This is a genomic window from Lysobacter sp. TAB13, from assembly GCF_052113885.1.
Classification (GTDB): domain Bacteria; phylum Pseudomonadota; class Gammaproteobacteria; order Xanthomonadales; family Xanthomonadaceae; genus Lysobacter; species Lysobacter gummosus.
Genome location: NZ_JBFRDR010000010.1, coordinates 172,493 through 213,954, shown reverse-complemented (window position 1 = coordinate 213,954; position 41,462 = coordinate 172,493). Strand labels below are relative to the sequence as shown.

Below are 41,462 nucleotides of genomic sequence, written 5' to 3'. Positions count from 1 at the left end.
GCGGCGGCGCCCGCCGCCAGCGCGCGCTCGGCGCCCGCGGCCAAGCCGATGCCGCGCCTGATCGCCGACGCCAGCCCGCGCTATCCCTTGTCCGCGCTCAACCGGCGCATCGAGGGCAGCGTCGAGATCAGCTTCACCATCCAGCCCGACGGCCGCACCAGCGCGCCGAAGCTGGTTTCCGCGCAGCCGGCCGGCGTGTTCGACGAAGCCGCGCTGGCGGCGGTGTCGCGGCTGCGGTTCGAGGCCAGTGGCGAGGCTCACACGGCGCGGCGGACTTTGAACTTCAAGCTGCCGTCGCGTTGATGCGGCGGGCGGGGCAGGGCGGTGGTCGCCTTGCGGGCCCCGCCGCAGGTTTTCGCCGTTCCGGCGTGGCGCGGCGCGCATCCAGCCGCCACAATGCGGCGATGGATACCACCGCCCCCGCTTTGCTGGAAACCGTCGAACTCGAAACCCGTCCCCTGCCGAGCTGGAGCGTGCTGTGGCTGCACGGCCTGGGCGCGGACGGCAACGACTTCGCCCCGATCGTGCCCGAGCTGGTCCGCAAGGACTGGCCGGCCCTGCGCTTCGTGTTCCCGCACGCACCGGTGCGGGCGGTCACGATCAACAACGGCCTGCGCATGCGCGCCTGGTACGACATCCGCGACTTCCAGGATCTGGCCAACCGCGCCGACGAGGCCGGCGTGGACGAATCGGTGCAGCAGGTCGAGGCGCTGATCGCGCGCGAAGCCGAGCGCGGCATTCCGGCCGAACGCGTGCTGCTGGCGGGCTTTTCCCAGGGCGGCGCGATCACCCTGGCGACCGCGCTGCGGCGCAAGCAGGCCCTGGGCGGCCTGATCGCGCTGTCCACCTACCTGCCCATGGCCGACCGGCTGATGCGCGAAGCGACCGCGGTCGCCCACACCCAACCCTTGTTCATGGCCCACGGCCAGCACGACCCGGTCGTGCCCTATCGCGGTGGCGAGATGGCGGCCGCGCGCCTGCGCACTTTGGGCTTCAAGATCGACTGGCACGCCTATCCGATGGCGCATCAGGTCTGCGCGGAGGAAATCGCCGCGCTCGGCGATTGGATGTCGCAACGGTTCGCAGCGAAGACCTGAGTCCCGCGCCCATGGCCGCGCCGCCGTCGCAGACCGGCAAGCATTCGAACAAAGGGCCGGCCAAGTCGCCTGCCAAGCCGCCGAGCGGGCGCCTGAGCGGGCATTCGGACGAAGTCGAGCCCTGGCTGCCGGACCTGTGCCGGCTGCCGCGGCTGGTGGTGATGCTGAGCATGGCCGAGCTGATCGTGATCGTGCTGGCCCTGGCGCCGGACGGCAGCGACTGGGACCTGGGCCGGTTCGTGTCCTCCAGCGCCTTCGCCCTGTGGCTGGCGCTGGCGATCTCGGTGTTGCTGTGCGTGTCGCGCAAGCAGCTCTCGCGCCTGCCGCCGGGCGTGGGCGGCTTCATCGCCACCGCCACCGCGGCCGCCATCGCCGCCGCGGTGGCCGGGGTCACCCACAGCATCGACACGGTGACCGGGGTCGGCCTGGTCCCGGCCGGCACCTCGTTCTGGCGTTTCGTCACCGGCACCGCCGCCATCGCGATCCTAGCCGTGGGCGTGGTGCTGCGCTATCTGTACGTCAACGACAGCTGGAAAGCCCAGGTCCGGGCCAACGCCCGCGCCGAGGTCGATGCGCTGCAGGCGCGGATCAAGCCGCATTTCCTCTTCAACAGCATGAACACCATCGCCGGACTGGTGCGCAGCGACCCGGAGGTGGCTGAGCGCGCGGTGCTGGATCTGTCCGACCTGTTCCGCGCCGCGCTGGGCGCGTCCAAGAGCGATTCCAGCCTGGCCGAAGAGGTCGAGCTGGCCGAGCGCTACCTGGCGATCGAGCAACTGCGCCTGCGCGAGCGGCTGCGGGTGGTGTGGCGCAAACGCGAGCCGCTGCCGTGGAAAATGCCGCTGCCGCGCCTGGTGCTGCAGCCTTTGGTGGAGAACGCGGTGCTGCACGGGATCTCCCGGCTGCAGGGCGGCGGCGAGATCGAGATCGAGCTGACCCAGCTCAGCGACCACCTTTTGTTGCGTATCCGCAACCCCGCCCCGGCCCCGGCCGACGGCCGCGCCGGCTCCCGCCATGCCCAGCACAGCATCGGCCAGCGCATACGATATGCCTATGGACCTACGGCGCGGATGACCGCAGGCTGGAACGGGGGCTACTATCTGTGCGAACTGCACGTGCCGACCGGGGTGGAGGCGCAGAGCCGATGAAGGGTGCGAGGTTGGCCATGAGAGTGGTGATCGCTGACGACGAGCCGTTAGCCCGCGAGCGTTTGCGCGGATTGCTGGCACTGCGCCCGGACGTCGAGGTCGTCGCCGAGGCGGTCGATGGCCAACACGCGTTGCATGCCTGCGCCGAGCACCGGCCCGATCTGGTCCTGCTCGACATCGCCATGCCCGGCATCGACGGCCTGGAGGCGGCGCGCCATCTGGCCGCGTTCGACCCGCGCCCGGCGGTGGTGTTCTGCACCGCTTACGACGCGCACGCGTTGTCGGCCTTCGACGCGGAGGCCATCGACTATCTGGTCAAGCCGGTACGCGCCGAACGCCTGGACGCCGCGCTCGAACGCGTGCGCACCTTCGCCGCCGGCCGCGAGCGCCACGAAGGCGGCGAAACCGCGCCCGGCCAGGTTCGCAGCCACTTGTGCGCGCGTCTGCGCGGCAGCCTGCGCCTGATTCCGATCGAAGATGTGCATTACCTGCACGCCGAAGAGAAGTACGTGATCGTGCATCACGCGCGCGGCGAGGATCTGATCGAAGAGTCCTTGAAGTCGCTGGAAGACGAATTCGGCGAACGCTTCGTGCGCATCCACCGCAATTGCCTGGTGGCGCGGCACGAGATCGTGGAACTCAAGCGCAACGCCGAAGGCCACGTGCAGGCGGTCCTGCGGCACGGCAAGCAGCCGCTGGAAGTGAGCCGCCGCTGCGTGGCGGCGTTGCGGGAGACGCTTAAGCATCTTTGAATCTTTCGGGAATCGGGAATCGGGAATCGGGAATCGGGAATCGGGAATCGGGAATCGGGAATCGGGAATCGGGAGGCAGCGACGCAACCCACCTACCGTCATTCCCGCGAACGCGGGAATCCAGAGACTTCAGCACCATCCTTCCAGTCCGTCATTCCCGCGAACGCGGGAATCCAGAGCCTTCAGCGCCGTCCTTCCAGTCCGTCATTCCCGCGAAGGCGGGAATCCAGAGACTTCAGAGCCATCCTTCCAGGCCGTCATTCCCGCAAACGCGGGAATCCAGAGCCTTCAGCGCCATCCTTCAAGCCCGTCATTCCCGCGAAAGCGGGAATCCAGCGACTTCAAACGTTCTCGCACGAAAAGCCCTGGATTCCCGCCTTCGCGGGAATGACGAGCAAAAAGCAACAGCCAGGCGGATGCATCAGACCTGAGCCCGGTCCAAACGACCCGTCCCCACCTCGCTTCCCTCCCGCCTTTGTCCCGCGGCATCCCCACCGGCGATAATGCCGCCATGAAGACCCTGCGCATCGCCACCCGTAAGAGCCCGCTCGCCCTGTGGCAGAGCGAGCATGTCGCCGACCGCCTGCGTGCCGCGCACCCCGGACTGGCGGTGGAACTGGTGCCGATGAGCACCCGCGGCGACGAGGTCCTGGACCGCTCGCTGGCGGCGATCGGCGGCAAGGGCTTGTTCCTCAAGGAATTGGAACTGGCGATGCAGCGCGGCGAAGCCGACTGCGCCGTGCATTCGCTCAAGGACGTGCCGATGCAACTGGAGCCCGGCTTCGCCCTGCCGGCGATCCTGGAGCGCGCCGACTACGCCGACGGCTTCGTCAGCAACCGCTTCGACGGCATCGACGCGCTGCCGACCGGCGCGCGCGTGGGCACGTCCTCGCTGCGCCGGCAGGCGCAGTTGCGCGCGCTGCGCCCGGACCTGGAACTGCTGGACCTGCGCGGCAACGTCAACACCCGCCTCGGCCGCCTGGATGCGGGCGAGTACGACGCGATCATCCTGGCCTGCGCCGGCCTGCAGCGGCTGGGCCTGGACGCGCGCATCCGCAAGCGCCTGGAATCGCCGTACTGGCTGCCGGCGCCGGCGCAGGGCGCGATCGCGATCGAATCGCGCGAGGACGACATCGCCACGCGCGAGTTGTGCGCCGCGCTCGATCACGCCTCAACCCGCACCTGCGTGGAAGCCGAGCGGGCGATGAACCGCGCCCTGCACGGCAGCTGCCACGTGCCGGTGGCCGCGCACGCCTGGCTGGACGGCGAGCATCTGCGCCTGGACGGGCAGGTCGGCTCGGTCAGCGACGGCCGCGCCGTGCGCGCCCACGGCGAAGGCCGCGGCGACGCGCCCGAATGCCTGGGCATCGAGGTCGCGCAGAAACTGCTGGAGCAGGGCGCGGGCGAATTCATCGCCGATTCGCTGCAAGTGCCGCACGACGACGCCGACTGATCGGATCGGAGTGCGGCTGCTTTCTTGTGGGAGGGGCTTCAGCCCCGATGCTTTTGTCCAAGATCGCCGCGATCGGAAACAAGAGCATCGGGGCTGAAGCCCCTCCCACAATTGCTTTCGCAGTGCGTGAGTAGTCCCGCGCGAATCAAAACCGCCGGACCAGCTCGATCGAGGTTTCCAGAATTTCGTTGTCGCCGCTGCGCTTGTCGTGGCGGGAGACTGCTTTCTTGTGGGAGGGGCTTCAGCCCCGACGCTCTTGTCCAAGATCGCTGTGATCGGAAACAAAAGCATCGGGGCTGAAGCCCCTCCCACAATTGCTTGCGCAGCGCGCGCGTGTTCCGCGCGAATCAGAACCGCCGGATCAGCTCGATAGAACTTTCCGCGCTCTCGCTGCCGCCGCCGCCGCGACTGTCGTGGCGGATGGCGAAGTCGGTTTCCAGTTTCCAGTTCTGCCACACGTCCACGTCCAGCCGCACCGACTGCTTGACGAAGGTGTCGCCGCGGCCGCTTTCGACCTGCACGCGCTGGGTCCAGCGCGCGCGATCGCTGATGCGCTGGCCCAGGTTGAGTTCGCCGCGGAATACCGCGCCGGGGCGGTTGATGCCGTCGTCGGCCAGCGGCGCCAGACGATAGCCGGCGCCGAAGCTCAGGCCGATCTGGGTCGGGCCGTCGCGCAGCGCCTGCACGCCGTAGCGGGTGCCGACGCGATAGTCGTTGGAGTACAGGGCGTGGCTCTCGCGCGAAGTCGCCGGCGCGCTGACGCCGCCGATCACGCGCTGCTGGCCGGGTAGGGCCACCTTGCGCAGCGGCGGCAGGTCGGCCGGGTCGATCACCGGGGCGCGCCGGGTCGGCGCCATCGCCGCCTTCCATTCCTCGTCGCCGCAGCGGGTCGAGAAACAATGCAGGCGCAGTTGCACCGGATCGCTGGCGATGGCGATCAGGATCGGGTCGCCGCCGAAGGCGGGCGTCGGCAATGTGATCAGGGGCGCGCCGAGCAGGGCGAGCCCGATGGCACCGAGCATCGTCTGGATTGGGCTGTAAGGACGGTTGAGGATAATGCCATGAAACCGATTACAGACCTGCGACGCGATGCACGCCGGATAGGTTGGATTAATCCGGTCGGGGCATCTGATTCGTGCAATCTGCGCGCGTAAATATCTAATTCGATTGCGCTTTATCGGCATTCGCAGGCCGAGCGCAGAGCGCGTCTAAATCCGTCCAAAACCGGAATCGCCGGCCGCTCAGTAGTACAGCGTCACCACATGCTTGGCCTGGGCGAAGAACAGCCAGCGCTCGACCACTGCGCCGGTCAGCACGCACAGCGCCGCCAGCGCCATCGCCGCCCAGGACAGCGCCGGCACGGCCAGAGCCAGCAGGGCCAGAACCAGCGGCGCGGCGGCGAACAGCGCCAGGGCGAGCAGACGCAGCTTGCGCGCGTGCTTGCGCGCGAGCACGTAGCCCATCTCGCGGGTGAGGTAGTTGTCTTCCGTGTGCGGGCGTTCGAACACCGACAACTCGCGGTCGGGCAGGCCGACCGCGTCGCCGCGGCTCACCGGTAGCGGCGTGCGGTCGATGGCGCGCCAGTAGGCGAGCTTCAGAGCGGCGGTCAGCGGTGCGAGCACGATCACCGCGACGATGCCGACCGACCCGCCAAAGCGGACGCCGGCCAACACCGGCAACAAGGCTGCGCCGCTGAGCAGGGCGAAGCTCAGATACGCCGGCACCACCAGCCGATGACGCCAGGCGGGGATCGGCTTGAGCGAGGCGTAGATCATCGCGGTGCATACCACGGTGATCAGCGCGCACACCGGCACCCCCGCCGACAGCAGCATCGGCATCGCCGCGCCGCTTTCGCGCACCGCGCCCAGCAGCAGGCCGAGTGCGGGCACGTAGGTAACGACGGCCATCACGCCCTCGCGCGACAGCCACGAACTGCGCCATTGCGAGAACGCGCGCCAGGCGCGCAGCGGCTTGCCCAGGTGCAAGGTCGAAGCGAACAGGCCGACGCTGACCAGAACCAGCGCGGCCAACATCGCGAACGCGAACACACGCATGGGCTCGAACGGTGAACCCTCGGCGTACTTAAAAAACGCGATCGCGCCGATCCACGCCATCAGACCGTAACCCGCGCCCGACAGCGTGGTGAAGAAAATGACCGAGAATGCCGGATGCATGTCAGTCCGCCCATGCCGGCGTAACGGCGACGATGCCCTGCCGCGCGCGAACGCGCGAGCGCAGCGAACAATCCGCACCCCTCATCGCGACAACACCTTGTCGAGCCAGCGCAACACCGGCGGCAAGGCCTTGCTGTCCAGCGTTTCCGCGACCGGCGCGCTGTCGCCATCGCCGTTGCCACCGCCATCGCGGCGCGGCCGCGGCGGCAGATACTTGTTGGTCGGCTGATAGCCCAGCGACGCCATCAGATCCACGCCGCCGCGTTCGGCGACCAGCTTGGACACCGCCGATTCGGGATCGCCCAGGTCGCCGAAGTGGCGCGCGCGGGTCGGACACGCCTGCACGCAGGCCGGCTGGCGTTCGGACTCTTCCAGGTTCTCGTTGTAGATGCGGTCGATGCACAGCGTGCATTTCTTCATCACCCCTTCGACCGGGCTGTACTCGCGCGCGCCGTAGGGGCAGGCCCAGGAACACAGCTTGCAGCCGATGCACTTGTCCTCATCGACCAGGACGATGCCGTCCTCGGCGCGCTTGTAGCTGGCGCCGGTCGGGCACACGGTCACGCAGGCCGGTTGTTCGCAGTGCAGGCACGAACGTGGGAAATGCAAGGTCATCGCCGGTTGCGGCGCAACGTTGGCGCTGCCGCATGCGGGCGCGGCGGCGGACGCGGTGCCGCAGCTGCGCACCGGATCGGCCATCGGCAGGCTTTCCACCGGCGCGGCTTGCGCGGCGACCTCGTAACTGTGCACGCGGTTGAACCACACGCCCGACGGCTCTTTGCCGTAAGGCTGCTCATCGGTCAGCGGCGCGGCGAAACCGCCGGCGTTCCACTCCTTGCAGCTCACCGCGCAGGCGTGACAGCCCACGCAGGTGTCCAGGTCGATCACCAACCCGAGTTTCTTCTTCGACGGCGGCGGCAGGCCGGTCACGTTTTCTTGAGCCCGGTGTAGACCATCCACACGCCGGCCGCGAACACGGTCAGGCCGACCGCCACGCCGGGCATCAGCGAGATCGCGGCCGGCGCTCCGGCGCCGTTGCCCAGGCCGAAACCGACCATCGCCAGCAGCGCCGACAGCGACAGGCCCAGCACGATGCACACGACGCCTGCGATCACGCGTACCGTCTTCATGCCGCCCCTTGCGCGCATGCGCCGGACGCCGCGGTGGAGGCGGATATTGTTGTGCGGGTAGTCATCGGTTCTTCCTGAACTGTGCGCCGTAGCGAAGCGGGCGATTATCGGCCGGCTCGAACGCGAGCGGCGCGAATTGCGGTTGCGACTGCGTCTGCGCGGGTTCCGACGCCGTGCTTTCGTCCGGCTCGGCCTTGCGCAGAGTCACCCGCAGGTCGAACCACGCCGCCTGCCCGGTGACCGGATCGGCGTTGGCGTAGTCGCCCTTGGGCGTGATGTCGGAAATCAGATGGTTGAGCAAGAACCCCTTGCTCGCTTCCGGCGCGTCCTTGGACAGGCGCCATGCGCCGCGGCGCTTGCCGATCGCGTTCCAGGTCCAGACCGTGTCGGGCTGGACGTTGGCGGCGAACCTGGCTTGCGCGACGATGCGGCCGTGATGCGACTCCACCGCGATCCAGTCGGCATCAATCAATCCGAAACGCGCGCCGGTGTCCGGATGCAGATACAGATAATTGCGCGTGGTGATCTGCCGCAGCCAGGCGTTCTGCGAACCCCAGGCGTGGTACATGAACATCGGCCGCTGAGTGACCGCGCTGAGCGGGAAACGCGTCGCCGAATCTTCGACCTGCGCGCCTTCGAACGGCTCGTACCAGATCGGCAGCGGATCGAAATACGTCGCCACGCGCTGGCGATGTTCGTCCGGCGGCTGGCGCGGGCCGTGGCCTTGCGCGGCGAGGCGGAACTTCTGCAAGGTCTCCGAATACAGCTGCAGCGTGATCGCTTCGGCGTGGCCGAGAAATCCCATCTTCTGCGCCCAATCCAGATAGGCGCGATTGGCCATCTTGTAATAGCGCGCCGCCTCGGGCACATGGCTGCGCCAGAAGCCGCCGTGCTCGATGTAGCGCTGCAGTTGCTCGGGATTGGGCGGGCCCTTGGCTTCCAGTTCGCCGTGCTCGCCGCGCCAGCCGGCGAGCAGGCCGACGCCGGGCGCGCGCTCGTGGCGGACGATGTAGTCGGCGTAGTCGCGGTAACGCGGGCTGCCGTCTTCCAGGACCATGCCGGGAAGGCCCAGGCGGGCGCCTATGTCCAGCAACACGGATTGGAAGCCGCGGACGTCTCGGGGTTTCTGGTCGGTGCCTAGGCGCTGAGTGGCTGCTTCTACGATTGGATGCCGGATCGCATCGCAGGCCGAATCGGCATCGGAGATCGGCCGGTCCAGCAGGCTGATGGCGTCGAAGCGTTCCAGATACGTGGTGTCGGGCAATACCAAGTCGGCGTAGGCGGTCATCTCCGACGCGTAGGCGTCGGCGTAGATGATGCGCGGGATGCGGTACTCGCCGTCGCTGCCGCGATCGGTGAGCCAGCCGATGGTCTGCGTGGTGTTCATCGCCGAGTTCCAGCTCATGTTGGCCATGAACATCATCAGCGTGTCGATCTTGTACGGATCGCCGGCCCAGGCGTTGCGGATCACGGTGTGCATCATGCCGTGCGCGGACAGTGGATAAGCCCACGAGAACGCGTGGTCGATACGGCGCGGCTGGCCGTGTTCGTCCACGACCAGATCCTCCGGCCCATGCACGAAACCCAGCGGCGCCGCGTCCAGCGCGCCGTTGGCCTGGCGTTGTTTGCCGGGACGGTTCGGCGGCGGCAGCGGCTTCGGGAACGGCGGTTGATAGCGGAACGAACCCGGCGTATCCACCGCGCCCAGCAGCAGTTGCAGCAGGTGCAGCGCGCGGCAGGTGTGGAAGCCATTGCTGTGCGCGCTGATGCCGCGCATGGCGTGCATGCTGACGGGGCGGCCGATCATTTCGCTGTGTTCGCGGCCGTGCGCGTCCACCCAGGCGATCGGCAGCTTCACCGGGTTGTCGAATGCGGCCTGCGCAAGCTCGCGGGCGATGCGGCGGATGGTGTCGGCGGGAATGCCGCAGCGTTCGCTGACCGCGTCGGGCGAGAACTGCGGATCGAGATAGCGTTCGGCCAGCAGGTGGAACACCGGAACCACGCGGCGGCCGTCGGGCAGGGTGTATTCGCCTACGACGGCGGGGGAGATGTCGGTGGCGTCGGCAAGGTGAGGGCCGGGGTCAGGGCCGCGCACCCAACACAAGGCGCGCCCTTCCTCATCGCGCGCGAACAAGCCATCGTCCGCCCCGCCCGGATTGCGAATCACCAGCCAATGCGCATTCGCATAGCGCACCAGAAAGTCCAGATCGATCCGATCGGCCTTCAGCAACTCGTGGATCAACGCGAACGCGAACAAGCCGTCGGTGCCGGGCCGGATCCCGATCCACTCATCGGCGATCGCGCCATAGCCGCTGCGCACCGGATTGACCGCGACGATCTTCGCCCCGCGCGCCTTCAACTTGCCCAGGCCGAGCTTGATCGGATTGGAGTCGTGATCCTCCGCCACGCCCCACAGCATCAGATAACGCGAATGCTCCCAGTCGGGCTCGCCGAATTCCCAGAACGAACCGCCCAGCGTGTACAAACCGCCGGCGGCCATGTTGACCGAGCAGAACCCGCCGTGCGCGGCGTAGTTGACGGTGCCGAACTGCTGCGCCCACCAGCCGGTCAAGGCCTGCGACTGATCGCGGCCGGTGAAGAACGCCAGTTCGTCGGGATTGCGTTCGCGGATCGGCGCCAGCCAGCCGGCGGCGATCTCCAGCGCCTGCTCCCATTCGATCTCGCGGAACTCGCCCGCGCCGCGCTCGCCCACGCGCAGCAGCGGCTTGCTCAGCCGCGCCGGCGAGTAGTGCTGCATGATCCCGGCCGAACCCTTCGCGCACAGCACGCCCTGGTTGACCGGGTGATCGGGATTGCCCTGGATGTAACGGATGTTGCCGTCGGCGAGCCAGACCTTGATGCCGCAACGACATGCGCACATGTAACAGGTCGTGGTCTTGACCTCGTCCCCGGGCGAAGGCGACAGGTCGATGGCTGGCTCGGTGGGAGCGTGCTCTCGCATCGGGCCATTGTGCCTATCGCGCCGTGATCAGGCGAGCGCGGCGGCGGCGCTTGTCATCGCCGCGCAAGGCCGGGGATACTGCGACGTTGCGCCCAAGGAGCGGTAACGCATGATGCTTTTGCTGGCGTTCGCCTATTACGGCGGACCGATCTGGGTGGCGGGGCTGCTGGCCTGGGTCGGCTATGCACAACGCGCGCGCCGTCCGGGATTCAATCGCTGGTACGCGGCCGCCGCTGTATGCGCGGCGTTAGGTGCCGCGGCCTTGTGCTTTTGGCACCTGTGGGCCGGAGCGATGCGCGGGGTGGGCGGCTGAATGCGTGGGACCCCCGCGCGGTCGCAGCCACTGCGACCGCGCAGGTGTCTAATGTCACTTCACCGCCGGCGCTTCGATCTTGATACTGGGATCGTTGAAGCGCGAGTACTTCAATGTCGAGGTGTACGTCTTGCCGGACACTTCGGCGACGTTCACCGCCTGCACCGGATAACCGTTGGCCGCGACCCAGAAGGTCGAGGAGGACTTGGGTTGGCTGTTCTCGACTTTGTACTTCTTGGTGGCCACCCCGCCGATGGTCTCGGCGCCCAGCGCCGTCACCTTCAGGGTCTGCTGATTGCCGAGGATCTTGTCGCGGCTGCGCGTGGCCGCCACGCCGCCGCCGGGCGAGGCCTGCTTGCGGGTCTTGCCCTGCATCGTCAGGTACATGGTGTCGCCGATCATGATCTGCTCGCCCATCGCGCCCATCTTGATGCGGATGCGGTCGGGAGCGACGAAGTCGGTTTCGGTGCCCGGGCCGGGGCCCATGCTCATGCTGGCGTGGTAGGTCTTCGCGGCGAGGAATTTATCGACCGCGGCGACGACCTCTTCTTTCGGGCCGGCCGAGGCCAGGCCGGACGCGCACAGGCCGAGCAGCAGCACCGCGGGGGGCAGTGTTGCGGATAATGAGGTCTTGATCACGTAGGATCCTTAAGTTCGATGGTGGCGGCCGGACAGCGGCCGGTGCCATGCTAGTTGTGTCCCCACCGCCTCGACCAGACCCCGCCGACATGGAACGTATCGAACGCATCCACGCGTTGCACCGGATTCTCACTGCGGCCAGGTATCCGGTCACAGTTCAGCGCCTCCAGGAAGACCTGGAATGCTCGCGCGCGACCGTTTATCGGGATCTGGCCTACCTGCGCGACTACCTGATGGCACCGGTGGTCGGCAACGGCGAGGCCGGGTTCCGCTACGACACCAGCGAAGGCGACCGCTTCGAGCTGCCCGGCCTGTGGCTGAGCTCGGAAGAGCTGCACTCGTTGCTGGCCGCGCAGCAGTTGCTGATGCGCAGCGGCGGCGGGGTGCTGTCCAACGCGCTCGCACCGTTGCAGCAGCGCATCGAAAAACTTCTCGACGAACACGCCGGCGGCCGCCGCCTGCCGGTGGAGCGGGTGCGGGTTATTCCGCACCGCACCCGGCGCCTGGACGAAACCGCGTTCCGCTGCGTCGCCACCGCGGTGCTCGACCGCAAGCAGCTCACGTTCGAATACCGCGCCCGTTCCACCGACGAGCGCACGCGCCGCAGCGTATCGCCGCAGCGGCTGACCCATTACCGCGAAAACTGGTACCTCGACGCCTGGGACAACGAGCGCGACGCGCTGCGCAGTTTCTCGGTCGATCGGATCAGCGCGGCCAAGGTCGGCGAGGCCATCGCCCGCGATGTCGCCGACGAAGAGCTCGATCAACACCTGGCTTCCAGCTACGGCATTTTCTCCGGCGCGCCCAAGGGCTGGGCGACCATCGTCTTCAGTGCCAAGGCCGCGCGCTGGGTCGCCGACGAGCATTGGCATTCGCAGCAACAGGGCCGTTTCCTGCCCGACGGCCGCTATGAGCTCAAGGTGCCCTACAGCGCCGGGCGCGAGTTGTTGATGGACGTGATGCATTACGGCAGCGATGCTGAAATCGTCGAGCCGGTGGTGCTGCGCGAGCAGGCCAAGTCGATGCTGGAACTGGCGCTGAGCAACTACGGTCACTGATGGCCGGAGCCGACGCCCCGCACATTCAAAGCGGCGAACCGGTCGCGCTGGTTCTGGGCGCGGGCGGCGCGCGCGGGCTGGCGCAGATCGGCGTGATCGAAGCGCTGCAGGAGCGCGGGCTGCGCATCGTCTCGATCGCCGGTTCCTCCAGCGGCGCGCTGGTCGGCGGCTTGTTCGCCGCCGGCAAGATGGGCGTCTATCGCGACTGGCTCTACAGCATGAGCCGCACCGACATGCTGCGGCTGCTCGATCCGGTGTTCGGCCAGCCGGCGCTGTTCCGCGGCGAGCGGCTGATGCACGCGCTGCGCGAACTCGCCGGCGAGCCGCGCATCGAAGACCTGGAAGTGGATTTCACCGCCGTCGCAGTCGATTTGGTACGCCAGCGCGAGGTATGGCTGCGCGAAGGCGACCTGTGGGACGCGGTGCGCGCCTCGATCGCGATCCCCGGCGTGTTCACGCCTTACGAATTGCACGGCCGCGAACTGGTCGATGGCGGCCTGTTGGCGCCGTTGCCGATCACCGCCACGCGCCTGTCCGATGCGCAGCGCCTGATCGCGGTGGACATGCACGGCTGGCCCGACCAGCCGCCGGGCGGGCTGGCGCATCACAACGGCGCCGACAAGGCGCAGGCCTTGCAGGTGGCGTCGATCAAGCCGCCGTCGCTGTTGTCGCGCTGGTTCCGCCGCAGCTATCAGCCCGAGGCCAACGCTGCGGGCGAGGAAGCGCCGCACGAGTTGAGTTTCAGCGAGTTGATGGCGCGTTCGTTGGACATGATGCAGGCGCAGATCGCGCGCGTGCAGTTGGCGTTGGACCCGCCGGAGCTGGTGATTCGGATTCCGCGCGATGCCTGTCAGTTCTATGAGTTCTGGCGGGCGAAGGAATTGATCGCGCTGGGGCGGGAAGAGGCGGAGAAGGCCTTGGACAAGGCGGGGTACTGAGGGCGCGTTCGGGGCCTTTGGTATCTGGCTTTCGGCGTGTGGGTATTCGCGCTTGGGGTGCGGCTTTTGCGGCCGTTGGGCTCTTGGAAGATGGTTCCATCTTTCGGTTGCTGTTTCGGATAAACGACACTTGAAGTTGCAAGCTTGCGCTGCGGCTGCGGCTGCGGCTGCGGCTGCGGCTGCGGCTGCGGCTGCACTACGCCTGCCTGTGGCCGTTGCCGGGGCTGTTGTTGTTGCAGTTGCTGTGGCGGTTGCCGTTGCTGTTGCCGTTGCTGTTGCTGTTGCCGTTGCCGTTGCCGTTGCCGTTGCCGAGATTTTGCTTTGGCTTGATTTTACTTTTGAAGTGCTTCGGCTTCGGCTTCGGCTTCGGCTTCGCTTTTGTTTTTGCTGTTGCCGTTGCTGGGCGCCGCCTGTAACTCGCGAGACCGAAGGACACCCGGAGGGCGGCGCACATGGACGTGCGCCGGGTGCCACCTTGGGCAGGATGCCCAATGTGGCACCTGCCTGCGCAAGCACCGCACTCGTGGCTTTTGACTCGAAACAGCCCAAAGCGTTTTCTTTGGTTACTTTCTTTGTCGCTTTGGACAAAGAAAGTGACCCGCCGCTCCATGGCGGAAGCTTTAGGCGTTTGATCTTGCTTCCGCTCTTGCTCTTGCTCTTGCTCTTGCTTGAGGCTTCTTTTGCTCGTCATTCCCGCGAAGGCGGGAATCCAGCGACTTCAAGCGTTCTCGCACGAAAGGCCCTGGATTCCCGCCTTCGCGGGAATGACGAGCAAAAAGGCAGAAGCTCTCAAGCAAGATCAAGATCAAACGCTAAACGCTTCCGCCATAGAGCGGCGGGTCACTTTCTTTGTCCAAAGCCACAAAGAAAGTAACCAAAGAAAGGGCTTTAGGCTGTTTCGAGTCAAAAGCCACGAGTGCGATGCCTGCGCAGGCAGGTCCCACATTGGGCATCCTGCCCAAGGTGGGACCCGGCGCACGTCCATGTGCGCCGCCCTCCGGGTGTCCCTGGTCTCGCGAGTTACAAGCTGCGCCCAGCAACGGCAACAGCAACAGCAACAAAAGCAAAGCCGAAGCCGAAGCAGGGCATGGCAAAGCCAAGCCAAGCCAAGCCAAGCCAAGCCAAAGCAAAATCTCGGCAACGGCAACGGCAACGGCAACGGCAACGGCAACCGCATCCGCAACCGCAACCGCAACCGCAACCGCGCGAGCCGCCGCGCCGCGGCGGCTACGACCGCAATGGCCAACCAAGCGCCCAAGCCCCATCCTGATCAACGGTCCTGAACATCGCAGCCTCTGAGACGCAGCCCCCGGAAGGTGGAATCCCGACAGCCCACCCCTCAAGCACCGTTCCGGAGTCAGGTCATGACCGCTACCGCGCCCACCGCCCGTTCCGCCGCCGATGAGGCCGGCTCTCTCCACGCCGACCTGGACACCGCGCTCGGTTACGCGGTCGCCATCGGCTGCCTGCTGGTGCTGATGCTGCCCGGCGCGCGCGGCAGTCATGCCGTCATCGGCTGGCTGCCGTTGTGGTTGGTGGCGATGCCGGCGCTGGCGTGGTGGGCGCTGCATCGGTTCCGGCTGCCGTCGTGGCGGCAGAACCCGGCCAGTCAGGCCGAACCGGCGCTGCGCCGCCGCCGCCGCGGATCGGTGCAGGCGCGCCGCCGCCTGCGCCCGGCGGTCACGGCGTGGCCGCTGCCGCGGGTGGCTTGATCGATACGGCGCCGGCGCGCCGCCTGTGCGGAATGTGGCGGCGCGCCGGCCGCGAATGCGGCGGCCGGGCGCACTCCCGGCGGCACCGCGGCAGCGCGCGGGCAACGCGCCAAACCGGGCAACTCCCTACATGACCTTGGACAGGGCGGAGCCCCTCCCGCCCTGTGCTAGCGTGGCGGCCTTCCTTTTGCACCGGATGAGCCATGCCCACGATGTCGCAGACCTGTCAGTCCTTGTTGTTCGCGGCCGGTCTGGCCGCGGCTTCGGCCTCCGGCGCCGTACACGCCCAGGAGGCGCCCGTGACCGACGATCCCTATGCCTGGCTCGAAGACGTCGAGGGCAAGCGCGCGCTGGACTGGGTCCACGCCCGCAACGCCAAGACCGAAGCGCAGCTGGCGGCGACGCCGCAGTTCAAGCAGCTCGAAAGCAGCATCCTCGCCATCCTGGATTCCAACGCCAAGATCCCCGGCGTGGAGAAGATCGGCGCCTACTACTACAACTTCTGGAAGGACGCGCAGCATCAGCGCGGTCTGTGGCGCCGCACCACGCTGGAGGAGTACCGCAAGGACCAGCCCAAGTGGGAGACGGTGATCGACCTGGACGCGCTCAACGCGCAGGAAAACGAGCAATGGGTCTGGCACGGCGCCGAATGCCTGCGGCCTGAATATCAGCGCTGCCTGATCGCGCTGTCGCGCGGCGGCTCCGACGCCGACGTTACCCGCGAGTTCGACCTCACCAGCAAGACCTGGATCAAGGACGGCTTCTTCCGTCCCGAAGCCAAGGGCAACCTGAGCTGGATCGATCGCGACCACGTCTACGTCGCCACCGATTTCGGCAAGGGCACGATGACGACCTCGGGCTACGCGCGCACCGTGCGCCTGTGGAAGCGCGGCACGCCGATGGCCGAGGCCACGCCGGTGTACGAGGGCAAGGACAGCGACATGTCGGTGGCGGCCTGGCACGACCCGACCGAGGGCTTCGAGCGCGATTTCGTCCAGCGCGCGCTGGCGTTCTACAACGATGAGCTGTACCTGCGCGGCCAGGACGGCAAGCTGACAAAGATCGATCTGCCCAACTCGGCCAACAAGTACGTTCACCGCGAATGGCTGATCGCCGAGCTGCGCGACGCGTATGAAGCCGGCGGCAAGAAGTACGCCTCCGGCAGCCTGATCGCGATCAAGTTCGACGACTTCCTCAAGGGCAAGCGCGGCTTCACCACCTTGTTCGCGCCGACCGACACCACTTCGCTGGCGAGCGCGGTGTGGACGCGCCATCACCTGGTCGTCAACGTGCTCGACGACGTCAAGTACAAGCTCAGCGTGCTGACGCCGCCGGCCGATGCCGGCGCGGGCGAATGGACGCGCAGCGCCTTCGTCGGCGCGCCGGCGTTCGGCACGGTGTCGGTGGGCGCGGTGGACAGCGACGACAGCGACGCGGTGTGGCTGAGCGCGTCGGACTACGTCACCCCGACCACGCTGGCGCTGGCCGACATCGGCAAGCCGCCGCAGACGCTCAAGACCAATCCGACCTTCTTCGATTCCTCCAAGGACACGATCGAGCAACACTTCGCCAAGAGCGAAGACGGCACCCGCGTGCCGTATTTCGTGGTGCGGCCGAAGGATCTGAAGTTCGACGGCAAGGCGCCGACGCTGCTGTACGGCTACGGTGGTTTCGAAATCTCGCTGACCCCGGCCTATTCCGGCGGCATCGGCAAGGGCTGGCTGGAGAAGGGCGGCGTGTACGCGGTCGCCAACATCCGCGGCGGCGGCGAGTACGGTCCGCGCTGGCACCAGGCCGCGCTCAAGGCCAATCGCCACAAGGCCTATGAGGATTTCGCCGCGGTCGGCCGCGACCTGATCGCGCGCAAGATCACCAGCACCCCGCACCTGGGCGTGCAGGGCGGCAGCAACGGCGGCCTGCTCACCGGCAACATGCTGACCCAGTACCCGGAGCTGTTCGGCGCGGTGGTGGTGCAGGTGCCGCTGCTCGACATGAAGCGCTACAACCACTTGCTGGCCGGCGCTTCGTGGATGGCCGAATACGGCAATCCGGACACCGCCGACTGGTCGTTCATCAAGACCTTCTCGCCGTACCACCTGTTCGACGCCAAGCGCGAATACCCGCCGGTGATCTTCATGACCTCGACCAAGGACGACCGCGTCCATCCGGGCCATGCGCGCAAGATGGCGGCGAAGATGCTCGACGCCGGCAAGAACGTGACCTACTACGAAAACGTCGAAGGCGGCCACGGCGGCGCGGCCAACAACGCCCAGCAGGCGCACATGAACGCCCTGGCCTACACCTTCCTGTGGGAACAACTGGCGAAGTGACCGGCGCGGCCGGCTCGCACGGATCGGCCATCCAACGGGCGCCTTCGGGCGCCCGTTGGCGCGTTGCGGCCCCGCTGTCGCGGGCCACGCCATTGCGTATCACGTAATCGGACCCTATATGAAACCGACTCTATTCACGTTAGCGGCCACGCTCCTGATGACCACGACCCTCTCCGTCTCCGCCGCCGGCCTGCCCACGCCGCCCGACGCCGCCAAGAAGCCGCATGAAGTCAAGGCGCCGCACGGCGCCCAGCGCAGCGACGAGTACTACTGGTTGCGCGACGACAAGCGCAAGAACCCGCAGATGCTGGCGTACCTCAACGCCGAGAACGCCTACGCCGACGCGTTCATGAAGCCGCTCAAGCCGCTGGAAGACAAGCTGTACGACGAGATCGTCGGCCGCATCAAGCAGGACGACAGCTCGGTGCCGTACCGCGAGCGCGGCTACTGGTACTACACCCGCTTCGAAACCGGCCAGGACTATCCGATCCACGCGCGCCGCAAGGGCAGCATGGAGGAGGCCGAGCAGATCCTGCTCGACGTCAACGCCATGGCCAAGGGCAAGGATTACTTCAACGTCGGCGGCATGGAACTGACCCAGGACAACACCATCCTGGCCTGGGCCGACGACGCCGTCGGCCGCCGTCAGTACAAGATCCGTTTCAAGAATCTGGCGACCGGCGAGATCTATCCGGAGGTCATCGATAACGCCTCCACCGACCTGGTATGGGCCGACGACAACAAGACCCTGTTCTACGTCGAGAACGATCCGGAAACGCTGCTGACCGTGCGGGTCAAGAAGCACGTGCTCGGCACGCCGGCGGCCAGCGACACGCTGGTCTACGAGGAAAAGGACGACAGCTTCTACATGGGCATCGGCCGCACCCGCGACGACGCCTACCTGTGCATCAGCGTGCACAGCACGGTGTCGAGCGAAACCCGTTGCGCGCCGGCCGCCGATCCGAAGCAGTTCGTGGTGCTGGCGCCGCGCGAGCGCGATGTCGAATACGACGCCGACCGTCTCGACGGCCGCTGGGTGATCCGCACCAACGCCCCCGGCGCCGACGGCAAGCCGGCGCCGAACTTCAAGCTGGTCACCGCGCCGGACGGTTCGCAGTCGCGCAAGGAGTGGAAGGACTGGATCGCCCACCGCGACGACGTGTTCATCGAAGGCTTCGAACTGTTCGACGGCTTCACCGCGGTGGCCGAACGCTCCAACGCGCTCGAACGCCTGCGCCTGATCGGCAAGGACGGCAAGGAAGAGTTCGTCAAGGCCGATGAGCCGGCGTTCTCGATGGGCCTGTCCACCAATTCCGAACACGACACGCCGTGGCTGCGCTACACCTACACCTCGCTGACCACGCCGGCGACCACCTACGAGCTCAATACGAAGACCGGCGAGCGCAAGCTGCTCAAGCGCCAGCCGGTGATCGGCTTCGACGCGGACAAGTACGTGACCGAGCGCTTCTGGGCGACCGCGCGCGACGGCGTCAAAGTGCCGGTGTCGCTGGTGTACAAGAAGGGCTTCGAGAAGAACGGCAAGGCGGCGATGCTGCAGTACGCCTACGGCAGCTACGGCCTGTCGATGGACCCGGGCTTCAACAGCACCATCGTCAGCCTGCTCGATCGCGGCATGGTCTATGCCATCGCCCACATCCGCGGCGGCCAGGAAATGGGCCGCAAGTGGTACGACGACGGCAAGCTGTTCCACAAGAAGAACACCTTCACCGACTTCATCGACGTCACCGAAGACCTGGTCAAGGCCGGCTACGCCGCGCCCGACCGCGTCGCCGCGTACGGCGGCAGCGCCGGCGGCCTGTTGATGGGCGCGATCAGCAACATGGCGCCGGACAAATACCGCGTGGTGTTGTCGCAGGTGCCGTTCGTGGACGTGGTGACCACCATGCTCGACGCCAGCATTCCGCTGACCACGAACGAGTACGACGAATGGGGTAATCCGGAGAAGAAGGATTACTACGACTACATGCTCACTTATTCGCCCTACGACAACTTGAAGAAGCAGGCGTATCCGGCGATGTTCGTCGGCACCGGCCTGTGGGATTCGCAGGTGCAGTACTGGGAGCCGGCCAAGTACGTGGCGCGTCTGCGCGACCTGGACACCGGCGCGCAGCCGGTGTTGTTCCGCACCAACATGGACGCCGGCCACGGCGGCAAGTCCGGCCGCTTCCGCAAGTACCGCGAACAGTCGGAGATGTATGCCTTCATGATCGATCAGATGCAGGTCAGCGCGGATATTTCGATCAAGTAAGCGCCGCGCCGCGGCCTTCGGGCCGGTGTAATGGTCAGACGAACCCGGCGTATGCCGGGTTCGTTGTTTTCGGCGCTGGGGTTGGGGGGGCGTGTGTTGTGGAAGCTGCGTAGTCGCTGAGCGAAAAGCATCGGGGCTGAAGCCCCTCCCACAAAAATCATCGGAGCCACGGCCGCTCTTGTGGGAGGGGCTTTAGCCCCGATGCTTTCGCGGCTCTTGTGGGAGGGGCTTCAGCCCCGATGCTCTTCGCTCAAATCGCCGCGCAGCCCCACCTTCAACACCCCGCTTGAAACCCCCGCGATCCCCGCCATCTCTCCCGCACCCCCGACAACAACTGCGCCCAGCCGCATACTCCCGGCATGCCCGTTCCGCCCACCTCCGCCGACCCCCAGCCCGGGCAGGACGCCGAGCGCACCGACGCCGCGCCCTCCGCCGCGCCGGCCCCCGAACCCACGCGCCCGCAAGCCCAAAGCCGCTTCCGCTGGGCCTGGTGGCTGCTGGCCTACACCAGCCTGGGCCTGGGCATCGTCGGTATCGTCGTGCCGGGGCTGCCGACGGTGCCGTTCGTGCTGCTGTCGGCGTTCGCCGCCGCGCGCGGCTCCGAGCGCCTGCACGCGCGCCTGCTTGCGCACCGCCAGTTCGGGCCGATGATCCGCGACTGGCAGGCGCACGGCGCGGTCAGCCGCCGGGCCAAGCGCCTGGCAGTGTCGATGATGGCGGTGTGCGCGGCGATCATGATCCTGACCTCGCCCAAGTGGTGGATGTGGGCGAGCGGCATCGCGATCATGACCGCGGTCGCGATCTGGCTGTGGCGCCGGCCGGAACCGCCGCGCGGCTGAGCGCTCAGCCTGAACCGGCGCAACCTCGCCGCGCGCCCGACCGCGCCGGCCGGGTTCGTTTCGGCCGGCCTCGCGGGCTACACTTCGGCCCATGAATGCACGCCATGCCACGTCCCCGATTTCGACCGCGCTGATCGCGAGCGCACTGACCCTGGTCCTGAGCGCTTGCGGCAACAAGGGCCCGCTGGTCCTGCCGACCCAGCCCGCGCCGCAGCAGGCGCCGCGCGCCAAGCCCGGCGAAGTGCCGGTGACCATCTCCAACGCCAACGACCCGCCGGTCGCCACCGATCCGAACACGGCCAAGAAGTCCACGCTGCCGGCGCCGCCGCTGCAGTCGGTGCTGCCCCCGGCCGGGACCAAGGACGCCGAGGGCAAGGACAAGAAGACCCAGGACGGCAAGGACGGACAAACGCCGGCCGATCCGCCGGTCGAGCCCACTCCCGCCTCCTCCGGCGGCCAGGGCGATGGCTGAGTCCGCGATCGCCGCGGCCGCGCCGCAGCGTTTCAGCAAGATGCACGGCGCCGGCAACGACTTCGTCGTGCTGGATCTGCGCGGCGGCCAGCCGCAACCCGACGCCGCGCTGTGCCGCCACTTCGCCGACCGCCACCTCGGCGTGGGCTGCGATCAGATCCTCACCATCGAAGACCCGCTCAGCGACGGCGCGGTCGCCTCCTACCGGATCTGGAATTCCGACGGCTCGGCCTCGCAGCAATGCGGCAACGGCGCGCGCTGCATCGCCGCCTGGCTGGTCCGCGACGGCGCCGCCGGCGAGGGCAGCTTCGCGGTGGACAGCCCGGCCGGACGCCATGCGGTGTGGCCGCTCGGCGAGGGCCGCTACCGCATCGACATGGGCCGGCCTGAGTTCGATCCCGCGCGCATCCCGCTGCACGGCTATTCGACCCGCCAGGACCAGTACGTCCTCGACGTCCACGACACCGTGATCGGTTTCGGCGCGGTATCGATGGGCAATCCGCACGCGGTGATCGAAGTGGACGACGTCGATGCCGCGCCGGTGGAAACCATCGGCCCGATGCTGCAATCCAGCGCGGAGTTTCCCGAATCGGCCAACGTCGGTTTCGCGCAAGTCATCGCGCCCGACCGCATCCGCCTGCGCGTGTACGAGCGCGGCGTCGGCGAAACCCTGGCCTGCGGCAGCGGCGCCTGCGCCGCCGCGGCGGTGCTGATGCAGCGCGGCCGCATCCAGCGCGAGGTCGCCGTGCAATTGCCCGGCGGCGAGTTGCGCATCGTCTGGCCCGATGACGACAGCACCTTGTCGATGTCCGGGCCGACCGCATTCGTATTCGAAGGAGAATGGAACCGATGAGCGACAGATCCGGCGACAAGCCGGCCGAGCCCGGCGCGCACGAAATCGCCGCATGGCTGCGCCGCCATCCGCGCTTCCTGCAGCAGTTCCCCGACCTGTCGATGAGCCTGGTGGTGCCGCGCGAGGAAGGCTCGGCCGCCTCGCTGGCGAGCTACCAGCTGGAAGTGCTGCGCGACAAGAACCGCGAACTGTCGCGGCGCCTGCACGAATTGTTCGGCAACGCGCAGGAAAACGAGCGCCTGGCCGTGCGCACCCACCAGCTGACTTTGGCGCTGATGCGCCAGACCAACGCCGCCGACACATTGCGCGCGATGGCCGCGAGCCTGGCGGAGGATTTCAACGGCGATCTGGTCCGGCTGATCGTGTTCCGCCGCTACGATACCCTGGCCGACAGCGAATGGCTGCAGGTCATCGAAGAAACCGACCCGCGCCTGCAACCGTTCCGCGACGTGCTCAACGACGGCGAACCGCTGTGCGGCCGCCTGCAGCCGGAAAAACACGCCGTGCTGTACGGCGAGCGCGCCGGCGACGTGCAATCCACCGCTTTGCTGGCGCTGCCCGGCACCGGCCTGATCGCGGTCGGCAGCCGCGACGCCAACCGTTTCTTCCCCGGCATGGGCACCTTGTTCCTGCGCATGATGGGCGAGTCGCTGGCGGTGGCGTTGCGGCGTTACGACTGACCCGTCGCCGCCGCGCGACGCTTGCGCGCGCAGCGGGTTCGCGCGGACGCATGCCGCCCGCGTTCGAAGCGCGTAGGATCGCCTGACATGAGCGCCGTCGCCGACTTCCTCGACCATCTGCGCGTGGAAAAGCGCATGTCCGCGCATACGCTGGACGCCTACCAGCGCGATCTGGGCGCGTTGACGCAATGGTGCGAACACTACGGCCGCGGCGATGTGCTCGCCTTGCAGGTCGAGGACGTGCGCGCGTTCATCGCCGCCGAACACCGGCGCGGGCTCACCGCCAAGAGCCTGCAACGGCGCTTGTCGGCCTGCCGCAGCTTCTACGCTTGGCAGGTCAAGCAGGGCGCGTTGCCGGCCAGCCCGGCCGCGCCGATCCGCGCGCCCAAAGCGCCGCGCAAACTACCGCAGGTGCTCGATCCCGACGAAGCCAAGGCGCTGGTCGAAGTGCCGACCGACGCGCCGCTGGGCCTGCGCGATCGCGCCTTGCTGGAATTGTTCTATTCCTCCGGCATCCGCCTGAGCGAGCTGTGCGCGCTGCGCTGGCGCGATCTGGATCTCGACGACGCGCTGGTGACGGTGCTGGGCAAGGGCAGCAAGCAACGCATCGTGCCGCTGGGCTCGCATGCGCGCCAGGCGCTGGCGCAATGGCGTGCGTCCACCGGCGCCGGTAACGACGCGCAAGTGTTTCCCGGCCGCGGCGGCGGGCCGATCACGCCGCGCGCGGTGCAGTTGCGCATCCGCCAGCTGGCCCAGCGCCAGGGCTTGTTCAAGCGCGTGCACCCGCATCTGCTGCGGCATTCCTTCGCCAGCCACATCCTGGAATCCTCCGGCGATCTGCGCGGCGTGCAGGAACTGCTCGGGCACGCCGACATCGCCACCACCCAGATCTACACGCACCTGGATTTCCAGCATCTGGCGAAGGTGTACGACGCGGCGCATCCGCGCGCCAAGCGGAAGAAGCAGGAGTGAGTTGAGAGGAGTGAGGAAAGAGTGGGGCGGCGTCGGCTCTTACTCGTTCCTCACTCCTCTTAACTCGTTCCCGGCCCCAACGGGGCCCTTGACAAGCGTTCCGGCGACCCCATCCAGGGTTACAGCATCCTGGAGGTCGCAATGGACCCGAGTCAGAATCCCAATGTGTTTCACGCAACGACCATCGTCTCGGTACGCCGCGACGGGCGCGTCGCCGTGGCCGGCGACGGCCAGGTGACGCTGGGTCACACGGTCATGAAATCCAACGCGCGCAAAGTGCGGCGCCTGGGCCGCGACGGCCAGGTCCTGGCCGGTTTCGCCGGCGCCGCCGCCGACGCGTTCACCCTGTTCGAATTGTTCGAAGCCAAGCTGGAAAAGCACGGCCAGTTGACCCGCGCCGCGGTCGAGTTGGCCAAAGACTGGCGCACCGAACGGCGCCTGGGAAAACTCGAAGCGCTGCTCGCGGTGGCCGATAAGGAAACGTCCTTGATCATCAGCGGCACCGGCGATGTCATCGAACCGGAAGACGGCATCATCGCCATCGGCTCCGGCGGCATGTACGCCTTGTCCGCGGCGCGCGCGCTGATCGCCCACACCCAGCTGGACGCGCGCACCATCGCCACCGAATCGATCGGCATCGCCGGCGATGTGTGCATCTATACCAATCGCAATGTCGTGGTGGAGGAGCTTTAAAGCCGGGAATGGAGAATCGGGAATCGGGAATCGCAAGCGCGATTTCTTCCCGTCTCCGCCGACGGCTCGTGCTCTTTCGATTCCCGATTCTCAATTCCCCATTCCCGAAAAGCCATGAAACCCGACAACAGCCACGCCACCATGACCCCGCGCGAAATCGTGCAGGAGCTGGATCGACACATCGTCGGCCAGCACGCCGCCAAGCGCGCGGTCGCCATCGCGCTGCGCAACCGCTGGCGCCGCATGCAGCTCGACGACGATCTGCGTAACGAAGTCATGCCCAAGAACATCCTCATGATCGGCCCGACCGGCGTGGGCAAGACCGAGATCGCGCGGCGTCTGGCGACCTTGGCCAACGCACCGTTCGTCAAGGTCGAAGCCACCCGCTTCACCGAGGTCGGCTACGTCGGCAAGGACGTGGAGCAGATCGTGCGCGATCTGGCCGACACCGCGGTCAAGCTGTATCGCGAGCAAGCCAAGATCCGCGTGCGCACCCAGGCCGAAGACCGCGCCGAGGACCGCATCCTCGACGCGCTGCTGCCCAAGCGCGTGCCCGGCGGTTTCGGCTTCGGCTCGGAAACCCCCGCCGCCGACCTCAGCGCGCCCGACAACGACACCCGCGCCAAGCTGCGCAAGCAACTGCGCAGCGGCGAGCTGGACGAGCGCGAGATCGAGATCGAAACCGCGGTGAACGTCGGCGTCGACATCATGGCGCCGCCGGGCATGGAAGAAATGGGCCAGCAGCTGCGGCAGATGTTCTCGCAGGTGTCCGGCGGCAAGACCAACAAGAAGCATTTGTCGATCAAGGCCGCGCGTCCGCAGTTGATCGAGGAAGAAGCGGCCAAGCTGGTCAACGAAGACGAGATCCGTCAGGCCGCGATCGAGGCTTGCGAACAGCACGGCATCGTCTTTATCGACGAGATCGACAAGGTTGCCAAGCGCGGCGAATCGGGCATGAGCGGCGGCGATGTCAGCCGCGAAGGCGTGCAGCGCGATCTGCTGCCTCTGGTGGAAGGTTCGACCGTCAGCACCAAGTACGGCGCGGTGAAGACCGACCACATCCTGTTCATCGCTTCGGGCGCGTTCCATTTGGCCAAGCCCAGCGATCTGATTCCGGAGCTGCAGGGCCGTTTCCCGATCCGCGTGGAACTCACCGCGCTGAGCAAGGACGATTTCGTCCGCATCCTGACCGAGCCGAAGGCGGCGTTGACGACGCAGTACGTCGAACTGCTCAAGACCGAGGGCGTGAATCTCACCTTTACCGCCGATGCGGTGGAGCGGTTGGCCGAGATCGCAGCGCAGGTCAACGAGCGCCAGGAAAACATCGGTGCGCGGCGGTTGCATACGGTGCTGGAGCGTCTGCTCGATACCTTGAGCTATGAAGCGCCCGATCGCGATGGGCAGGCGGTAACGATCGATCGCGCGTATGTCGATCAGCATCTGGGCGAGTTGGTGCAGGATCCGGATTTGAGTCGGTACATTCTGTAATCGCTCGCGCTTTTGCCGCGAACTATTACAAACGAGAGCGCTACTAGAGCCCCTCTCCCGCTTGCGGGAGAGGGGTTGGGGTGAGGGGAGCGAGCGTCGCAGGCGCGAGCCGCTTTGCTTTCTTGCATTCCGAAAAGCAAAAGCTCCCCTCACCCTAGCCCTCTCCCGCAAGCGGGAGAGGGAACTCTTCGGACAGGCGGGAGGGAGCATAGTTGCCGCGCCATCCCCCATCCCCTCTGCTACCTTGTCGCCCCATGGACGACACCGCTCTCGCGCCGCGGACCGACGCGCGCACCGACAGCCCCGCGGCACGCACCGCGCTGGTCATCGGCGCCAACGGCTTCCTCGCCGGTTACCTCATCGCCGGCCTGCAACGCCACGGCTGGCGCATCCTGCGCGGCGTGCGCGACAGCGGCCGCGAGTTGCGTGCAGACCAGCGCGTGGCCGATCTGGCGCGCATGACCGCGCCGCAGGACTGGCACGACACCCTGCGCGGCGTGGACGCGGTGATCAACGTAGCCGGCATCCTGCGCGAGAGCGGCGAACAAACTTTCCAGACCATCCACATCGACGGCCCGCTGGCGCTGGCGCAGGCCTGCCTCGACACCGGCGTGCAACGGTTCGTGCAGATCTCGGCCCTGGGCGAACCCGCCGACGGCGGCTTCATCGCCAGCAAGCACCGCTTCGACGACGCGCTGCTGGCGCTACCATTGCGGGCGGTCGTGCTGCGCCCGTCGGTGGTCTACGCCGCGTCGGGCTCGTACGGCGGCACCTCGCTGCTGCGCGCGCTGGCGGCGTTTCCCGGCCGTCATCTGCTGCCCGGCGACGGCCGCTGGCCGTTGCAGCCGGTCGCGGCGGAGGACCTGGGCGAAATCGCCGCGCGCGCGGCGGGGGGCGAGCAGACCGGCATCTATCAGATCGGCAGCCCGCGGCCGATGTCGCTGCGCGAGTATCAACTGGCGTGGCGGCGTTGGCTGCGCATCGACGGCAGCGGCGCGGTGGCGTTTCCCGAAGCGCTGGTGAGCCTGCAGGTCGCGATCAGCGAACGCCTGGGCCGCGGCCCGGTGGGCGAAACCATGTGGCGCATGCTCCGCCGCGGCAACGTGACCGCGCCGGACGCGCACGCGCGCCTGCAGGCCGACTTCGGTTACGCGACGCGCGATCTGACCCAGGCGCTCGCGGCGACGCCGAGCCAGGTGCAGGATCGCTGGCAGGCGCAGCTGTATTTCCTCGCGCCGACGCTGCGTCTGGCGATCGTCGCGCTGTGGCTGATCTCCGCCGTCGCCGGCTGGCTCACGCCGGCGGCGACGATCGAAGCGATGGCCGCGCATTCGCCGATGGTATCGCTGCAGCCGGTGTTACTCGCGCGCGCCACCGCGGGTCTGGACACGGCGCTCGCGCTGGGCTTGTTGTTCGGTTGGCGCGTGCGCTGGATGCTCGGCTTGATGGGCCTCAGCGTGCTGGCCTACACGCTCGCGTTCGGTGTGCTGCTGCCGGCGCAATGGCTGGACCCGCTGGGCGGACTGGCGAAGAATCTGGTGGTGCTGCCCGCGCTCGCGGTGGCCTGGGTGTTGGCGGATCGGAGATAAGGCGGCGATGGATTATCTGTGGGTGAAGTGGATTCACATCCTGTCCTCGACCCTGCTGTTCGGCACGGGCCTGGGCATCGCGTTCTTCTTCTGGATCGCGCACAAGCGCGGCGATCCGAAAGTCATCGCCGAAACCGCGCGCACGGTGGTGATCGCCGACGCCTGTTTCACCGCGCCGGCGGTGATCGTGCAGTTCGCCACCGGCGTGTGGCTAATGCTGCACCTGGGCGTTCCGGCCTCGGTGTTCTGGCTCAAGACCGCGCTGCTGTTGTTCTTCGTGGTCGGCGCGTGCTGGCTGCCGGTGCTGTGGCTGCAGGCGCGCGCGCGGCGATTGGCGGCGCAGGCCGCGGCCGCGGGCGAGCCCTTGCCGGCCGCGTATCACCGCACCATGCGCTGGTGGTTCTGGCTGGGATGGCCGGCGTTTTCCAGCGTGATGGTGATTTTCTGGCTGATGGTGGTGAAACCAACCGGAGCGATGTAGCTCTGCCGCCTCCGCCCAAGCCCCAAATCCCCAAGCCCCAAGCCCCAAATCCTCTCCCTCCATTCGCCCCGTCGCGAATGCCATCACCCCATCCAACCCGCAGCGCTCACCGCCGCCGCTCCAGAATCACCCCCATCGTCGGAAACTCATCGCTGTCGGCCAGCCGCCCGGGCCGGCGTTCGATTTCGACGAAACCTTCCGAGCGATACAGACTCAGCGCCGGCTCGTTGCCGTCCAGGGCCTGGGTGCGGAACAGCGGGCCGGAAAACGCGATCGCATGACGCAGCAGGCTGCGGCCGATGCCGCGCCGATAGCCGTCGGGGTGCACGTACAGCCAGTTCAAGGAACTGCGCCGATAAGCGACGAAGCCTTGCACGATGCCGTCGATCTCGGCGACATCCAGCCGGTCCAGAAACAGGCCCTCGCTGTGCGCGGTGCGCGCCAGGCTGCGGAATGCGGCGACGTCGGCGCTGAGCCGCAGTTCGTCCAGGCGCGCGCGGTCGTGGATTTCGCACAGGCGCGGCCAGTCGCTGAGCAGATAGGGACGAATCAACGGGGGCGGGAGCGACGGCGCGCGCATCGGCAAGAATTCTGCACCCGCGCGCGAGCGCTTGCACAGCGGCCGCCGCTTCGCCGCGCGGCGGCCGTCACAGCTTCGCCGACACGCGGCGGCCGGGCGGCCGGGCGGGTTGGCGGCGAATGCGGACGCCGGCCGGCACCGATCAATCCTCGCCGATGTCCTCGTTCCAGACATCCGGATTGGCCGCGATGTAGCCGCCGAGCAGCTCGATGCATTCCTGATCGGCCAGATCGATCACGTTGACGCCGCTCTCGCGCAGCCAGTCCACGCCGCCGCTGAAGTTGACCGACTCGCCGACCACCACGGTGCCGATGTTGAACTGGCGCACCAGGCCGCTGCAGTACCAGCACGGCGCCAGCGTGGTGACCATGATCGTGTCGCGGTAGCGGCGCTGGCGGCCGGCCTTGCGGAAGGCGTCGGTTTCGCCGTGCACCGACGGGTCGCCTTCCTGGATGCGGCGGTTGTGGCCGCAGCCGAGCAGGCGGCCGTCGTTGTGGTACAGCGCCGCGCCGATCGGGATGCCGCCTTCGGCCAGGCCCTGGCGGGCTTCGGCGACGGCGGTGGCGAGCAGGGCGCGATAGTCGGGGGTGGCGATCATGCGGAACTCCTGATGTCAGGCGCTCAGTGTGGCGCGCCGGCCCGGCGCGGTCGACAGGCGCGGCGGCATACTAGGCGCATCGGCCGCCACCTCGCAGATTCGCGCTGCATGATCTTCTGGAGCCTCGTATTCGCGATCGGAGTCGGCCAGGCGGCGCTGTTGGCGCTGGCCTTGTGGCGACGGCCGGTCAATACCCAGGCCAACCGGGTACTGGCGGTCTGGGTCGCGCTGATCGGCGTCGATCTGGCGGTCAAGGCGGTGTATTTCCACGGACCGGCGCCGGAACTGCTGAAGGCGTACCGGCTGGTCGGCCTGTTTCCGTTTCTCTATGGCAGCGCGTTCTATCTGTACGTGCGCGCGCTGACCGAAGCGCGCGGGTGGAACCGTCGCGATGGCATTCATCTGGCCGGCTTCGTCTTCGCGCTGGCGGTCAATGCCGGCGTGTTCGCGCAGGACGCGGCGCGCGATCGCGCTTTCTTCGAGTATCTGCGCGCCGGTGGCCAATGGCCGGGGCGGCCCTGGCTGGACGTGATGCTGTTCGCCTACAGCCTGAGCTACGTGTTCGCCGGCTTGGTGCGCGTGCGCCGCTATCGCCGCGGGCTGCTGCAGCGGCGCTCGGATGCCGACCGCATGTCCTTGCGCTGGATCGATGCGATGGCGGTCTGGCAGATCGTGATCTGGTGCATCGCGCTCGCGCAGTGGCTCGCGCGCATTCCCTGGATCGATTACCCGCTGATCTACGGCGCGGTGGTGGGCTGGGTCTTCGTGGTCGGTTACCTGAGCCTGAAACAGGTCGCGGTGGCCGCGCAGCCCGCGACCGAACCGGCGGCTCAGGCCAAGCCCGAATCGCTGGGCGCCGACGACCCGCGTTTCCCCGCGGTCGAAGCGCGGCTGTCGCTGTTGATGACCCAGGAGCAGTTGTACCGCGAGCCCGCGTTGACCATCGGCCAACTCGCCAAGCGCAGCGGTTACCCGGAATACCTGGTGTCGGAGGTCATCAACCGCCGCTTCGAGGGCCATTTCTGGGATTACATCAATCGCCAGCGCGTCGAAGCCGCGCGCGCCTGCCTGGCCGATGCCGGCGACACGCGCACCATCCTCGACATCGCCTTTGCCTGCGGCTACACATCCAAATCGACCTTCAACGCCGCGTTCAAGCGCCAGCTGGGGCTCACGCCCAGCGCTTATCGCCAGCATCGCGCGAACGCGGACGGTTGAGCGCCCGCGCGGCGCGGCGCGCGCGGATCGACGGCCAGCGCAGTATCAGCTCGCACACCGCCAGGTTCACGGTCCAGCAGCTCCAGGCCGCGGCGATGTAGACCGGCACGAACGGCCAATGCATCGCCGCCGCGCCGACGCCGAGCATGATCCGCAGCGTCACCGCCGAGGCGGTCAAGGCCACGCTGCGCAGCATCCAGCGCCGGTGATTGGCGAAGTCGCGGCGGATGGCGTAGCCGATGCCCATGGCCGTGCAGCCGACCCAGATCACCGCCAGCAACGCGAACGCCGAACCGCTGGCCGCGCCGCCCTGGGAGTGACGCGACAACGACAGCGCCGAGATCGCGGCGATCAAGATGGCGCCCGCGTACACGCCGCCGCTCAGCCGGTGCAGCCGCGGCCAGCGCCGGCGCACGCCGTCCAGCAATTGCAGCGGCGCCAGCAGCAAGGCCATGCCGGCGCCGAAGATATGCCCGGGCACGTCCCAGCCGGAGACGACGAAGCGCGCGTCGAAGGGATTGCGCAGGCTGGTCTCGCGCGAGAAGAACGTAAAGGCGTAGACCGCCACCGCCAGACAGCCCAGGCCGAAGACCAGCGCCGCCGCCCGCCGCAACCACACCGCGCCCTGCCGCATGCCGCACCTCCGAGGGATTCAGGAGGCTCCAGCGTGGTCGTGGCGAGGGTGCGGGTCGTCCGAATCGGCGGATTCGTACCTTCCCAGGGGCGGAACCGGCGTCGCCGGGCCGGCTTCAGCCGCGCCCGCGCCGCAGCAGGTCGATATGCGGGATGCCGTCTTCGACATAGGGCTCGGACGACGGCTGGAAGCCGTAGCGGCCGTAGTAGGCCTGCAGATGCGACTGCGCGCCGATCTGGATGTCGGCGCCGGGCCAGCGCCGTTCGATTTCGATCAGGGCCGCTTCCAGCATCGGCCCGCCCAGGCCCAGGCCGCGATGCGAGGCGGCGGTGAGCACCCGGCCGAAGCTGACCTGCGGATAGCTCAGCCCGGCCGGCAGGATGCGCAGGTAGGCGACGAGGCGGCCGTCGGCGTCGCGGCCGCACAGGTGCACGGCCTCGGGGTGGCGGTCTTTGTCGTCCGGGTCCAGGTAAACGCAGTTCTGCTCGATCACGAACACCTGCGAGCGCAGGCGCAGCAGCTCGTAGAGTTCGTCCAGGCTCAGATCGGCGTAGGCCTTGGCCTGCCAGGTCACGTTCGCGGTCATGCGGCCATGATGCCACCGCTGGACAGGGGGCATGGCTTTTGTGGGAAGGGGCTGTGGCTTCTGTGGGAGGGAGCTTTAGCCCCGATGCTTTTCGGTCAGGTTCGCCGCGCCGGAGCGGAAAGCATCGGGGCTGAAGCTCCCTCCCACAAAAGCCAATCCGAAAGGCCTCGGGGCTGAAGCCGCCTCCCACAAAAGCCCGCCGCCGGTGGGCCGTGCGATAATCCGCGGATGAGCGAATCCACCCCCAAATCCGACGACACCACCCATTTCGGCTTCCGCGACGTGCCGCGCGAACAAAAGCGCAAGCTGGTCGGCGAGGTGTTCTCCTCGGTCGCAGGCAACTACGACCTGATGAACGACCTGATGAGCATGGGCATCCATCGGGTCTGGAAGCGCTATTTCACCGCCACCGCGCAGGTCCGCCGCGGCGACCGCGTGCTCGATCTGGCCGGCGGCACCGGCGACATCGCAGCGCTGCTGCGCGACCGGGTCGGCGAGCGCGGGGTGATCGTGCTGGGCGACATCAATCACGACATGCTGCGCGTCGGCCGCGACCGCATGACCGACCGCGGCCAGGTGTCGGGCTTCGAGTACGTGCAGTGCAACGCCGAGTCGCTGCCGTTCCCCGACGCCAGCTTCGATCTGGTCACCATCGCCTTCGGCCTGCGCAACGTCACCGACAAGGACGCGGCGCTGCGCGAGATGCTGCGCGTGCTCAAGGTCGGCGGCCAGGCGCGGGTGCTGGAGTTTTCCGAAGTGAAGGCCGAGTGGTTCAAGCCGATCTACGACTTCCACTCCTTCAACGTGCTGCCGCGCCTGGGCAAGTTGTTCGCCGGCGACAGCGAGAGCTACCGCTATCTGGCCGAGAGCATCCGCAAGCATCCGCCGCAGGACGAGCTCAAGCGGATGATGAGCGAGGCCGGTTTCGCGCGGGTGGATTACAAGAATCTCAGCGCGGGGATCTGCGCGATCCATACCGGCTACAAGGTCTGATGCCGCCAGCGTAGGCGCGCATCGTGCTGCGGGAATGAAACGCCGGGGTCAGCCCCGGCGTTTTTATTTGGCGGCTTCGCAGCTTTGCCGCGCCTTACCCGCGAAGCCGGGAGTTATCGCGACACGGCGGCTATGCGCACATTGCCGGCGACCAAGCACGCGGTCTTGCGCCGCCCCGAATCTTTCAAGCCGTCATCCCCGCGAACGCGGAGATCCAGCGACTTTCGCGACGTCGCGGTTGAAGCCACCGGCATCCGGTCGCCGCCTCCGCTATGGCTCAAGCCGAGAAACCGCCATCCACCGAAAGCTGCGTACCGGTGACGAACGCAGCCCCCGGCCCGGCCAGATACGCCACCGCCGCGGCGATGTCCTCGGCCTTGCCGAACTCGCCCAGCGGCAGACCCGCGCGCTGATGATCGGCGCCTTCGCCGTCGGCCGGATTCATGTCGGTGTCGATCGGGCCGGGCTGGACCGTGTTGACGGTGATGCCGCGCTTGCCCAGGTCCTGCGCCAGGCCCTTGCTCAGGCCGACCACCGCCGCCTTGCTCAGCGAGTACAAGGCCATGCCCGGCGCGCCGACGCGTTCGCCCAGGCAGCTGCCGATGGTGATGATGCGTCCGCCGCGCGGCAGATGCTTCGACGCCGCCTGCGCCGCCACGAACGGCGCGCGCACGTGGATCGCCATCACCCGCTCGTAGTTCTCCGCGGTTTCCTCCTCGAACGGGCCGTAGGCGAACACGCCGGCGTTGTTGACCACGATGTCGAGGCGGCCGAACTCGGTGACCGTGCGTTCCACCGCCGCGATCACCGCCTGCGGATCGGCGCTGTCGGCGGCCACCGCCAGCGCGCGGCGCCCGCCGGCCTGGATCTGCGCGGCCACGGCCTGGGCCTGATCGGCGGCGTGGGCGTAGGTGAGCACCACGTCGGCGCCGTCGGCGCCCAGGCGCCGCGCGATCGCCGCGCCGATGCCGCGGCTGCCGCCGGTGACCAAAGCTACTTTTCCTGCGAGGGGAAGCGACATGTCTAAAGTTCCGAATTATGGAAGTAAGCGGGCAAGGTATCGCGATCGCGCGGCGTTGCGTAGCCCGGGTGGATAGGACGATGCGTATCGCCGGGGCGGATTCGGTGAGGTTGCGAGGATCTTTGTGGAAGGTCTTTTGTAGGAGGCCTTTTGTGGGAGGGGCTTCAGCCCCGATGCCTTTCGATCAAATCGCCGCGCCGGATCGAAAAGCATCAGGGCTGAAGCCCCTCCCACAAAAGACCTCGGGGCTTCAGCGACAGTCGTAGCCGCAACCCGCGCCCCCAGCAACCTGCCAACATGCACAAGCCCCGCCGCGAAGCGAGGCGCTACACTCGGGACTTCACCGCTGCCGTGGTTCGTCCCATGCGTTCTTCGATTCTCACCGTCTGTCTCGTCGCGGCCCTGACCGCCGCCGCCGGTTGCTCGCGCGATGCCGCCACGCCCGCCGCCGACACCGCCAAACCCGCCGCGACGCCGGAGGCCAAAGTGAGCGACACCGCCGTAGCCGCGGCCAACCGCGACGAACATTCCTACGCCCAGCCCGACCTGGTGCGCATCGACGATCTGGCCCTGCAGCTGGCGGTGGATTTCGCCTCCAAGACCCTGACCGGCAGCGCCACCTACACCCTGGACTGGACCGATCCGAAGGCTACCGAACTTGTTCTGGACACCCGCGATCTGAAGATCGAGAAAGTCCTCGGCGAGCGCAGCGACGGCAAGTGGAGCGATCTCACCTTCGCCCTGGCCACGCCCGACAAGACCCTGGGCAGCAAGCTCACGATCCAGTCGCCGGAACGCAACAAGCGCATCCGCGTCAGCTACGCCACCTCGCCCGCCGCGTCCGGCCTGCAATGGCTGGAGCCGTCGATGACGCAGGGCAAGAAGACGCCCTTCATGTTCAGCCAGTCGCAGCAGATCCACGCGCGTTCGTGGGTGCCGCTGCAGGACACGCCGGCGGTGCGCTTCACCTACACCGCGCACATCACCGGGCCGAAGGACGCGATGGTGCTGATGAGCGCCGACAACGATCCCAAGGCCGCGCGCGACGGCGATTACAGCTTCAAGATGCCGCAGAAGATTCCCTCCTACCTGCTCGCGATCGCGGCCGGCGATCTGGTGTTCCAGCCGATCTCCAACCGCAGCGGCGTGTGGGCGGAGCCGGCGATGGCGAAGAAAGCCGCGAGCGAATTCGCCGACACCGAAAAGATGATGGAAACCACCGAGCAGTTGTACGGCCCCTACCGCTGGGAGCGTTACGACATCCTGGTGCTGCCGCCGTCGTTCCCCTACGGCGGCATGGAGAATCCGCGCCTGACCTTCGCCACGCCGACGGTGATCGTCGGCGACAAGTCGCTGGTGTCGCTGGTCGCGCATGAACTCGCGCACAGCTGGTCGGGCAATCTGGTGACCTTCAGCAGCAGCAAGGACGCCTGGCTCAACGAAGGCTTCACCAGCTACGTCGAGAACCGCATCATCGAAGCGCTGTACGGCAAGGAGCGCTCCGACATGGAGAGCGTGATCGGCCGCAACGAACTCGCCGCCGAGTTCAAGACCATCGATCCCAAGCTGCAGGCGCTGGCGCTGAAGCCGGGCACGCTCAAGGACCCCGACGACGCCAGCAGCGCGACCGTCTACACCAAGGGCGCGTGGTTCCTGCAGTTCCTGGAACAGCGCTACGGCCGCGACGTGTTCGATCCGTTCCTGCGCGGCTACTTCGACCACTTCGCCTTCCAGAGCATCTCCACCGCGCAGTTCGTCGATTACGCCAAGGCCAACCTGCTCGCGAAACATCCCGGCAAGGTCAGCGAGGCCGAACTGGACGAATGGATCTACGCGCCCGGCGTTCCGAAGTCGGCGCCGGCCACGGTGTCGCCGCGCTTCGACGCGGTCGATGCCGCGCGCAAGGCCTGGATCGACGCCGGCACGCTGCCGGACAAGGCGCTGACCGCGAAGTGGAGCACGCAGGAGTGGGTGCACTTCATCGAGGGCATGCCAGAAAAACTCAGCGTCGATCAGCTCAAGGCGCTGGACGGCGCGTACAAGTTCACCGGTACGCCCAACGGCGAGATCGCCCAGCGCTGGTATCCGCTGGCGGTGCGCAGCGGCTATCACCAGGCCGACGAAGCCATCGCCGCGTTCCTGTCCACCATCGGCCGGCGCAAGCTGATCATGCCGACCTACGGTGAACTGGTGAAAACGCCGGAAGGTCTGAAGCTGGCCGAGGACACTTTCGCCAAGGCCAAACCGGGCTATCACCCGATCACCACCGGTTCGGTCGAGGCGGTCATCGCCAAGGCCAAGAACCCCGCCGCGACCGGCGCGCAGTAACCCGGTCGCCCGGAGCGCACGCGCGTGAGCCTGCGTCGGATCATCAAAACGGTCGCCCTGGTGGCGGCCGTTTTGCTGTGCGCCTTGTTCGTGTGGCTGTGGCTGGACCCGTATCGCGTGGTGCTGGCCGATTACTCGCGCCAGCGCATCCTCGCCGGGCTTACCCGCAACACGGTGAAGATCGACGACCATCGCTGGGTCTACGCCTACAACGACGACGCGCCGGCGAACGCGCCGACCGTGGTGATGATCCACGGCTTCACAGGCAGCAAGGAAAACTGGTATCCGCTGGCGCAGCGTCTGCGCGGCCGCTATCGCTTGTTCATTCCCGATCTGCCCGGTTGGGGCGAAAGCGAGCGCCATGCCGGCGGCGACTACGGCTTCGTGGCGCAGAACGACCGCGTCGCGCGCTTCATCGAACAGGTCGCGCGCAAGCCCGGCAGCCCGCTGGTGCTGCTCGGGCACTCGATGGGCGGCGGCATCGTCGCGCTGACCGCGGCGCGGCATCCGGACCAGGTCGATTACCTGGGCCTGTTCGACGCCGCCGGCGTGCGCTTCCAGGACAACGCCTTCGGCCTGGCCGTGCTGCGCGGCAAGAATCCGTTCGCGGTGAGCGATGCCGCATCGCTGCAGCGCTACATCGACATCGTGTTCTACGACGATGGCGCCAAGCCGGTCATCCCGTGGCCGGCCGATCGCATCTATATCGACCGGCGCAAGCGCGACGCCGCCTTCGAACAGGCGGTGCTGGACAAGATCGGCCGCGGCGAGGAGCGCTTCGCGCCCGGCAACGAAGCGGCCAACATCCGCCAGCCGACCTTGCTGCTATGGTGCGAGCAAGACGCGGTGATCGACCCCAGCGCGCTGGATCTGTACGCGGCGAAACTGCCGCAAGCCCAGCGCGTGCTGCTCGACGGTTGCGGGCATATGTCCATCGTCGAGCGTCCGGATCAATCCGCGGACGCGGTGAACCAACTGATAGCCAAAGGGCAAGCACGATGAACACTCGCCAAGCCACCTTGCTGCTCGCCGCCGCGATGATCCTCGCCGGCTGCGAGAAACCCGACCCGAAGGTCGCCGAAGCGGCCAAGGCCGCGCAGCAGGAACAGGCCGCGGCCGCCGCGGCGAAAGACTTCGACACCGCCTACGGCCAGAAGAACTGGGAAATGGCCTCGGCCTACGGCGAAATCGTGACGTCGAAATATCCCGGCACGCCCACCGCCGACCGCGTGCGGCCGCTGTACGAGGAATCGCACACCAAGGCCAAGGCCGCGCGCGAACAGCGCCGGGTGGAATCGCTGTGGTCGTACATGAGCACGCCGGTCAAGCTGGCCAAGGGCAAGAGCGGCACCCAACTGTCGGCGTCGATCTACGCCCGCGCCAACGTGGAAACCGACGGCAGCATTCCGCGTCCGGTGCAGTTGATCTTCCGCGATCATCCCGACTGGGGCCGCAGCAGTTACCTGGTGCTGCAAACCGGCGACTTCGATTGCTACGGCGGCTGCAAGCTCAAGGTGACGGTGGACGGCAAGAGCAAGACCATGGCCGGCAGCCGGCCGAAGACCGACGAAGCCATCGCGATGTTCGTCGAGGACGAACGCGGCCTGTGGCGCATGATCGGCGAGGCGAAGGAGTTGTCGATCGAATTCCCGGTCAAGGCCGGCGGCAAGCGCACGGCGAGCTTCGAAGTCGGCGGTTTGAATCAGGGCAAGCTGCCGGGTTGGCGATGAAATATCGGCGCGGCTTTGCGTTGAACGCGACCGGCGCATGGGCCGGGCCGGCGCGCGCTGGCGTTCGCGCGCTGGTTGAATGTCGCGAAGGCTGACCGGAACGCGCATCGCATGAAGCGTCCGCTGCGCATTACCGCCTGGACCCTGGCCGTGGCGCTGCTGGCGCTGGCCTCGGCGACCGCCGTGCGCTACTGGTTCCTGCACTGGCAGCCCGATCGCGAGCGTTATCCGCTGCGCGGCATCGACGTTTCGCATCATCAGGGCGCGATCGATTGGCCCGCCGTCGCCGCCGACGATGTCGCCTTCGTCTATCTGAAAGTCAGCGAAGGCGGCGATCACCGCGATCGCCGTTTCGCCGACAACTGGCACCAGGCGCGCGCGGCCGGGCTGGCGGTCGGCGCCTATCACTTCTTCACCTTCTGCCGCACCGGCGCCGAGCAGGCGCGCAATTTCATCGACGCGGTGCCGGTCGAGGCCGACGCATTGCCGCCGGCGGTCGATCTGGAATTCGGCGGCAATTGCGGGCTGCGTCCGGACGCGGCAACCATGCGCGCGCAACTCGACGCGTTCCTGGCGCCCACCGAAGCGGCCTACGGAAAACCCGCCTTGTTGTACGTGACCCCGGAGTTCTTCGACGCCTACCGCGAGGCCTTGCCTGCGCGCGCGCTGTGGCGGCGATCAATCCTGCACGCGCCGGATGCGCGCGCGCCGTGGACGGTGTGGCAGTACCACAACCGCGCCCGGGTCGCGGGCATCGTCGGGCCGGTGGATCTGAACGTCTACGCCGGCGATGCGGCCGCGCTGGAACGCTGGCGCGGCGGCGCGCAGGTCGCGGGCGCGCGATGAGCGAACTGTGATGGGCGACGGCGCGAACGATTCCGTCGCGCGCATTCGTGGATAAGATCGAAGCCATCGCACCGAGCGCAGGATGCCGCATGCGTCGTTCCTTCGATTCCGCCGCCGATTCGCTCCGCCGCATCGTCAGTGACGCGAGCGTCACAACATGAGCGCTGCGCTGCCGCCGGTGCGAATCGACTTGCTGGCCGATCACATCGACGCCTTGCCGGCCTTGCAACGGATGTTCGAAGCCGAATGGCCGGACCACTACGGCGCGCACGGCCCCGGCGACGCCGCCGGCGATCTGGCCGCGTGCTGCGGCCGCGACGTGTTGCCGGTGGGCGTGGTCGCCTTGCTCGACGGCGAAGTCGTCGGCATCGCCGTGCTCAAGGCCGCGTCCATCGACGCCTATCCGCAGTTCACGCCCTGGGCCGCGGCCGGGCTGGTCGTGCCGCAATGGCGCGGACGCGGCATCGGCGCGCAACTCATCGCCGCCTTGCAAGCGCAGGCGATGCGGCTGGGCCATCGCGCCATCTACGCCGGCACCGCCACCGCCGGCAGCCTGATGCGGCGGATGGGCTGGGAGTACCTGGACACCACGCCGCAGCATGGCGTCAATGTCGCGGTATTCCGCAAGCGCTTGTAATCCGGCGCGTGCGCCGGTCTACAACTCCGAATGCTTGCGCCCCGAGCCCGCGGTGGGCGCGGCCACTGGCGCGGACCGGCCGTCCTTGAATTGCGCATCGAAGAAACGCACCGCATCGGCATTGATGCGCTCATGAATTTTCGCGCGATCGATCCCCGGCTTGTCGGTGCAGATCACCGGCACGTCCTTGGCCAATTCGGCGCTGCACGGCGGCAGGAACACGTAGTGGCCGGCGTCGGCGACCTCGCCGAATTCGTACAGATTCGGCAACAGCGGACGGATGCGCAAGCCGTTTTCCGACGGCATCAATACCTGGTCTTTCTGTGCGATGTACAGGAACACAGGCGTCTTCACGTCCTTGAGCGAGTCCTCGCCGAACAGGATGCTGAAAGGCGCCATCGAGAACCCGGCGCGCACGCGCGCATCGGCGGTCGGCGGCGGATTGGCGATGCTGTGGACTTGCGCCGAAGTCGGCAGCGGGCGGTCGCACAACTCCGGCGTGCCCGGGTATTTCTTGCAGAACGCCGGGAACAAGTCGAAATCGGGCTTGGCGCCGAGCAGCAGCAAGGTGGTGTAACCGCCGGCGGAGAATCCGGCCGAGCCGATCTTGTCCTCGTCGATGTGCGGACCGAAGCGCGGGTCCTTGAGCATCGCGCTGATCACCGCGCTGGCCTGCCAGGCGCGGCCGAGCAGGACGCGATCGGTGCCGGCGCCGCTGAGGTCGTCGAAGCTGTCGCCGACGTGTTGCGGCATCGCCACGATGTAGCCGTGGCGGGCGAGGGCGGCGGCGAGGTCGTGATGGCCGTACATGCTGCCGCCGTGGCCGTGCGAGAGCACGATCAGCGGGAACTTGCCGTCGGCGAGCGCGGCTTCGCGCACGGCGGCGATGGCGTAGGGGCCGACTTCGCTGACTGCGTCGTCCTTGGCCTCGCTGCTGGGATACAGCACCACCGCCGGGACCGTGGTGCCGGTGGTGGCTTCGCGGGTTTCGATCTTGCTCAAGCCCGCGCCCTGCGCGTGCGCGGCCAGGGCGAAGGCGGTGAGCAGCAAGGCGGTGAGGCAATGCGTGGCGCGGCGCGGCATGGGCGGGTTCCTCGCGAGGGTTGCGCCGATTCTACGGCCGGCGCGGGGCGCGGCGAGGTGCGAGGGATGGGCGGTTGCGGGCGGGGATGAGAGGTGGGGGCGTGGTGTCGGAGCGAAAGGCATCGGGGCTGAAGCCCCTCCCACAAAAGACTTCGTGCCTGACAGTAGCTGAAGAGCCGCGAGGTCTTTTGTGGGAGGGGCTTCAGCCCCGATGTTCTTCGCTCAGATGCGACAACCCAGCCCAGCCAAAAAAAAATCCCGGCCAAGGCCGGGATTTTTCACATCGAACCTATCGATCCGAATCCAAGAACCCGCCTCAGCGAATCCCGAATCCTCAATATCGAATCCCCGCCTTAAAGCGCATACCCGAACTGCTGACGGAACTGCTCGGCGAACTCTTCGTAATCGAAGCGCTGGTTCTGCGTGCCCGGATGCTCGACCTTCAGCGCGCCCATCAGATTGCTCATGCGGCCGATGGTCAGCCAGTCGAAGCCCTTCTCGATGCCGAAGATCAAGCCGGCGCGGAACGCGTCGCCGCAGCCGGTCGGATCGGTCACGCGGCGCTCGTGCGCCGGCGGAATGTCGTAGGTCTTTTCCGGCGTATGAATCTGCGAGCCGTGCGGGCCGCGCGTGGTGATGTAAGCCTTGACCCGCTTGACGATGTCGTTCTCGCTCCAGCCGGTGCGCTCTTGCAGCAGGTTGGATTCGTAATCGTTGACGGTGACGTAGTCGGCCTGGTCGATGAAATGACGCAGCTCTTCGCCGTTGAACAACGGCATCGCCTGGCCCGGGTCGAAGATGAAGGGGATGCCCAGTTCGGCGAATTCGGTCGCGTTCTGGATCATGCCTTCGCGGCCGTCGGGACTGACGATGCCGAAGGTCACGCCCTTCACGTCGCGCACGTGGTTCTCGTAGGAACGCATCATCGCGCCGGGATGGAACGCGGTGATCTGGTTGTTGTCGTGATCGGTGGTGATGAACGCCTGCGGCGTGAACAGCTCCGGGATTTCCTTGACGCACTCAAGGCGAATCTTCTGCTCTTCGAACCACTCGCGATACGGGCCGAAATCCTGGCCGACGGTGGCCATCGGAATCGGATCGCCGCCGAGCAGCTTGAGGTTGTAGGCGATGTTGCCGGCGCAACCGCCGAACTCGCGACGCATGCG

General features: G+C 67.4%; 44 protein-coding genes (1 of these 44 cut by a window edge). 30 read left to right on the top strand and 14 right to left on the bottom strand.

What is annotated here, in order from left to right:
• The 7 genes from AB4Y92_RS14255 to AB4Y92_RS14225 all read left to right on the top strand — a co-directional run.
• A partial coding sequence (locus AB4Y92_RS14255) for an energy transducer TonB (RefSeq protein WP_441820253.1) occupies positions 1 to 303 on the top strand: 303 nt, incomplete at its 5' end.
• Positions 304 to 404: 101 nt separating this feature from the next.
• Positions 405 to 1,097 carry an alpha/beta hydrolase gene (locus AB4Y92_RS14250; RefSeq protein ID WP_441820252.1) on the top strand — a complete coding sequence of 231 codons (693 nt, stop codon included), beginning with the start codon at positions 405 to 407 and terminating at the stop codon, positions 1,095 to 1,097.
• A 161-nt stretch (positions 1,098 to 1,258) separates the two neighbouring features.
• The gene (locus tag AB4Y92_RS14245; RefSeq protein ID WP_441820261.1) at positions 1,259 to 2,245 is read left to right on the top strand and encodes a sensor histidine kinase; all 987 of its coding nucleotides are present in this window, start codon (positions 1,259 to 1,261) and stop codon (positions 2,243 to 2,245) included.
• A 17-nt stretch (positions 2,246 to 2,262) separates the two neighbouring features.
• Complete coding sequence (locus AB4Y92_RS14240) at positions 2,263 to 2,997, top strand: LytR/AlgR family response regulator transcription factor (RefSeq protein WP_057944438.1); 735 nt, start codon at positions 2,263 to 2,265, stop codon at positions 2,995 to 2,997.
• Between the two features lie 511 nt (positions 2,998 to 3,508).
• Positions 3,509 to 4,450 carry a hydroxymethylbilane synthase gene (gene hemC / locus AB4Y92_RS14235; RefSeq protein WP_441820251.1) on the top strand — a complete coding sequence of 314 codons (942 nt, stop codon included), beginning with the start codon at positions 3,509 to 3,511 and terminating at the stop codon, positions 4,448 to 4,450.
• Positions 4,354 to 4,584: a DUF6053 domain-containing protein gene (locus tag AB4Y92_RS14230; protein ID WP_441820250.1), complete on the top strand. Its 231-nt coding sequence runs from the start codon at positions 4,354 to 4,356 to the stop codon at positions 4,582 to 4,584. Before hemC ends, AB4Y92_RS14230 begins: the two co-directional genes overlap by 97 nt.
• A gap of 74 nt (positions 4,585 to 4,658) precedes the next feature.
• Positions 4,659 to 4,823 (top strand): DUF6053 domain-containing protein, encoded by a 165-nt coding sequence (locus tag AB4Y92_RS14225; protein WP_441820249.1) that lies wholly within the window; start codon positions 4,659 to 4,661, stop codon positions 4,821 to 4,823.
• Here the strand turns inward: AB4Y92_RS14225 and AB4Y92_RS14220 are convergent.
• From AB4Y92_RS14220 to AB4Y92_RS14200, 5 genes are all read right to left on the bottom strand, one after another.
• Positions 4,798 to 5,472, bottom strand: coding sequence for a DUF481 domain-containing protein (locus AB4Y92_RS14220; RefSeq protein ID WP_441820248.1), 675 nt, complete (start codon positions 5,470 to 5,472; stop codon positions 4,798 to 4,800). The genes AB4Y92_RS14225 and AB4Y92_RS14220 overlap by 26 nt on opposite strands.
• Before the next feature lie 219 nt (positions 5,473 to 5,691).
• Positions 5,692 to 6,624, bottom strand: a complete 933-nt coding sequence (locus AB4Y92_RS14215) for a dimethyl sulfoxide reductase anchor subunit family protein (RefSeq protein ID WP_441820247.1) — start codon at positions 6,622 to 6,624, stop codon at positions 5,692 to 5,694.
• An 81-nt stretch (positions 6,625 to 6,705) separates the two neighbouring features.
• Positions 6,706 to 7,554, bottom strand: a complete 849-nt coding sequence (locus tag AB4Y92_RS14210; RefSeq protein ID WP_441820246.1) for a 4Fe-4S dicluster domain-containing protein — start codon at positions 7,552 to 7,554, stop codon at positions 6,706 to 6,708.
• Positions 7,551 to 7,754, bottom strand: coding sequence for a hypothetical protein (locus tag AB4Y92_RS14205; RefSeq protein ID WP_441820245.1), 204 nt, complete (start codon positions 7,752 to 7,754; stop codon positions 7,551 to 7,553). Before AB4Y92_RS14205 ends, AB4Y92_RS14210 begins: the two co-directional genes overlap by 4 nt.
• A 61-nt stretch (positions 7,755 to 7,815) precedes the next feature.
• Positions 7,816 to 10,716, bottom strand: a complete 2,901-nt coding sequence (locus tag AB4Y92_RS14200) for a molybdopterin oxidoreductase family protein (protein WP_441820244.1) — start codon at positions 10,714 to 10,716, stop codon at positions 7,816 to 7,818.
• Positions 10,717 to 10,825: 109 nt separating this feature from the next.
• On the opposite strand from AB4Y92_RS14200, the gene AB4Y92_RS14195 reads away from it, so the two are divergent.
• Complete coding sequence (locus AB4Y92_RS14195; RefSeq protein WP_441820243.1) at positions 10,826 to 11,029, top strand: hypothetical protein; 204 nt, start codon at positions 10,826 to 10,828, stop codon at positions 11,027 to 11,029.
• 54 nt (positions 11,030 to 11,083) lie between these two features.
• Here the strand turns inward: AB4Y92_RS14195 and AB4Y92_RS14190 are convergent, their stop codons facing one another.
• Positions 11,084 to 11,668, bottom strand: coding sequence for a hypothetical protein (locus AB4Y92_RS14190; protein ID WP_441820242.1), 585 nt, complete (start codon positions 11,666 to 11,668; stop codon positions 11,084 to 11,086).
• Between the two features lie 89 nt (positions 11,669 to 11,757).
• Between AB4Y92_RS14190 and AB4Y92_RS14185 the strand changes: the two genes are divergently transcribed.
• Both AB4Y92_RS14185 and AB4Y92_RS14180 read left to right on the top strand, forming a co-directional pair.
• Entirely contained in the window at positions 11,758 to 12,726 is a 969-nt protein-coding gene (locus AB4Y92_RS14185) for a helix-turn-helix transcriptional regulator (RefSeq protein ID WP_057944429.1), read from the top strand.
• Positions 12,726 to 13,664, top strand: a complete 939-nt coding sequence (locus tag AB4Y92_RS14180; RefSeq protein ID WP_441820241.1) for a patatin-like phospholipase family protein — start codon at positions 12,726 to 12,728, stop codon at positions 13,662 to 13,664. Before AB4Y92_RS14185 ends, AB4Y92_RS14180 begins: the two co-directional genes overlap by 1 nt.
• 196 nt (positions 13,665 to 13,860) lie before the next feature.
• On the opposite strand, the gene AB4Y92_RS14175 is transcribed toward AB4Y92_RS14180, so the two are convergent.
• Positions 13,861 to 14,118, bottom strand: coding sequence for a hypothetical protein (locus AB4Y92_RS14175; protein WP_441820240.1), 258 nt, complete (start codon positions 14,116 to 14,118; stop codon positions 13,861 to 13,863).
• 529 nt (positions 14,119 to 14,647) lie between these two features.
• On the opposite strand from AB4Y92_RS14175, the gene AB4Y92_RS14170 reads away from it, so the two are divergent.
• The 13 genes from AB4Y92_RS14170 to AB4Y92_RS14110 all read left to right on the top strand — a co-directional run bounded on the left by AB4Y92_RS14170 (position 14,648) and on the right by AB4Y92_RS14110 (position 28,042).
• Positions 14,648 to 14,947 carry a hypothetical protein gene (locus AB4Y92_RS14170; protein ID WP_441820239.1) on the top strand — a complete coding sequence of 100 codons (300 nt, stop codon included), beginning with the start codon at positions 14,648 to 14,650 and terminating at the stop codon, positions 14,945 to 14,947.
• A gap of 81 nt (positions 14,948 to 15,028) precedes the next feature.
• Complete coding sequence (locus tag AB4Y92_RS14165) at positions 15,029 to 15,376, top strand: hypothetical protein (RefSeq protein WP_441820238.1); 348 nt, start codon at positions 15,029 to 15,031, stop codon at positions 15,374 to 15,376.
• Positions 15,377 to 15,588: 212 nt separating this feature from the next.
• Positions 15,589 to 17,706, top strand: coding sequence for a prolyl oligopeptidase family serine peptidase (locus AB4Y92_RS14160; protein WP_441820260.1), 2,118 nt, complete (start codon positions 15,589 to 15,591; stop codon positions 17,704 to 17,706).
• 118 nt (positions 17,707 to 17,824) lie between these two features.
• Positions 17,825 to 19,975, top strand: coding sequence for a S9 family peptidase (locus tag AB4Y92_RS14155; protein ID WP_441820237.1), 2,151 nt, complete (start codon positions 17,825 to 17,827; stop codon positions 19,973 to 19,975).
• 359 nt (positions 19,976 to 20,334) lie between these two features.
• Entirely contained in the window at positions 20,335 to 20,814 is a 480-nt protein-coding gene (locus AB4Y92_RS14150) for a YbaN family protein (RefSeq protein WP_441820236.1), read from the top strand.
• Between the two features lie 91 nt (positions 20,815 to 20,905).
• Positions 20,906 to 21,286: an LPS translocon maturation chaperone LptM gene (gene lptM / locus AB4Y92_RS14145; RefSeq protein ID WP_441820235.1), complete on the top strand. Its 381-nt coding sequence runs from the start codon at positions 20,906 to 20,908 to the stop codon at positions 21,284 to 21,286.
• Entirely contained in the window at positions 21,279 to 22,139 is an 861-nt protein-coding gene (gene dapF / locus AB4Y92_RS14140) for a diaminopimelate epimerase (protein WP_441820234.1), read from the top strand. Before lptM ends, dapF begins: the two co-directional genes overlap by 8 nt.
• Complete coding sequence (locus tag AB4Y92_RS14135; protein WP_057944422.1) at positions 22,127 to 22,819, top strand: DUF484 family protein; 693 nt, start codon at positions 22,127 to 22,129, stop codon at positions 22,817 to 22,819. Before dapF ends, AB4Y92_RS14135 begins: the two co-directional genes overlap by 13 nt.
• Positions 22,820 to 22,906: 87 nt before the next feature.
• Entirely contained in the window at positions 22,907 to 23,791 is an 885-nt protein-coding gene (xerC, locus tag AB4Y92_RS14130) for a tyrosine recombinase XerC (RefSeq protein WP_441820233.1), read from the top strand.
• Positions 23,792 to 23,932: 141 nt separating this feature from the next.
• Positions 23,933 to 24,484: an ATP-dependent protease subunit HslV gene (hslV, locus tag AB4Y92_RS14125; RefSeq protein WP_057944420.1), complete on the top strand. Its 552-nt coding sequence runs from the start codon at positions 23,933 to 23,935 to the stop codon at positions 24,482 to 24,484.
• A gap of 141 nt (positions 24,485 to 24,625) precedes the next feature.
• A complete protein-coding gene (gene hslU, locus AB4Y92_RS14120; RefSeq protein WP_441820259.1) occupies positions 24,626 to 25,972 on the top strand; it encodes an ATP-dependent protease ATPase subunit HslU in 1,347 nt (448 codons plus the stop codon).
• Between the two features lie 254 nt (positions 25,973 to 26,226).
• Entirely contained in the window at positions 26,227 to 27,561 is a 1,335-nt protein-coding gene (locus tag AB4Y92_RS14115; protein WP_441820232.1) for an SDR family oxidoreductase, read from the top strand.
• A 22-nt stretch (positions 27,562 to 27,583) separates the two neighbouring features.
• Entirely contained in the window at positions 27,584 to 28,042 is a 459-nt protein-coding gene (locus AB4Y92_RS14110) for a DUF2269 family protein (protein WP_441820231.1), read from the top strand.
• 106 nt (positions 28,043 to 28,148) lie between these two features.
• Here the strand turns inward: AB4Y92_RS14110 and AB4Y92_RS14105 are convergent, their stop codons facing one another.
• Both AB4Y92_RS14105 and AB4Y92_RS14100 read right to left on the bottom strand, forming a co-directional pair.
• On the bottom strand, positions 28,149 to 28,595 hold the full coding sequence (locus tag AB4Y92_RS14105; protein WP_222837529.1) for a GNAT family N-acetyltransferase: 447 nt from the start codon (positions 28,593 to 28,595) through the stop codon (positions 28,149 to 28,151).
• 169 nt (positions 28,596 to 28,764) lie between these two features.
• Complete coding sequence (locus AB4Y92_RS14100) at positions 28,765 to 29,220, bottom strand: nucleoside deaminase (protein WP_057944416.1); 456 nt, start codon at positions 29,218 to 29,220, stop codon at positions 28,765 to 28,767.
• 108 nt (positions 29,221 to 29,328) lie between these two features.
• Between AB4Y92_RS14100 and AB4Y92_RS14095 the strand changes: the two genes are divergently transcribed.
• The gene (locus AB4Y92_RS14095) at positions 29,329 to 30,438 is read left to right on the top strand and encodes a helix-turn-helix domain-containing protein (protein ID WP_441820230.1); all 1,110 of its coding nucleotides are present in this window, start codon (positions 29,329 to 29,331) and stop codon (positions 30,436 to 30,438) included.
• On the opposite strand, the gene AB4Y92_RS14090 is transcribed toward AB4Y92_RS14095, so the two are convergent.
• A complete protein-coding gene (locus AB4Y92_RS14090; RefSeq protein ID WP_441820229.1) occupies positions 30,392 to 31,072 on the bottom strand; it encodes a DUF2306 domain-containing protein in 681 nt (226 codons plus the stop codon). The two genes, AB4Y92_RS14095 and AB4Y92_RS14090, sit on opposite strands and share 47 nt — an antisense overlap.
• Positions 31,073 to 31,187: 115 nt before the next feature.
• On the bottom strand, positions 31,188 to 31,658 hold the full coding sequence (locus tag AB4Y92_RS14085) for a GNAT family N-acetyltransferase (RefSeq protein ID WP_441820228.1): 471 nt from the start codon (positions 31,656 to 31,658) through the stop codon (positions 31,188 to 31,190).
• Positions 31,659 to 31,886: 228 nt separating this feature from the next.
• Here AB4Y92_RS14085 and ubiE point away from each other — a divergent pair, with 228 nt between their 5' ends.
• Positions 31,887 to 32,651, top strand: coding sequence for a bifunctional demethylmenaquinone methyltransferase/2-methoxy-6-polyprenyl-1,4-benzoquinol methylase UbiE (gene ubiE, locus AB4Y92_RS14080; protein ID WP_057944414.1), 765 nt, complete (start codon positions 31,887 to 31,889; stop codon positions 32,649 to 32,651).
• Between the two features lie 277 nt (positions 32,652 to 32,928).
• Here ubiE and AB4Y92_RS14075 read toward each other — a convergent pair whose 3' ends face one another.
• Positions 32,929 to 33,672 carry an SDR family NAD(P)-dependent oxidoreductase gene (locus AB4Y92_RS14075; RefSeq protein WP_441820227.1) on the bottom strand — a complete coding sequence of 248 codons (744 nt, stop codon included), beginning with the start codon at positions 33,670 to 33,672 and terminating at the stop codon, positions 32,929 to 32,931.
• Between the two features lie 363 nt (positions 33,673 to 34,035).
• On the opposite strand from AB4Y92_RS14075, the gene AB4Y92_RS14070 reads away from it, so the two are divergent.
• The 5 genes from AB4Y92_RS14070 (at position 34,036) to AB4Y92_RS14050 (ending at position 39,213) form a co-directional block, all read left to right on the top strand.
• Entirely contained in the window at positions 34,036 to 36,000 is a 1,965-nt protein-coding gene (locus AB4Y92_RS14070; protein WP_441820226.1) for a M1 family metallopeptidase, read from the top strand.
• Positions 36,001 to 36,024: 24 nt separating this feature from the next.
• A complete protein-coding gene (locus tag AB4Y92_RS14065) occupies positions 36,025 to 37,002 on the top strand; it encodes an alpha/beta fold hydrolase (protein ID WP_441820225.1) in 978 nt (325 codons plus the stop codon).
• Positions 36,999 to 37,730 (top strand): hypothetical protein, encoded by a 732-nt coding sequence (locus AB4Y92_RS14060; protein WP_441820224.1) that lies wholly within the window; start codon positions 36,999 to 37,001, stop codon positions 37,728 to 37,730. Before AB4Y92_RS14065 ends, AB4Y92_RS14060 begins: the two co-directional genes overlap by 4 nt.
• A gap of 111 nt (positions 37,731 to 37,841) precedes the next feature.
• Entirely contained in the window at positions 37,842 to 38,576 is a 735-nt protein-coding gene (locus tag AB4Y92_RS14055; RefSeq protein ID WP_441820223.1) for a glycoside hydrolase family 25 protein, read from the top strand.
• A gap of 157 nt (positions 38,577 to 38,733) precedes the next feature.
• Complete coding sequence (locus AB4Y92_RS14050) at positions 38,734 to 39,213, top strand: GNAT family N-acetyltransferase (RefSeq protein ID WP_441820222.1); 480 nt, start codon at positions 38,734 to 38,736, stop codon at positions 39,211 to 39,213.
• An 18-nt stretch (positions 39,214 to 39,231) separates the two neighbouring features.
• On the opposite strand, the gene AB4Y92_RS14045 is transcribed toward AB4Y92_RS14050, so the two are convergent.
• On the bottom strand, positions 39,232 to 40,296 hold the full coding sequence (locus tag AB4Y92_RS14045) for an alpha/beta hydrolase family protein (protein WP_441820221.1): 1,065 nt from the start codon (positions 40,294 to 40,296) through the stop codon (positions 39,232 to 39,234).
• A gap of 353 nt (positions 40,297 to 40,649) precedes the next feature.
• Positions 40,650 to 41,462: the 3' portion of a carbohydrate kinase family protein gene (locus AB4Y92_RS14040; RefSeq protein ID WP_441820220.1), read on the bottom strand. The gene runs 120 nt beyond the window's last position; 813 of the gene's 933 nt are visible here — the last part of the coding sequence; its start codon lies off the right edge, out of view; it ends in the stop codon at positions 40,650 to 40,652.

Excerpts from the sequence above, each read along its gene's own strand:
- AB4Y92_RS14250 (WP_441820252.1), top strand. The coding sequence starts at position 405 with ATGGATACCACCGCCCCCGCTTTGCTGGAAACCGTCGAACTCGAAACC.
- AB4Y92_RS14245 (WP_441820261.1), top strand. The coding sequence starts at position 1,259 with ATGCTGAGCATGGCCGAGCTGATCGTGATCGTGCTGGCCCTGGCGCCG.
- AB4Y92_RS14240 (WP_057944438.1), top strand. The coding sequence starts at position 2,263 with ATGAGAGTGGTGATCGCTGACGACGAGCCGTTAGCCCGCGAGCGTTTG.
- hemC (WP_441820251.1), top strand. The coding sequence starts at position 3,509 with ATGAAGACCCTGCGCATCGCCACCCGTAAGAGCCCGCTCGCCCTGTGG.
- AB4Y92_RS14230 (WP_441820250.1), top strand. The coding sequence starts at position 4,354 with ATGCCTGGGCATCGAGGTCGCGCAGAAACTGCTGGAGCAGGGCGCGGG.
- AB4Y92_RS14220 (WP_441820248.1), bottom strand. The coding sequence starts at position 5,472 with ATGCTCGGTGCCATCGGGCTCGCCCTGCTCGGCGCGCCCCTGATCACA.
- AB4Y92_RS14215 (WP_441820247.1), bottom strand. The coding sequence starts at position 6,624 with ATGCATCCGGCATTCTCGGTCATTTTCTTCACCACGCTGTCGGGCGCG.
- AB4Y92_RS14205 (WP_441820245.1), bottom strand. The coding sequence starts at position 7,754 with ATGAAGACGGTACGCGTGATCGCAGGCGTCGTGTGCATCGTGCTGGGC.
- AB4Y92_RS14200 (WP_441820244.1), bottom strand. The coding sequence starts at position 10,716 with ATGCGAGAGCACGCTCCCACCGAGCCAGCCATCGACCTGTCGCCTTCG.
- AB4Y92_RS14195 (WP_441820243.1), top strand. The coding sequence starts at position 10,826 with ATGATGCTTTTGCTGGCGTTCGCCTATTACGGCGGACCGATCTGGGTG.
- AB4Y92_RS14185 (WP_057944429.1), top strand. The coding sequence starts at position 11,758 with ATGGAACGTATCGAACGCATCCACGCGTTGCACCGGATTCTCACTGCG.
- AB4Y92_RS14180 (WP_441820241.1), top strand. The coding sequence starts at position 12,726 with ATGGCCGGAGCCGACGCCCCGCACATTCAAAGCGGCGAACCGGTCGCG.
- AB4Y92_RS14175 (WP_441820240.1), bottom strand. The coding sequence starts at position 14,118 with ATGTGCGCCGCCCTCCGGGTGTCCTTCGGTCTCGCGAGTTACAGGCGG.
- AB4Y92_RS14170 (WP_441820239.1), top strand. The coding sequence starts at position 14,648 with ATGTGCGCCGCCCTCCGGGTGTCCCTGGTCTCGCGAGTTACAAGCTGC.
- AB4Y92_RS14165 (WP_441820238.1), top strand. The coding sequence starts at position 15,029 with ATGACCGCTACCGCGCCCACCGCCCGTTCCGCCGCCGATGAGGCCGGC.
- AB4Y92_RS14160 (WP_441820260.1), top strand. The coding sequence starts at position 15,589 with ATGTCGCAGACCTGTCAGTCCTTGTTGTTCGCGGCCGGTCTGGCCGCG.
- AB4Y92_RS14155 (WP_441820237.1), top strand. The coding sequence starts at position 17,825 with ATGAAACCGACTCTATTCACGTTAGCGGCCACGCTCCTGATGACCACG.
- AB4Y92_RS14150 (WP_441820236.1), top strand. The coding sequence starts at position 20,335 with ATGCCCGTTCCGCCCACCTCCGCCGACCCCCAGCCCGGGCAGGACGCC.
- lptM (WP_441820235.1), top strand. The coding sequence starts at position 20,906 with ATGAATGCACGCCATGCCACGTCCCCGATTTCGACCGCGCTGATCGCG.
- dapF (WP_441820234.1), top strand. The coding sequence starts at position 21,279 with ATGGCTGAGTCCGCGATCGCCGCGGCCGCGCCGCAGCGTTTCAGCAAG.
- AB4Y92_RS14135 (WP_057944422.1), top strand. The coding sequence starts at position 22,127 with ATGGAACCGATGAGCGACAGATCCGGCGACAAGCCGGCCGAGCCCGGC.
- xerC (WP_441820233.1), top strand. The coding sequence starts at position 22,907 with ATGAGCGCCGTCGCCGACTTCCTCGACCATCTGCGCGTGGAAAAGCGC.
- hslV (WP_057944420.1), top strand. The coding sequence starts at position 23,933 with ATGGACCCGAGTCAGAATCCCAATGTGTTTCACGCAACGACCATCGTC.
- hslU (WP_441820259.1), top strand. The coding sequence starts at position 24,626 with ATGACCCCGCGCGAAATCGTGCAGGAGCTGGATCGACACATCGTCGGC.
- AB4Y92_RS14115 (WP_441820232.1), top strand. The coding sequence starts at position 26,227 with ATGGACGACACCGCTCTCGCGCCGCGGACCGACGCGCGCACCGACAGC.
- AB4Y92_RS14100 (WP_057944416.1), bottom strand. The coding sequence starts at position 29,220 with ATGATCGCCACCCCCGACTATCGCGCCCTGCTCGCCACCGCCGTCGCC.
- AB4Y92_RS14095 (WP_441820230.1), top strand. The coding sequence starts at position 29,329 with ATGATCTTCTGGAGCCTCGTATTCGCGATCGGAGTCGGCCAGGCGGCG.
- AB4Y92_RS14090 (WP_441820229.1), bottom strand. The coding sequence starts at position 31,072 with ATGCGGCAGGGCGCGGTGTGGTTGCGGCGGGCGGCGGCGCTGGTCTTC.
- AB4Y92_RS14085 (WP_441820228.1), bottom strand. The coding sequence starts at position 31,658 with ATGACCGCGAACGTGACCTGGCAGGCCAAGGCCTACGCCGATCTGAGC.
- ubiE (WP_057944414.1), top strand. The coding sequence starts at position 31,887 with ATGAGCGAATCCACCCCCAAATCCGACGACACCACCCATTTCGGCTTC.
- AB4Y92_RS14075 (WP_441820227.1), bottom strand. The coding sequence starts at position 33,672 with ATGTCGCTTCCCCTCGCAGGAAAAGTAGCTTTGGTCACCGGCGGCAGC.
- AB4Y92_RS14070 (WP_441820226.1), top strand. The coding sequence starts at position 34,036 with ATGCGTTCTTCGATTCTCACCGTCTGTCTCGTCGCGGCCCTGACCGCC.
- AB4Y92_RS14060 (WP_441820224.1), top strand. The coding sequence starts at position 36,999 with ATGAACACTCGCCAAGCCACCTTGCTGCTCGCCGCCGCGATGATCCTC.
- AB4Y92_RS14055 (WP_441820223.1), top strand. The coding sequence starts at position 37,842 with ATGAAGCGTCCGCTGCGCATTACCGCCTGGACCCTGGCCGTGGCGCTG.
- AB4Y92_RS14050 (WP_441820222.1), top strand. The coding sequence starts at position 38,734 with ATGAGCGCTGCGCTGCCGCCGGTGCGAATCGACTTGCTGGCCGATCAC.
- AB4Y92_RS14045 (WP_441820221.1), bottom strand. The coding sequence starts at position 40,296 with ATGCCGCGCCGCGCCACGCATTGCCTCACCGCCTTGCTGCTCACCGCC.